The organism is Staphylococcus cohnii species complex 1663 (genome assembly GCF_041008415.1).
Classification (GTDB): domain Bacteria; phylum Bacillota; class Bacilli; order Staphylococcales; family Staphylococcaceae; genus Staphylococcus; species Staphylococcus ureilyticus.
The window spans coordinates 1-57,671 of record NZ_JBFDVL010000011.1; the positions used below are offsets into that span (position 1 = coordinate 1).

General features: G+C 31.0%; 55 protein-coding genes, 8 tRNA genes and 2 riboswitches (1 of these 65 running past the window's edge). Of the genes, 20 read left to right on the plus strand and 43 right to left on the minus strand.

Annotated features, from left to right (window positions below; genetic code table 11):
* Positions 1-109 precede the first annotated feature (109 nt).
* The 3 genes from AB1J10_RS11550 to AB1J10_RS11560 form a co-directional block, all read right to left on the minus strand.
* Positions 110-511 (minus strand): transcriptional regulator, SarA/Rot family, encoded by a 402-nt coding sequence (locus AB1J10_RS11550; RefSeq protein ID WP_046208335.1) that lies wholly within the window; start codon positions 509-511, stop codon positions 110-112.
* Between the two features lie 148 nt (positions 512-659).
* Positions 660-1,616, minus strand: coding sequence for an L-lactate dehydrogenase (locus AB1J10_RS11555; RefSeq protein ID WP_064208814.1), 957 nt, complete (start codon positions 1,614-1,616; stop codon positions 660-662).
* A gap of 291 nt (positions 1,617-1,907) precedes the next feature.
* Positions 1,908-2,732, minus strand: a complete 825-nt coding sequence (locus AB1J10_RS11560) for an alpha/beta fold hydrolase (protein WP_046208333.1) — start codon at positions 2,730-2,732, stop codon at positions 1,908-1,910.
* A 267-nt stretch (positions 2,733-2,999) separates the two neighbouring features.
* Between AB1J10_RS11560 and AB1J10_RS11565 the strand changes: the two genes are divergently transcribed.
* Positions 3,000-4,001 carry a proline dehydrogenase family protein gene (locus tag AB1J10_RS11565; RefSeq protein WP_107365729.1) on the plus strand — a complete coding sequence of 334 codons (1,002 nt, stop codon included), beginning with the start codon at positions 3,000-3,002 and terminating at the stop codon, positions 3,999-4,001.
* Between the two features lie 476 nt (positions 4,002-4,477).
* On the opposite strand, the gene ribH is transcribed toward AB1J10_RS11565, so the two are convergent.
* The 5 genes from ribH to AB1J10_RS11590 all read right to left on the minus strand — a co-directional run bounded on the left by ribH (position 4,478) and on the right by AB1J10_RS11590 (position 9,981).
* Positions 4,478-4,936: a 6,7-dimethyl-8-ribityllumazine synthase gene (gene ribH / locus AB1J10_RS11570; protein ID WP_107365731.1), complete on the minus strand. Its 459-nt coding sequence runs from the start codon at positions 4,934-4,936 to the stop codon at positions 4,478-4,480.
* A gap of 11 nt (positions 4,937-4,947) precedes the next feature.
* Positions 4,948-6,126: a bifunctional 3,4-dihydroxy-2-butanone-4-phosphate synthase/GTP cyclohydrolase II gene (locus tag AB1J10_RS11575; protein WP_070658737.1), complete on the minus strand. Its 1,179-nt coding sequence runs from the start codon at positions 6,124-6,126 to the stop codon at positions 4,948-4,950.
* A 10-nt stretch (positions 6,127-6,136) separates the two neighbouring features.
* Positions 6,137-6,769 carry a riboflavin synthase gene (ribE, locus tag AB1J10_RS11580; RefSeq protein WP_046208329.1) on the minus strand — a complete coding sequence of 211 codons (633 nt, stop codon included), beginning with the start codon at positions 6,767-6,769 and terminating at the stop codon, positions 6,137-6,139.
* Between the two features lie 6 nt (positions 6,770-6,775).
* Positions 6,776-7,819, minus strand: a complete 1,044-nt coding sequence (gene ribD / locus AB1J10_RS11585) for a bifunctional diaminohydroxyphosphoribosylaminopyrimidine deaminase/5-amino-6-(5-phosphoribosylamino)uracil reductase RibD (protein WP_107365733.1) — start codon at positions 7,817-7,819, stop codon at positions 6,776-6,778.
* A gap of 158 nt (positions 7,820-7,977) precedes the next feature.
* Positions 7,978-8,111: riboswitch (FMN riboswitch) on the minus strand.
* Positions 8,112-8,505: 394 nt separating this feature from the next.
* Complete coding sequence (locus AB1J10_RS11590) at positions 8,506-9,981, minus strand: FAD/NAD(P)-binding protein (RefSeq protein WP_107365735.1); 1,476 nt, start codon at positions 9,979-9,981, stop codon at positions 8,506-8,508.
* Positions 9,982-10,142: 161 nt separating this feature from the next.
* Between AB1J10_RS11590 and AB1J10_RS11595 the strand changes: the two genes are divergently transcribed.
* Complete coding sequence (locus AB1J10_RS11595; protein ID WP_046208326.1) at positions 10,143-11,072, plus strand: osmoprotectant ABC transporter substrate-binding protein; 930 nt, start codon at positions 10,143-10,145, stop codon at positions 11,070-11,072.
* Between the two features lie 395 nt (positions 11,073-11,467).
* On the opposite strand, the gene AB1J10_RS11600 is transcribed toward AB1J10_RS11595, so the two are convergent.
* Together AB1J10_RS11600 and AB1J10_RS11605 are read right to left on the minus strand one after the other, a co-directional pair.
* Positions 11,468-12,322, minus strand: coding sequence for an N-acetylglucosaminidase (locus tag AB1J10_RS11600; RefSeq protein WP_046207596.1), 855 nt, complete (start codon positions 12,320-12,322; stop codon positions 11,468-11,470).
* Between the two features lie 164 nt (positions 12,323-12,486).
* Positions 12,487-12,711, minus strand: a complete 225-nt coding sequence (locus tag AB1J10_RS11605) for a hypothetical protein (RefSeq protein WP_369003124.1) — start codon at positions 12,709-12,711, stop codon at positions 12,487-12,489.
* A 221-nt stretch (positions 12,712-12,932) separates the two neighbouring features.
* Between AB1J10_RS11605 and AB1J10_RS11610 the strand changes: the two genes are divergently transcribed.
* Positions 12,933-13,412, plus strand: coding sequence for a sigma-70 family RNA polymerase sigma factor (locus AB1J10_RS11610; protein ID WP_070039577.1), 480 nt, complete (start codon positions 12,933-12,935; stop codon positions 13,410-13,412).
* Between the two features lie 10 nt (positions 13,413-13,422).
* A complete protein-coding gene (locus tag AB1J10_RS11615; RefSeq protein ID WP_046207598.1) occupies positions 13,423-13,845 on the plus strand; it encodes a competence protein ComK in 423 nt (140 codons plus the stop codon).
* Positions 13,846-13,849: 4 nt separating this feature from the next.
* Here the strand turns inward: AB1J10_RS11615 and AB1J10_RS11620 are convergent, their stop codons facing one another.
* Both AB1J10_RS11620 and AB1J10_RS11625 read right to left on the minus strand, forming a co-directional pair.
* Complete coding sequence (locus AB1J10_RS11620) at positions 13,850-14,299, minus strand: hypothetical protein (RefSeq protein WP_369003125.1); 450 nt, start codon at positions 14,297-14,299, stop codon at positions 13,850-13,852.
* Positions 14,300-14,798: 499 nt separating this feature from the next.
* Complete coding sequence (locus AB1J10_RS11625) at positions 14,799-15,512, minus strand: transaldolase (protein ID WP_046207600.1); 714 nt, start codon at positions 15,510-15,512, stop codon at positions 14,799-14,801.
* A gap of 285 nt (positions 15,513-15,797) precedes the next feature.
* Between AB1J10_RS11625 and AB1J10_RS11630 the strand changes: the two genes are divergently transcribed.
* Genes AB1J10_RS11630 through AB1J10_RS11640 form a run of 3 tightly spaced genes read left to right on the plus strand, consistent with a single transcriptional unit; the run spans position 15,798 to position 16,882 of the window.
* Positions 15,798-16,103, plus strand: a complete 306-nt coding sequence (locus AB1J10_RS11630) for a hypothetical protein (protein ID WP_107520797.1) — start codon at positions 15,798-15,800, stop codon at positions 16,101-16,103.
* 60 nt (positions 16,104-16,163) lie between these two features.
* Positions 16,164-16,529: a fluoride efflux transporter CrcB gene (crcB, locus tag AB1J10_RS11635; RefSeq protein ID WP_046207602.1), complete on the plus strand. Its 366-nt coding sequence runs from the start codon at positions 16,164-16,166 to the stop codon at positions 16,527-16,529.
* The gene (locus tag AB1J10_RS11640) at positions 16,526-16,882 is read left to right on the plus strand and encodes a fluoride efflux transporter FluC (RefSeq protein ID WP_046207603.1); all 357 of its coding nucleotides are present in this window, start codon (positions 16,526-16,528) and stop codon (positions 16,880-16,882) included. The genes crcB and AB1J10_RS11640 overlap by 4 nt, the downstream gene beginning before the upstream one ends.
* A 78-nt stretch (positions 16,883-16,960) precedes the next feature.
* On the opposite strand, the gene AB1J10_RS11645 is transcribed toward AB1J10_RS11640, so the two are convergent.
* The 3 genes from AB1J10_RS11645 to metK form a co-directional block, all read right to left on the minus strand.
* Positions 16,961-17,797, minus strand: a complete 837-nt coding sequence (locus AB1J10_RS11645) for an aldo/keto reductase (protein WP_070658749.1) — start codon at positions 17,795-17,797, stop codon at positions 16,961-16,963.
* Between the two features lie 452 nt (positions 17,798-18,249).
* On the minus strand, positions 18,250-19,158 hold the full coding sequence (locus AB1J10_RS11650; protein WP_369003126.1) for a nuclease-related domain-containing protein: 909 nt from the start codon (positions 19,156-19,158) through the stop codon (positions 18,250-18,252).
* Between the two features lie 95 nt (positions 19,159-19,253).
* Positions 19,254-20,450 (minus strand): methionine adenosyltransferase, encoded by a 1,197-nt coding sequence (metK, locus tag AB1J10_RS11655; protein ID WP_064208803.1) that lies wholly within the window; start codon positions 20,448-20,450, stop codon positions 19,254-19,256.
* A gap of 111 nt (positions 20,451-20,561) precedes the next feature.
* Positions 20,562-20,674: riboswitch (SAM riboswitch) on the minus strand.
* Between the two features lie 156 nt (positions 20,675-20,830).
* On the opposite strand from metK, the gene pckA reads away from it, so the two are divergent.
* Positions 20,831-22,420, plus strand: a complete 1,590-nt coding sequence (gene pckA / locus AB1J10_RS11660; protein ID WP_070658751.1) for a phosphoenolpyruvate carboxykinase (ATP) — start codon at positions 20,831-20,833, stop codon at positions 22,418-22,420.
* A 26-nt stretch (positions 22,421-22,446) separates the two neighbouring features.
* Here pckA and AB1J10_RS11665 read toward each other — a convergent pair whose 3' ends face one another.
* Complete coding sequence (locus AB1J10_RS11665) at positions 22,447-23,250, minus strand: alpha/beta hydrolase family protein (RefSeq protein WP_182478100.1); 804 nt, start codon at positions 23,248-23,250, stop codon at positions 22,447-22,449.
* A complete protein-coding gene (ytkD, locus tag AB1J10_RS11670) occupies positions 23,207-23,716 on the minus strand; it encodes an RNA deprotection pyrophosphohydrolase (protein WP_107365779.1) in 510 nt (169 codons plus the stop codon). The genes AB1J10_RS11665 and ytkD overlap by 44 nt, the downstream gene beginning before the upstream one ends.
* Positions 23,717-23,777: 61 nt before the next feature.
* Between ytkD and yidD the strand changes: the two genes are divergently transcribed.
* Positions 23,778-24,014, plus strand: a complete 237-nt coding sequence (gene yidD, locus AB1J10_RS11675; protein WP_064208800.1) for a membrane protein insertion efficiency factor YidD — start codon at positions 23,778-23,780, stop codon at positions 24,012-24,014.
* Here yidD and menC read toward each other — a convergent pair.
* Both menC and menE read right to left on the minus strand, forming a co-directional pair.
* Entirely contained in the window at positions 24,011-25,015 is a 1,005-nt protein-coding gene (menC, locus tag AB1J10_RS11680) for an o-succinylbenzoate synthase (protein ID WP_107365781.1), read from the minus strand. The two genes, yidD and menC, sit on opposite strands and share 4 nt — an antisense overlap.
* Positions 25,016-25,027: 12 nt before the next feature.
* Complete coding sequence (gene menE, locus AB1J10_RS11685) at positions 25,028-26,416, minus strand: o-succinylbenzoate--CoA ligase (RefSeq protein ID WP_107365783.1); 1,389 nt, start codon at positions 26,414-26,416, stop codon at positions 25,028-25,030.
* A 370-nt stretch (positions 26,417-26,786) separates the two neighbouring features.
* Here menE and AB1J10_RS11690 point away from each other — a divergent pair, with 370 nt between their 5' ends.
* The gene (locus tag AB1J10_RS11690) at positions 26,787-26,957 is read left to right on the plus strand and encodes a hypothetical protein (protein WP_164987238.1); all 171 of its coding nucleotides are present in this window, start codon (positions 26,787-26,789) and stop codon (positions 26,955-26,957) included.
* A gap of 263 nt (positions 26,958-27,220) precedes the next feature.
* On the opposite strand, the gene AB1J10_RS11695 is transcribed toward AB1J10_RS11690, so the two are convergent.
* The 12 genes from AB1J10_RS11695 to hemE all read right to left on the minus strand — a co-directional run bounded on the left by AB1J10_RS11695 (position 27,221) and on the right by hemE (position 32,496).
* Positions 27,221-27,309, minus strand: a tRNA-Ser gene (locus AB1J10_RS11695).
* A gap of 46 nt (positions 27,310-27,355) precedes the next feature.
* Positions 27,356-27,427, minus strand: a tRNA-Glu gene (locus AB1J10_RS11700).
* Between the two features lies 1 nt (position 27,428).
* Positions 27,429-27,503: transfer RNA gene (locus AB1J10_RS11705), tRNA-Asn, on the minus strand.
* Positions 27,504-27,513: 10 nt separating this feature from the next.
* A tRNA-Gly gene (locus AB1J10_RS11710) sits at positions 27,514-27,587 on the minus strand.
* Between the two features lie 13 nt (positions 27,588-27,600).
* Positions 27,601-27,676: transfer RNA gene (locus tag AB1J10_RS11715), tRNA-His, on the minus strand.
* 11 nt (positions 27,677-27,687) lie between these two features.
* Positions 27,688-27,760: transfer RNA gene (locus AB1J10_RS11720), tRNA-Phe, on the minus strand.
* Positions 27,761-27,778: 18 nt separating this feature from the next.
* Positions 27,779-27,854, minus strand: a tRNA-Asp gene (locus tag AB1J10_RS11725).
* An 11-nt stretch (positions 27,855-27,865) separates the two neighbouring features.
* Positions 27,866-27,939: transfer RNA gene (locus AB1J10_RS11730), tRNA-Met, on the minus strand.
* Between the two features lie 403 nt (positions 27,940-28,342).
* The gene (locus AB1J10_RS11735) at positions 28,343-28,900 is read right to left on the minus strand and encodes an alpha/beta hydrolase (protein ID WP_107365852.1); all 558 of its coding nucleotides are present in this window, start codon (positions 28,898-28,900) and stop codon (positions 28,343-28,345) included.
* Between the two features lie 142 nt (positions 28,901-29,042).
* Positions 29,043-30,437: a protoporphyrinogen oxidase gene (gene hemY, locus AB1J10_RS11740; RefSeq protein WP_070039591.1), complete on the minus strand. Its 1,395-nt coding sequence runs from the start codon at positions 30,435-30,437 to the stop codon at positions 29,043-29,045.
* Positions 30,438-30,454: 17 nt separating this feature from the next.
* The gene (gene hemH, locus AB1J10_RS11745) at positions 30,455-31,378 is read right to left on the minus strand and encodes a ferrochelatase (RefSeq protein WP_046207614.1); all 924 of its coding nucleotides are present in this window, start codon (positions 31,376-31,378) and stop codon (positions 30,455-30,457) included.
* Between the two features lie 83 nt (positions 31,379-31,461).
* Complete coding sequence (hemE, locus tag AB1J10_RS11750; protein ID WP_046207615.1) at positions 31,462-32,496, minus strand: uroporphyrinogen decarboxylase; 1,035 nt, start codon at positions 32,494-32,496, stop codon at positions 31,462-31,464.
* 260 nt (positions 32,497-32,756) lie between these two features.
* On the opposite strand from hemE, the gene AB1J10_RS11755 reads away from it, so the two are divergent.
* Positions 32,757-33,260, plus strand: coding sequence for a hypothetical protein (locus AB1J10_RS11755; RefSeq protein ID WP_046207616.1), 504 nt, complete (start codon positions 32,757-32,759; stop codon positions 33,258-33,260).
* 53 nt (positions 33,261-33,313) lie between these two features.
* Here the strand turns inward: AB1J10_RS11755 and ecsB are convergent, their stop codons facing one another.
* Positions 33,314-34,537 carry an ABC transporter permease EcsB gene (gene ecsB, locus AB1J10_RS11760; RefSeq protein ID WP_107365709.1) on the minus strand — a complete coding sequence of 408 codons (1,224 nt, stop codon included), beginning with the start codon at positions 34,535-34,537 and terminating at the stop codon, positions 33,314-33,316.
* Complete coding sequence (gene ecsA / locus AB1J10_RS11765; protein ID WP_070039595.1) at positions 34,534-35,271, minus strand: ABC transporter ATP-binding protein EcsA; 738 nt, start codon at positions 35,269-35,271, stop codon at positions 34,534-34,536. Before ecsA ends, ecsB begins: the two co-directional genes overlap by 4 nt.
* 127 nt (positions 35,272-35,398) lie before the next feature.
* Here ecsA and AB1J10_RS11770 point away from each other — a divergent pair, with 127 nt between their 5' ends.
* The 4 genes from AB1J10_RS11770 to prsA all read left to right on the plus strand — a co-directional run bounded on the left by AB1J10_RS11770 (position 35,399) and on the right by prsA (position 38,263).
* On the plus strand, positions 35,399-35,824 hold the full coding sequence (locus tag AB1J10_RS11770; protein WP_046207619.1) for an HIT family protein: 426 nt from the start codon (positions 35,399-35,401) through the stop codon (positions 35,822-35,824).
* Positions 35,825-35,901: 77 nt separating this feature from the next.
* On the plus strand, positions 35,902-36,273 hold the full coding sequence (locus AB1J10_RS11775; RefSeq protein ID WP_046207620.1) for a YtxH domain-containing protein: 372 nt from the start codon (positions 35,902-35,904) through the stop codon (positions 36,271-36,273).
* Positions 36,274-36,556: 283 nt separating this feature from the next.
* On the plus strand, positions 36,557-37,123 hold the full coding sequence (locus tag AB1J10_RS11780) for a DUF3267 domain-containing protein (RefSeq protein WP_046207621.1): 567 nt from the start codon (positions 36,557-36,559) through the stop codon (positions 37,121-37,123).
* A gap of 147 nt (positions 37,124-37,270) precedes the next feature.
* Positions 37,271-38,263: a peptidylprolyl isomerase PrsA gene (gene prsA, locus AB1J10_RS11785; RefSeq protein ID WP_046207622.1), complete on the plus strand. Its 993-nt coding sequence runs from the start codon at positions 37,271-37,273 to the stop codon at positions 38,261-38,263.
* Between the two features lie 452 nt (positions 38,264-38,715).
* Here prsA and yhaM read toward each other — a convergent pair whose 3' ends face one another.
* The 6 genes from yhaM to xdrA form a co-directional block, all read right to left on the minus strand.
* Positions 38,716-39,657, minus strand: coding sequence for a 3'-5' exoribonuclease YhaM (yhaM, locus tag AB1J10_RS11790; RefSeq protein ID WP_046207623.1), 942 nt, complete (start codon positions 39,655-39,657; stop codon positions 38,716-38,718).
* A complete protein-coding gene (locus tag AB1J10_RS11795) occupies positions 39,657-42,590 on the minus strand; it encodes an ATP-binding protein (RefSeq protein ID WP_107365703.1) in 2,934 nt (977 codons plus the stop codon). Before AB1J10_RS11795 ends, yhaM begins: the two co-directional genes overlap by 1 nt.
* 1 nt (position 42,591) lies before the next feature.
* Entirely contained in the window at positions 42,592-43,776 is a 1,185-nt protein-coding gene (locus tag AB1J10_RS11800; protein WP_107365702.1) for a metallophosphoesterase family protein, read from the minus strand.
* A 462-nt stretch (positions 43,777-44,238) separates the two neighbouring features.
* Positions 44,239-44,583, minus strand: coding sequence for a YlbF/YmcA family competence regulator (locus AB1J10_RS11805; RefSeq protein WP_019468127.1), 345 nt, complete (start codon positions 44,581-44,583; stop codon positions 44,239-44,241).
* A gap of 69 nt (positions 44,584-44,652) precedes the next feature.
* Positions 44,653-45,783, minus strand: a complete 1,131-nt coding sequence (locus tag AB1J10_RS11810; RefSeq protein ID WP_107365969.1) for a DUF445 domain-containing protein — start codon at positions 45,781-45,783, stop codon at positions 44,653-44,655.
* Between the two features lie 412 nt (positions 45,784-46,195).
* Positions 46,196-46,660, minus strand: a complete 465-nt coding sequence (xdrA, locus tag AB1J10_RS11815) for an XRE family transcriptional regulator XdrA (RefSeq protein ID WP_019468125.1) — start codon at positions 46,658-46,660, stop codon at positions 46,196-46,198.
* A 414-nt stretch (positions 46,661-47,074) separates the two neighbouring features.
* Here xdrA and purU point away from each other — a divergent pair, with 414 nt between their 5' ends.
* The 4 genes from purU to AB1J10_RS11835 all read left to right on the plus strand — a co-directional run bounded on the left by purU (position 47,075) and on the right by AB1J10_RS11835 (position 51,944).
* Entirely contained in the window at positions 47,075-47,926 is an 852-nt protein-coding gene (purU, locus tag AB1J10_RS11820) for a formyltetrahydrofolate deformylase (RefSeq protein WP_064208790.1), read from the plus strand.
* A 498-nt stretch (positions 47,927-48,424) separates the two neighbouring features.
* Positions 48,425-50,674, plus strand: a complete 2,250-nt coding sequence (pflB, locus tag AB1J10_RS11825; RefSeq protein WP_107391389.1) for a formate C-acetyltransferase — start codon at positions 48,425-48,427, stop codon at positions 50,672-50,674.
* A 23-nt stretch (positions 50,675-50,697) separates the two neighbouring features.
* A complete protein-coding gene (gene pflA, locus AB1J10_RS11830) occupies positions 50,698-51,447 on the plus strand; it encodes a pyruvate formate-lyase-activating protein (protein ID WP_107365569.1) in 750 nt (249 codons plus the stop codon).
* A 185-nt stretch (positions 51,448-51,632) separates the two neighbouring features.
* Entirely contained in the window at positions 51,633-51,944 is a 312-nt protein-coding gene (locus AB1J10_RS11835) for a hypothetical protein (protein ID WP_226861012.1), read from the plus strand.
* A 191-nt stretch (positions 51,945-52,135) separates the two neighbouring features.
* On the opposite strand, the gene AB1J10_RS11840 is transcribed toward AB1J10_RS11835, so the two are convergent.
* The 3 genes from AB1J10_RS11840 to AB1J10_RS11850 all read right to left on the minus strand — a co-directional run bounded on the left by AB1J10_RS11840 (position 52,136) and on the right by AB1J10_RS11850 (position 55,296).
* On the minus strand, positions 52,136-53,419 hold the full coding sequence (locus AB1J10_RS11840; RefSeq protein ID WP_070039607.1) for a dicarboxylate/amino acid:cation symporter: 1,284 nt from the start codon (positions 53,417-53,419) through the stop codon (positions 52,136-52,138).
* Between the two features lie 122 nt (positions 53,420-53,541).
* Positions 53,542-54,165, minus strand: coding sequence for a response regulator (locus AB1J10_RS11845; RefSeq protein WP_046207631.1), 624 nt, complete (start codon positions 54,163-54,165; stop codon positions 53,542-53,544).
* A gap of 21 nt (positions 54,166-54,186) precedes the next feature.
* Positions 54,187-55,296: a GAF domain-containing sensor histidine kinase gene (locus tag AB1J10_RS11850; protein ID WP_046207632.1), complete on the minus strand. Its 1,110-nt coding sequence runs from the start codon at positions 55,294-55,296 to the stop codon at positions 54,187-54,189.
* A gap of 191 nt (positions 55,297-55,487) precedes the next feature.
* On the opposite strand from AB1J10_RS11850, the gene AB1J10_RS11855 reads away from it, so the two are divergent.
* Complete coding sequence (locus AB1J10_RS11855; RefSeq protein ID WP_107365570.1) at positions 55,488-56,315, plus strand: RluA family pseudouridine synthase; 828 nt, start codon at positions 55,488-55,490, stop codon at positions 56,313-56,315.
* A gap of 387 nt (positions 56,316-56,702) precedes the next feature.
* Here AB1J10_RS11855 and fumC read toward each other — a convergent pair whose 3' ends face one another.
* Positions 56,703-57,671, minus strand: the 3' portion of a protein-coding gene (gene fumC, locus AB1J10_RS11860) for a class II fumarate hydratase (protein WP_107365571.1). The gene runs 417 nt beyond the window's last position; only the last 969 of its 1,386 coding nucleotides appear in the window; the start codon falls outside the window, past its right edge — the gene reads right to left on this strand; the stop codon is at positions 56,703-56,705.

Consider the following 57,671-nt stretch of genomic DNA (forward strand, 5'->3'; position numbering starts at 1 on the left):
TAAAAATGCATCTCCATTTATATGGAGATGCATTTTTACTTTAGTATAGATATTGATTACCTAATACTATATTGGGTCTAACTTCTCATTTTGTAACTATAATTATTCCCTATAATTTTAAGATAGATTTAAGACTAGATTGTATAGTAGATGATTTTTCACTTATTTCTGCTTTAAAACAATTTAAAAGTTCTTCCCTTTGATCTTTTAAATCCTCATTGAAATGTATAATTACCGTACGTTCATCGTTCACAGGTCTTTCTTTAATAATCCACGCTTTCTCAACTAAATCATTATACGTTCTTGTACGTTTATAAGATTTTATTTTAACATAATTATCCATTTCTTTAAGCGTCATTGATCCTTCTTCCCAAAGTGTTAAAAGAATTAAAATTTCTTCTTTTGACATTTTATATTGTTTCTGTACTTTTTCAAAGATTTCTTCAATATCTTTAAGTACATATTCCAATCTAAGGACACTATCTACCATATCAGCAATTGTCTTCCCCATAGAAATATCCCCCAATCATAATATAAAGTTAAACATGTAAAATTAATTTACCAAAAATTCATTCAATGCAAAATTTATTCATATCGGAATAAATTTTGATATTTTCAATAAAATTAATCTTATATACAGTTTAAAATTAAATTATGAATTATGCAATTAGTTGTTTGATTTTATTTTGCATATCTTTCAAAATTATGGCAGAATTTTCAAACTTTTCACTTTCTTCACTATTTAATTGCGTCTCATATACTTTAACTGCACCATTTCTATTAATTAATGTAGGCACTCCAATATAAACATCATCTTGTTTATATTCACCTTCTAAATAACTAGAAACTGGCAAGACTACATTTTGATTTTTTAAAATTGCTTGTGTAATACGTACCAATCCCATTGCTATGCCATAATAAGTTGCCCCTTTTGATTGGATAATCTCATAAGCAGCATCTCTTGTGTTGGTAAATATTTCATCTATTCTATGTTGTTTATCAGGGTTATCATTTAATAAATTGTATAATGGTTGACCAGCAATATTAGCTTGTGACCATATCGCTAATTCAGAATCACCATGTTCACCAATAATTTGTGCATCCACACTCCAAGGGGACACACCAAATTCTTGTGCTAGTTCAAATTTAAATCGTGCGGTATCTAGTATTGTACCTGATCCAATCACTTGAGCTTTCGGTAATCCTGAAACTTTTTGTGTTACATAGGATAATACATCCACTGGATTTGTTGCTATAAGGAAAATGCCATTAAAGCCTGTGCTCATAATTTTAGTGACAATATCTTTAAATATTTTTGTATTTTTTTCTACTAAATCTAATCTCGTTTCGCCTGGCTTTTGTGCAGCTCCTGCAGTAATGACAATTAAGTCAGCATTACTACAATCTTCATAACTACCAGCTTTTACTTTTACTGGTGAATCACCGTATGGAGCACTATGATTTAAATCTGCAACATCGCCTTTAACTTTTGCTTCATCTAAATCAATTATTACTAATTCATCAGCTAAACCTTGTGCAACTACTGCAAAAGCATAACTTGATCCAACTGCTCCATCACCTATTAAAACCACTTTATTCCCTTTTTCAATTTTCATGCTAAGTCGCTCCTTTTAATTCAAAGTAAATATTACTAAAGATTAATGTGATTTTTTTCACATTATAAATATAACAATTATTATTTTAAAAATCAATGTTTATTGTGATTTTTTTCACATTATTTTTTATAAATAAAAGAGTGTCAATAAAATCAACGACAGATTAAATTTATTCACTCTTTTTATCAATGATTGTTAAGTCATAATTGTATCAATTAGATGGTTGTTTAGACTTATTAAGCATTTTATAAAATGATACTCAAGATCCGATTCCATCATTTATTATATAAATTATGAAAGTTCATTTTCATCATGTACAATAAAACCAATATTACTAGCGCTATTATTAAGAAATGCTAGAACATAGCGCATTACGTCATCTCTTTCAGGTTCATTATGTATTTCATGATTCAACCCAGGCCAAGCTTTAAAATATAACTCTTCTGTAGTAATTTTTTCTTTAATTAAACTCATAGTAGAAATATCAGACACTTTATCTTCTAGTCCATACATTAATAATAAAGGAAGTGGTTTAATATCTTTTAAATGTGTAACAGTTTCTTTCATGATTTCAATGATTTGTTTATACCAATGATACGTAACTTTCTGAAGCATGAGTTGGTCCGCTTTTGCCTCTTCAATAACCTCCTCATTACGTGTTAAATCTTCAATTGTAATACCTATTTTAAATCTTGTATCTTTAGTTAATTTTCCTACATTCGACACAATTTTATCTTTTCTAGTTTTTTTATTTTTCTTGAATTCTAATAATGGAGAAATCAACATTAGCCCCTCAATAGGCACTTCCACTTTTTCAAGTAAATTTAAAATGATAAGCCCACCAAGGCCTACACCTAAAAAATAAGTCGGAAGTTTATACTCATTAGCTATTCTAATCCATTCAAGCACATGTTCATGGTATACTTCGAAGTTTGCTATTTGTCCTTTATTAGCACGTGTAGTTTGACCTTGTCCAGGCAAATCACCCATGATTACATGGTAGCCATTTCTACGAAGCATTGTTATAACATATGCATATCTACCTGTATGTTCGAGCATGTTATGGGCGATTACAATGACACCCTTTGCCTCGTTTTCTGTTTCCCATTTCCACATATTCCATACTTCCCCTTCTACAATAATTTCAATAACTACATTGTATCAAAATATGATGTACTTTTTCCATTTTTAACGCATAAATCATACTGTTATGTGTGCCTATAACTTTATGATTATAACTCATAGCTAAAGCGTGAGACAATGTTATCGTGTAGTATATAATATTTAGTGTAATAAATTTTATTGTAAACGATTTCATTACTATTAGATTCATGCTACACTATTATTGAAAGAACAGCCATAAGCAGAATGGGAGGAATTAATATGCCAATTGTGAAAAATTTTTTTATAGGATTATCTAACAATCCATTTTTAAATAAAGCAGCTAAGGAAATTGGTCCTATGTTCGGTGCCAAGAAAGTAGTTGCAGGGAACACTATTCCAGAATTAGTGGACACAATTGAACGTTTAAATAACAAAGGGATTACTGTCACAGTAGATTGTCTTGGTGAATTTGTTTTAAATGAAGGTGAGGCAATACAAGCAAAAGACCAAATATTAGAAGTGATGTATGCTATCAACAATCATAATTTAGATGGTCATATGTCTATCAAAATCAGCCAATTAGGTTCTGAGTTTGACATTGATCTTGCTTATCGTAATTTACGTGAAATATTACTTAAAGCTAACGATTTTGGTAATATGCATATTAATATAGACACTGAAAAATATGATAGCTTATTTGATATTACACAAGTTTTAGACCGATTAAAAGGCGAATTTAAAAATGTAGGAACTGTTATACAAGGATATTTATATAAAGCAAATGCACTCGTCGATAAATACCCAGAATTACGATTACGTATGGTCAAAGGTGCATATAAAGAAAATGAAAACATCGCCTATCAAACTAAAGAAGAAATTGACGATAATTACATACGCTTAATTAAAAAGCGACTTTTAAATGCGAAAAATGTCACTTCTATTGCTACACATGATGATGCTATCATCACACATATTAAACAGTTTATTAAAGACAATAATATTGAAAAAGATAACTATGAATTTCAGATGTTGTATGGTTTCCGCTCAGAATTGGCAGAATCACTAGCGCGCGAAGGCAATCATTTCTGTATCTATGTTCCATACGGTGATGATTGGTTTAGTTACTTTATGAGAAGATTAGCAGAACGACCTCAAAATTTAAATCTAATGTTTTTAGAAATTATGAAACCCGAAGTGTTGAAAAAAATGGGAGTAGTCGTTGGAGCTCTGTCAACTATTGGAGCATTAAGTGCATGGCTATACAAAAAATTAAAAAAATAAAAATTTTATGGTTAAAATGTATGTAATTTAAACCTTTTAAAAATGTTGTTAAAATAATCAAATGTAATATCATATTTATGAATAAGTGAATGATTACGGATTATGCAAACGATATTTATAGTCCAAGTATGACGAGCAAAAACAAAAATTTAAAACAAAAGAGGCTGGGACATAAATCCCCTTTCTCAAAATTATTTTGTTTGAATCATATAGTTCTTTGACAAATATGACGTATTTTAGCAAGTCTCTCGAAGTATAGGACAAGCTGCTACAGGCTAAAGCTGTCCCCAAAGAAAGCGAGCCAACAATATGAAGTATTGAATAAAAAGACGCACTCAGATGAATTGAATTAAATCATCTGAGTGCTATTTTTTGGATTTATATGCCTGACTCTTATTTTGAGCAGAGGAAATGATATCTAGAGTTCTGACCTAATTTTTATTTTTAAATGACATTACTAATTATTACTTGAATCATTAAATTTTTTTCAATAAATTTGCCATTTCTATAGCACTTACTGCCGCTTCAGACCCTTTGTTTCCTGCTTTTGTACCTGCACGTTCTACAGCTTGTTCAATATTTTCAGTTGTTAAAATTCCAAAGATAACTGTTGTATCTGAAATATCATTCGCTTTTGAAACACCTTTCGCTACTTCATTACATACATAATCATAATGTGACGTTGAACCTCTAATCACACAACCTAAAGTAATTACTGCATCGTAATCACTTTTTTGAGCTAATTTTTTAGCTACTAATGGGATTTCAAAAGCCCCAGGCACATATGCAACATCAATATTTTCTGCAGGCACTTCGTGTCTAACTAAAGTGTCTTTAGCACCATCTAGCAAACGATTCGTAATGAAATCGTTGAATCTACTTACGACAATCGCTACCTTTAAATCTGATCCTATTAAATTACCTTCAAAATTCATGTTTATTCCTCCTATATTAAATGACCCATTTTCTCTTTTTTTGTTTTCATATAAGCTTGGTTATATTGGTTCGATGGTATTACCAATTCAATTCTTTTGGCAATATCAATGCCGTAATTCTCCAAACTTCCAAATTTTTTAGGATTATTACTTAATAAATTCACACGTTTGATACCTAGATATTTTAAAATTTCAGCAGCATATTGGTATTCTCTTAAATCTTCATCAAAACCGAGTGCAATATTTGCTGTAACCGTATCATATCCTTGTTCTATCAATTCATATGCTCTTAATTTATTAATTAAACCGATTCCTCTACCTTCTTGAGGTAAATAAAGGATAACGCCTCCATTTTTATCAATGTATTTCATAGATGCAGCAAGCTGTTCACCACAATCACATCTTTGACTATGAAAAATATCTCCAGTCAAACAAGCAGAATGTATACGTACATTCTCTGTTTCGTTAATATTACCACTTGTGATTGCTACAATTTCTTCACCATCATTTGTTGTAAAACCATACATATCGAAATTACCATATTCAGTAGGCAACTTTATTTTAGCTTTTGCTGCAACAGACGAAACAGATTGCTTTCTATATTTTTCCAAATCTTCGATAGATATCATTACCAAATTGTGCTTATTTTTAAATGCTTCTAAATCATCACCTTTTGCCATTGAACCATCGTCATTCATAATTTCACAAATCAGCGCTGCCGGTTTTGCGCCAGTTAATTTAGCTAAATCTACAGAGGCTTCAGTATGACCACGTCTAGCCAATACACCATTCTCTTGAGCAACTAATGGAAATAAATGGCCTGGTTTATTAAAATCTTCTGCTGTTGTACTATTATCGATTAATGCTTTTGCAGTGAGCATTCTTTCATCAGCACTGATACCAGTTGTAGTGTTAATATGATCAATACTAACTGTAAATTGAGTGCCATATACATCTGAATTATGATTGACCATTGAATGAAGTTCTAAATCTTCAGCTATTTTTTTACTAATCGGTGCACAAATTAATCCTCTTCCATATTTAGCCATAAAATTAACAGTATTATCATACATCCATTCAGTAACCGCTACTAAATCTCCTTCATTTTCTCTATTTTCATCGTCTACTACAATGATACTTTTACCTTTTTTTAGTGATTCAAGTGCTAAATCTATACTGTCCAATTGCATTTTACCCCTCCTAGAATCCAAAAGCGCTTAGTTTTTCTAAACTTAAACCTTTTTCACTTTTACCAACTATTTTTTCTACATATTTAAACAACATGTCTGTTTCAATATGTACTAGGTCACCAACACGTTTTTGATTTAAGATAGTTGATCTTCTTGTTTCTGGTATAAGATGAATATCAAATTCTGTATCTCGTAATTGAAATACTGTCAAACTAACGCCATCTACGGTGATTGAACCTTGTTGTACCATTTGATCGATCACAGAAGTAGATGGTTTAATAGTTACAATTTTAGAATTATCTGAGTTTTGTATTCTAGTAATTCTAGCTACTTCATCAGTGTGGCCAAGTACAAAATGACCTCCAAATCTTCCTGAACCGCTCATTGCTCGCTCTAAATTCACCTCAGCGGATTGATTTAATTGATTCAAATAGGTTTTATTCTCAGTACCTTTGATTACTTGGACTGAAAATGACCGTTCATCAAATTGTATAACAGTTAAACATACACCGTTTACACTAATAGAATCACCAATATGCATGTCAGATAAAATTGTTCTACAATCAATTGTTAAATTAACAACCGCTTGTTGTGTTGTAACTTTTTTTATAGTTCCTATTTCTTCGACAATACCAGTAAACATAATTATTCACTTCTTTCGCAATTCTAATTTAATATTTTGCTCAAGCATTTTGGAATTTACAATTTCAAATTGAGGAACGTCTGATAAATTAAAGACATTTTTTGTTTTGAAAAATTGATTGTCACCAGAACCACCTATTATTTTCGGGGCGTAATATAAGATGAGTTCATTTGTAAAGTTAGATTGGAGAAATTCTGAAGTAATCGTGGGACCTGCTTCAACCAAAACACGTCCAATCCCGTTTTGATATAACTGCTTTAAAATATTTTCAATCGTACAATTTGAACAATATATTATTTCTATATTTTTATTTTGATTTTTTAAATTTTTATTTTCTGTGAAAATCCATATTGGCGTCGTCGGTTGTTGAAAAATGTCTAAAGTAAAATCGACTTCTCCAGATTTTGAAAGTATCACACGTATAGGTTGTTTACCTTGTTCAATCCTAGTAGTATATTGTGGATTATCTGCGTTTAACGTACCAGTCCCGGTGATTACTGCATCATGTTTATGTCTGAGCATAAATACATCTTGTTTAACAGTTTTGTTGGTAATCCATTTACTTTCACCACTATCAGTAGCTTGTTTACCATCTAAACTGCAAGATACTTTTACAGTAACTTCAGGAACGCCTTGTCGCTTAGTAATAAAAAAGTCTTTGTATAATGCTTCAGCATCTGGCTTATGATGAAACTCGACTTTCACTCCAGCATTTTGTAAAATTTCATCACCTTTAGACGATAAGGTTGTGTCCTTAACAGCATAAACAACTTTTGAAATACCAAATTCAATAATTTTGTTTACGCATGGTGGCGTTGAACCATAATGTGAACAAGGTTCTAAAGATATATAAATTGTCGCTCCATTTGCTGCTGCTTTTGCCATATCTAAAGCTTGTACTTCGGCATGTTTGTCACCTTTTCGTAAATGTGCACCAATACCGACGATTCTACCTTGATTTACCACAACTGCACCCACAGGAGGATTCACACCAGTTTGGCCATCTACCATCTGCGCCAATTGAATTGCATAATTTAAATATTGACTCATATAATCACCTCTTAGTAATAAAAAAACACCTGAAACTCATTTCAGGTGTGGGATGTATTTAGATATAACATAATTTACTTAAATTTGGATACACTTCTCCAATTTTTAGAAAAATGTACGTTAAATAAACACTTGTATAAGTGCCTTTTTGTTATACTTCATTCTTTCTCCCATCCAGACTTTACTGTCGGCTCTAGAATTTCACTAGATCAGCCACATTTGCCAAAACAAATGCAGGTCGCAGGCTTAATTTACTGCCGGTTGGGAATTTCACCCTGCCCCGAAAGAATATTTATGAAATTGTAATTGATGATTGAGTCAAAGTAACTTTTGAAAGCTACAACGTTATCGTACTATATATTTCAACAAAAAACAATTCATATTATCTAAGTCGGCTTTATATCTGTAACAACTTGCTTATATTCTTAACTTCACAATGCTTATAAGTTGGTTTACAAATCCATTCATCAAAAATTTACATCTTAAAATATTTTCATAAATGATTAAATGCTATACTTATTTAATATTTTTATAATTCAAACCAAAAACGAACGAACATCTTGCAAAAATTACTCTTTTACTTTCCTCAAAATGAAACCGGATTTAAATTCATTCAGAAACATAATTCATATTTTACTGATTCATCTAAATTAGATAAACATTCGTTTGTATACTACACTACATAATCAATCATGCTTAGCATTCAACAAATTCTCTACCACACTTACAGCTTGTTTTACTATCATCATAACGCCGTTACGTGATTGATTAATTCCATTTGTAACTTGACCTAAAGCAAACATGTTTTTTAAGGTACCATAACGTGGACTTATAATTTGATTTGTTTCTGGAATGATTTGAATACCACCTAGTGGGTGTGCTTGGACTACTTGCCTATTTTCCAGATTGAGAATCAGTTGATCATCTTGGTCTAATTCTGATAAATGTGATTTTGAACCAGTAGCATTAATGACAATATCAAATTTATCAATTGCTTTAAAATCATCCTCATATTTAAAACAAAATTGATGCCCGTCATATTTAACGTCTTCCAACCCTTTTTTGATTTCAATTTGCCCTTTTTCGATATGATCGATAATTAATTTCGCGGTACGTGGAGGCATTGGATTCGAATTTTCTTTTAATATAGATTGGTATTTTTCTAAGAATATCTTCTGATCCTCTCTACTGAAACTGTTCCAAATCCAATTTAAATTTTCTTTTGTTAATTCTAACATACTTTGAAATTTCCCTAGCACTTCGGCATGCTGTAAATCATAGGTTAAATCCAAAATCGGGTCGCCTTGCCTTCTGTGTACTAATGCTTCTATTGGAATATCATAATATTCACAGTCCTTTTTAAATAATGCCAATGCCTCGTCCAAAGGTACGTTTCCAAAATATTCTTTTTTGATTTCATTAAATTTTTCTGGAGTAAGATATTTAAATTGAATTTCTGGCATATTTCCCCTAACACTGGGTAAATGACCTTTACGACTCGTCACTGTAATAGGTAAATTAGGATGATGTGCCGTTACAAATCGAATGACATCTAAACTTGCTAAGCCAGTACCAATAATGGCAATTCTATCAGTACTATCAACTTCATTTAATGTGTCATAAGTTGGATAAGGTGTTTTTATGTAACCTGGCGTTCCTTTTAATTGATATGGGTCATGATAGGACATCGTACCGATTGTTAAAAATACAATATCATAACGTCGGCGTTTCTCTAAATTTTCAGATGTGCAGACAACATATTCAACCTGCGTATCACCAATATTAGATTCTATATACACTTCTAATACTGCTTCTTTAATCATATGAATATTACTATATTGATTATGATAAGTTTCCAAATAATCTTTCATATAGTGTCCAAAAATAAATCTGGGTAGATACTCTGGATTAGAAAATTTAAATATAGATTGATGTTGATACCATTCGTAAAATTCTCGCTCATTATTCAAATTTAAAGACATTTGTTTTGCAGGTAAATTGATTAATAATTGGTCGCTGTCATTTTGAAAAGGCACACCTTGCCCCATGTTTTTAGGGTTATCATAAACGTCTACTTCCATTTGTTCGAATTCATTATATTTAACTAATTCTTTTAACAAACTAACACCTGCGGTACCCATACCAATGATAGCTATACGCATTTCACTCATCCTTACTTTAATTAATTTATACTTAGTATATCAAGTATTTAATTGATATTACATATTAATGGACTATGCCACCATTATACAAAATTAATATATATGTTAATATAAAAATGTTGTATCAAAAAAGATTTCTAAAACATATAAGGAGTTAAAACATGAAATTTTTTAAAAGAATAATTTATTTATTGATTGTTAGTTCAATTTTATTAGCAAGTTGTGACTTACCTGGTTTAGGCGGCGGTCAATCTAAAAACTCAGTTAAAATTTCTGCTTTAGCTACGAGTGAATCTCAAATCATGGCTTATATGCTTAAAGATTTAATAGAACATGATACAAAAGGAAAGATTACTGGATCGATTATTAACAACTTAGGTTCAGCTACAATACAGCATAATGCATTACTTCGCGGAGATGCCGACATATCAAGTACACGCTACACTGGTACTGATTTGGTTGGGGCTTTAGAACAACAACCTATTACAAATACTCAAAAAGCAATGTCAGTAACTCAAAAATTATTCAATCAAAAATTTGATCAAACGTTTTTCGACTCTTATGGATTTGAAAATACTTTTGCTTTTATGGTTACTAAAGAAACCGCAAAAAAATATGATTTACATACCGTTTCAGATTTAAAAAAAGTAAAAGATAAAGTAAGAGTTGGTACAGATACGACATGGATCAAGAGAGGTGGCGATGGTTATGCACCATTCCGTGCACATTATGGTTTTGGTTTCAATGATTTAAAACCTATGCAAATTGGACTAGTTTACGACGCGTTAAAAAATAATAAACTCGATGTTGCACTTGGTTATACAACAGATGGAAGAATTGCAGCGTATGATTTAGTTGTACTTAAGGATGATAAAAATTTTTTCCCGCCATATGATGCTAGCGCGGTCGCTCCAAATGAATTATTACAAAAGCATCCACAAATTAAAAAATCTATTAATAAATTAGATGATAAAATTAGTACTGAACAAATGCAAAAGTTAAACTATGAAGCAGATGGTGAAGGTAAAGAACCAGCAATTGTAGCCAAAAGATTTTTAGAAAAACACAATTATTTCGAAGATGAAAATTAAATTTCAAGTGTAATTCTATATTTAATGTTATGTGATATTAATCGATTAGTGTTACTATAGCTACATAGTAAGGAAGTGATTTAATGAAATTCATTATAAAAGTGATAATATCAACGATTATGCTTTTTATATTATTTGGACAGAAAAATAAAGCTAAATAATATTTACTACTTTAAGATCTCTCGTTCATCTTGATAATTAATTCACAGTTTACGGAATTCGATTACCTATGTCTATAAAATATAAATTACTAACTAATGTAAATATCAAAAATCAATCATTTATGTATTCAAAAAGGACTAATCCATTTTTCCTACGGATTAGTCCTTCTTTAGTTCGTATAACAAACTCAATCATTTTCATTTGTTATAATTAATTATATTTAAAATCATAGATCATTCTTTTTTATGTTTATTATCATCTTTATATACAAAATATTTATAATATTTGCCTTCTGTTTTCATATCTTTATAAAAATTTGACATTAGGCTTGCGTTACTTTCAGCCCATTTAATATCTGTAGCATATTGATGTTCACCAGGGTTTTTAGGATTCCAGCGCATGCTATACAATGTGTTTTGATCTTTATTTGATAAAAAGTGTTCATGTATAAAATTAGCACCACCAGTAATTGCTTTTTCTGGTGTATCCCAACCGTGTTTTTTAGCATATTCAGCACCAGTTTTCACTGGATCTTCATCAAGTGCACCGACCCCAAAAAAGTTATAATATTTCTTGCCATCAATTTCAACACCACTCGATAATTCACTTTTAGCTGATCCTGTTTCAAGCAATGCATGTGATATTAAGTATACTTCATTTACATGTTTTTCTTTTGCTGCTTTTATGAAATCGTCTGAATGTTCTAATAGTACTGGATTATCGATTAACATTCTTTTTATTCTATTTTCATCAATTCCTTGATATTTATCTAATTCTAAAAATTGATATTTTTGAGTTTCACTTTCAATAAATTTATTACTATCCATTGCTGCTTTAATCTCAGTTGAAGACGCATCTCTCCATGAATCATTATTTTTATTTGAAATTTGTTGGCTAGTATAATTATCGATTTGTTTTTTTGATGCTTTATCTAAAGTAATATTGAGCTGTTCTACTTTTTCTTGTTGGTTAACCTTTTTAAAAAAGATTTGATCTGAAATCATTGAAAATACAACGACAACAGCTATCACTAACACTACCAATAAGCCAATAATTGATAGTATTGAGCCTTTCTTATGCTTCGTCATGTCCACACCTCATAGGTAATAATAAGAATATTAAGTCCTCTCTTTATTAAAATATACTTTAAGAGACTATCTAAATTTAAATTCTAACACTAAATAGTTGAACGTACAATTTAATATGTTTGTTGTTACATATTCATAAAAAAAGTAATGAAATTTTAATTTCATTACTCTTGACTTTTATTATATTCCATCATAACAAAGCTTACTGCTTGGGATCTGTTTTTATAATAATAACGATTTAAATCAATTGTTCCTTCAATTTCACCATCGCGGTACATCATTTCTTTTGTTAGATTATTTATCATAACAAAGTCTGATTTATCTTTAATCATATCTAAATCATCATGTCTCGCAAAAAAATATTCTAAATTTAAATGTGCGTAATCCATATAAACCTCCTGATTTGTTGTCCGAAGATAATACTAAAACTCTAAAGTGTTATATCTTTAAGTTGAATACGCGTTGATGTTATAAAACTTAAATTTTATCTATCTTATTAACTCTATTTAACACCTATTATCATTATTTAGCAAATGAAAATTACTAAATTTTAAAATAAAATGATTGCATCCGGAAATAAAAGTTATATATATAACAATGGAGTTACAGCATGTCCTTCGAACAAACATATTTTCAATTCAAATTTATTATTTTTGTGTTATTAAAAAAATACCATATTAAGTATAATCGAGAAGAATATACTCAATTACTCACTATCAAAATGTGGGAACTAACACAGAAGTATTCTCCCCATCATTCTGTCTCATTACAACAATTTTTATATTTTCGTTTGAATTGCTATTTGATTGATTTGTTTCGCAGTCAGAAACAATTAGAAATTACAATAAATTCTCCAGATTTAAAAGAACGAGAAAATATCCTGTTTGATCAAATGAATCATCAAATTATATACCAACAGTTTTTGCAACTATTAACTACTAATGAAAAAAATTGGCTTAACTTAAAATTGCTAGGCTATAAACAATTTGAGATTGCATCAATATTGAACTGCTCTGTTTCTACAATAAAAAATTATCGGAAAAAGGTGCAAATAAAATACATTAAATATTACGGAATAAATCAAAAATAGGAGTTGGCAAATGACAAAGTTTACAAAATTATTATACCTCAAATCCGTTGTTGGAAATGAAATCATAACAGTCGGGCAATATACCACGCATCAATTTCACTATCCTACTTCAATCATGCCTACACTTACTTACCTTCTAGAAACCTATGGTTTATCACTATCTTATCAAACAAAACAAGCTAAACAAGTTTTAAAAATCAGAAAAATGGTCCCTATATTTATTAATCCAGATATTACTTTATTTCCGCTTAAAGCGAGACGCGCACCCTTGCAATATTATATCAATGCAAATGCGATTGTTGGGATTAAATCAAATAATGAACAAACAACAATTTATTTTGAAAATGCTACATTCATCATTGTAGATGCACCCTACACTTTTGTATATAAAAAATGGCAAGAAAGCATCACACTTTCTCACCTTTTAATTTAACGCATCATAGCGCTCTATTATGCTTATATTCTAATAGCTTCTTCGTAAAATAACCTGTTGCGACCTTAATTAAGTATAGACTAATCACCAATAATAGTAGCGCACCTATGAGTGTCAATACAACGATAATACTAGATAAATCAACTTCTGGTTTAATAAAAAATTGGACTGACGACAAACTTGTCAATAAAGCAAATAAGAATAATCCTAATAAAATAATATATGTAATTAAAATACCAATTAATAACATGAAGAAATAAGCTGATGAAACTACCTTTTCTTCAAAGATATAATTTTTCAAAAATTGGTTGGAAAACGCAATCGGTCGATTGAGTTCTTCCTCATGGTTTTTATCCAAGACTTTCGATAACACTTGATCTAGTTGTTGTTTTTCTTTTTTATTTAAAAACCATAAATGCTTTTTAACTTTCTGTTTAAAAATATTTACTTTCATTAAAGTTTCTCCTTAAAAGTATCACACTTATACTATCAATATACAGGATAAGTTATTTATCTTATGGTTTCAATAATATTATAAAAAATTTTGCAATCAAATTATATTTCCTTTGCTTATCCATACTATTCTATAGTTTTTTATTTCAATCAAGTAACCACATAAATTCAATTTATTCAATCCTACTTTAATCAACGCCAACAATGAATTGAAATACAACTTTCCATCGCTTACCCAATAGTAAATGATTTCGCTTCTATAATCGCTCATTATTTACTCGTTTCATTCATTATTAATTCATAATATTATAACTTTAGTTAATTGCTTAATAATAAAATAACTTTTACTTCAGTAACTATACTTTAACTTTGAGTGTGTATAAGCAAGGTAGATGATAATAAAAACACTTTCATAAGAATTCATTTTATGATGAATTCAATGAAAGTGTTTTTTCCATCATTTGGGAGTAGCTACAGAAATGAACTAACTGCGTTTACGACTATAAAATAGACAGACCAGAACTTTGGATATCTTTTGCAAAGCCTTTAACTGTATCAACAGATAATTCGTTTATATCGCGTCCTAAATTATTATTCACTTTTTTAACTACATCTGCCGGACATGTAATAATATCCGCGCCAACTTCATCAGCTTGGATGACATTGATGACTTCGCGACAGCTTGCCCATAATAATTTCACACCTTTTTTACTGTGTGTAACGTCAGCTGCTTCTTTCATCAATGGAATTGGATCTACTCCTGTATCTGCAATGCGTCCAGCAAATACAGACACATATGTTGGAACACCTTCTGTTACAGCATTAGTAATTTCTTTAACTTGATCTAAAGTATAAACAGCAGTAATGTTTAAACGAACATTGTTTGCTGATAATTTTTTAATTAGAGAAATAGTTGATTCACCTTTTGTGTTTACAATTGGAATCTTAACAAAAACATTATCGCCATATTGTTTTAAAATTTCCGCTTCTTTTTCCATAGTTTCTAAATCATCTGCAAATACTTCAAATGAAATAGAAGCGTCAGGAATTTCGCGCACAGCTTCTTCGGCAAATGCTTTATAATCTGTTACACCTGCTTTTGCCATTAAACTTGGGTTTGTGGTAAAACCATCTACTTGTTTATTTTTATAAGCTGCTTTCATTTCTTCAATATCTGCACCATCTGCAAACACTTCAACATTTAAATTTGCCATTACTAATTCCTCCTGACTAAAATAAATAATTCTATAAAGAATTATTTTTATAACGGTTTAAACCATACACTTTATTTATACCACCTTTATTTCATAAATTCTATTTTTCTGCTTATAAATGATTAATTTCTGAAAATAATAGTATCAGTAACAGATCTAATATCACTAAAAACAAGCTTTATAATCTATATTGTTATTAACTAAAAACTTTTCTTATTGTAAATTTAGTTAACTTTAAGTTAATTTATGGTATTATAACTTAATAAATTGCATTAGGAGGTTATTATGGCACGTTCAAAACTTTATTTTTATTTATCATGCATTTTAATTATAATTAGCTTTTATTTTAATACTAGAAACCCTCTATTAAATATGCACTTTAATTCAATGATTAAACTCATTTTTGTTTGTAGTATTATCAATGCTATTATTTTAATACTTGCTATTATCTTTTCTGATAAATCTATTAAAAATTTACATGAAAATTCAGACTGGATTCGTCCAGTTAGCAAAATCTTACCTTATATAATATTAATTGTGATAGCAATTCATATTATTGCTTCTCTCTCAACATTTGGTATTATTTTCTAAATCCTACTACAAAAGTTATACTACTTTTGTAGTTTATTTTTTTGAAAGGAAGATATCATAGTGCAATATTTATATATTTTTGTTGGCGGTGCCATTGGCGCATTCATTCGCTATTTATTATCTGTTTTTAATAGTACTGAAGGATTTCCAACTGGCACATTTTTTGCGAATATCATAGGTGCATTTTTAATGGGCTTATTAGGGTCTTTAGCGATACAGTATTTTAGAAACAATCCACTACTCAAAAAAGGTATAACTACTGGATTACTTGGTGCACTGACTACTTTTTCAACGTTTCAATTCGAACTTGTTGGATTATTACAACAACAAGCATATGTAATGTTAGTAACCTATGCTTTACTCAGCTATATCATAGGTATATTGGTTTGTTATATTGGAGTTAGAATGGGGGCGCGTTTATCATGACTCAGTTTTTTTTAGTTATGTTAGGTGGCGGAATAGGCGCAGTTATTCGTGCATTTGTTACTAATTTCTTTAACAATAGAATTAATAGTACTTACCCGATTGCAACACTTGTCGTAAATATTTTAGGTAGTTTTTTGATTGGTCTATGCATGGGACTGACTTTAAACGTTACTTGGATTAACACATTTTTAATTGTTGGAATTCTTGGTGGACTAACTACTTTTTCAACTTTATCATCTGAATTAGTTCAAATGTTAACACCAAACAAACAGATATTTCATTTTATTATTTATTCAATTTTACAATATGTAGTAGCGTTCATTTCATGTTTATTAGGATATTTTATGATTTAACTTACATAAAAAGAAAAGACCGTAAATATAGTTATAATCTACTATATTTACAGTCTTATTCAAAATATAATTACTCTATTAGTGTCCACTATACTCTGATGGATTAGGACCAATTCTTTTATCTTCGTTTAAACTGTCTAACCGTTCAATGTGTTCTTTAGTTAATTCAAAATCAAATACATTAAAATTTTCTTCAATTCTAGATGGTGTGACAGATTTAGGTATCACTACAACTCCATGTTCAATATTCCATCTGATTATAACTTGTGCTGGTGTTTTATTTATTTCTGATGCTACTGACTTAACTGTAGCATCTTCCAAAATTTGTGCATTCATTAATGGTGACCAGGATTCTACGTGTATATTTTGAACTTCAAGATATCTTCTCAATTCTGACTGTGTGAGATAAGGATGAAATTCAACTTGGTTAATTACAGGTTTAATTGAAACTTGAGCAAGTAATGCTTCTAAATGTTCTGCATTAAAGTTACTAACCCCAATATTCTTAACTTTATCATTTTTATACAAATCTTCCATACCTTGCCAAGTATCTATCATCAATGCTTCATCTAAGCCTGGCCAATGCATTAAATATAAATCTAAATAGTCTAATCCTAGCTTACTTAAACTAGTCTCATAAGCTTCCGCTACATTGCTGCGACCATAATCATCAAGCCATAATTTGGATGTAACAAAAAGATCACTTCTATCTAATCCTGTGGATGATAATCCTTCTGCAATGCCTTGTCCAACCATTTCCTCATTATCATATATCATTGCAGTATCAATATGTCTATACCCATTTTCAATTGCATGTTTTACTGCATCCTTACATTGATCGTTATTTTCAACTCGGAAAGTACCTAAGCCTATGATTGGCATTTCATTACCATTATAAAATGTTACAAATTCCAAATTTAAACTCCCCTTTACTATTAAACTATCTATAATAATAATCAAATTTATCAAACAATTAAATTAAAATGCCTAAATTTTAAATAATTTGTCTAAATAAATTACTTATATACTTAGATATAGACTTTTAACAAATAGCTATAGTCATAACCTTCTAAAAAAAATTCGATTCTTTTCCTAAACCAAAAACACATTTGTTAAGTTATTTTAATCCTATTGTTTAATGACCTATACATATATTGGTATTATATAGAATTAGAATAACATTAATAAATAGCAATTTAGATACATATATTTTGATAGGCAAATCAAACCAGATAATTTATATTAAAGTTTGCTCGTAGAAAAGTAAGTTCACACTTATAAAATACAAGTAAAAAAGCCCATAAATAAATTTTCGAAAAAATTCATTTATGAGCTATTATAACAAGATTTATATTCTTGATACTTAATTAGTTAAATGTTTCAATTTCATCCATCACACGTTGTAAATCTTCAACATTGTACTGGATACGACCATGAAAAACAAACTTATTAAAGTATTCATCAAGTTGTTCTGGTCCAACTAGCACTTTAGAATTAGTACTTTGTGCATAATTTGAAATTGTCACAGCACCTTCATCTTTAGGATTAAAATAAAGAATTGATGTCGGTGTGAATTTCAAGTTTAATTCTGTTTGTAATTCACCAGCTAGTTTTTCAATTTCATTTAAATAATTCGTATAATTTACAAATGATAAAGAATCTTTGTCATCATTTTGGTCCATAACTAAGGTTTGTGCCGTTTGTTTGTCAAGATTTAACGTTTCAAACACTTGCTCCATCATCGGTTGTTCTTTGAATTGGTTAGCATTAATGCCATTAAATACATGACCTTTTAACAACTGTGAATCTATGAGATAGAGTCCAGTACGTGTGAGTACTAAATGACTTATACGTCGTATATCACTAAAGTTATTTTTCGGCAAGAAAATATTTGCCATGATATGCATATCTTCTGGACGAATACGTTTTTCATTAACTAAGCGTTCACGAATACCAATTAATCTCATATCCGTTACATACTCACTTTTATTTTTAGAGAAAAGTTTTAATGCATCTATTTCTTGCTCTTTAGCATTTACTGTAGCTTCATAGTCCTCTTTTTGTTTAGTAACTTGCTTTTTATTTTCAATTCTTTCTTTTTCTAACTCTTCATCATGTTCATCGTTAAGTTTTTGTTCTCTTGTTTTGTATTGCTCCTCAATGGTCTGCTGTGCTTTTTTCTTACTTTTCAAAGCAACTAAAAATAAGATCAAACAAATAACTGCTACGACAATTGCCACGATTAGTCCAATTTCCATCGAGCCAAATGAATTCATAACAACAACGCTCCTTTATGTGTTCAGTAACTTAATTATAATAGATATGAGTTCATCATTCGATAGTAAAGTTTAAAAAATTAATTACGTCACGCTTATATTTCTACGCTATCTTTTAATAAATTTACTTTATCTAATTTTTCCCAAGGTAACAGTATATCTGTTCTTCCAAAGTGACCATACGCTGCCGTTTGTTTATATATTGGATGTTTTAAATCTAACATTTTAATAATGCCTGCTGGTCTTAAATCAAAGTGAGTTCTAACTGCTTCTACTAGTTCTGTTTCACTTACTTTTCCTGTTCCAAAAGTATCTATTGCAATCGATACTGGTTCAGCCACTCCAATGGCATATGCGAGTTGAACTTCACATTTATCCGCTAAATCAGCTGCTACAATATTTTTGGCTACATAACGCGCAGCATAAGTAGCTGAACGATCTACTTTTGTAGGATCTTTACCGCTAAAGCAACCTCCTCCATGACGTGCATAACCACCGTATGTATCTACGATAATTTTACGACCAGTTAAACCAACATCACCCTGAGGCCCGCCAATTACAAATCGTCCAGTTGGATTAATATAAAATCTTGTATTATCGTCAATTAATCCTTCCGGTACTGTTGGGTATATGACATGTTCTTTGATGTCAGCTTGAATTTGTTCTAAAGTAATGTCTTCCGCATGTTGAGCTGAAACGACAATTGTATCTATACGATGTGGTTTATCTTGTTCATCATATTCCACCGTTACTTGAACTTTTCCATCTGGGCGCAAGTATTTTAAAATACTATCTTTTCGCACATCTGATAATCGTTTAGCTAATTGATGAGATAAAAATATTGGTAACGGCATATAAGTATCCGTTTCGTTTGTCGCATAACCAAACATCAAACCTTGGTCACCTGCACCAGTTGCTTCAATTTCTTCTTCTGATAAATTATCACGATATTCTAATGCATTATCGACGCCTTGTGCAATATCAGGCGATTGCTCGTCAATAGCGGTTAATATTGCCATCGTTTGACTATCGTAACCATATTTAGCACGTGTATACCCGATGTTTTTAATTGTTTCTCTTACAACTTTAGGGATATCTACATATGTAGCTGTAGAAATTTCTCCTGAAATTAATGCCATACCCGTAGTCACGGTAGTTTCACAAGCAACCCGCGCATGAGGATCATCTTTCAATATTTCGTCTAAAATTGCATCAGACACTTGGTCAGCGATTTTATCTGGGTGACCTTCTGTAACCGATTCTGAAGTAAATAATCTTCTATTATAAGTCATAAATTAACTTGCTCCTTTGTCTTTGATTACGAAAATTCTCTTTTATTGAGCTCATTAAAAAAAGCCTTCTTCACTATATGAATAGAGAGAAGGCCCTTATACGTCCATTCGCTCTTATCGTTCAGACGCTATTTGTCCGCAAACGGTTTGGCACCTTTCTTCGTTGTAAGAAGAGGTTGCTGGGCTTCATTGGGTCCATGTCCCTCCGCCACTCAGGATAAGAGAATCCGTTAATCACTATAGTACCGAAACTAAGTACTAATGTCAATTTGATATTTATTTAAATTCCTTTAAAAATGGTGTGGACTAATCAATCATATGTGTTATACTCTGTAATTGTAAAGGCTTACATTAATTTAATAGCGTTGGAGGGATATAGTATGGCGGTAGATACATACACTTACACAAAAAAAGTTCAAAACATTTTGGACAAGAAGTCTTCATTATTTCAACAATCTACAACACAGTTGTATAAGAAAATTCTTAATAATAATGAAGGAGAACTAACCGAACTAGGTGCAATTAACGCTAAAACGGGTAAATATACTGGTCGTTCACCGAAAGATAAGTTTATTGTTAATGAACCATCATACAGAGATGATATTGATTGGGGAAATATCAATCAACCTATTGAAGAAGACACATTTTTAAAATTATATGATAAAGTATTAAATTATTTAAATGAAAAAGATGAATTATATGTATTTAAAGGCTATGCAGGTAGCGATAAAGATTCACAACTCAAACTAACGGTTGTCAACGAATTGGCTTGGCATAATCTCTTCGCACAAAATATGTTTATTCGTCCTGAAACAAAAGAAGAAGCAGAAGAAATCAAATCTGACTTTACGATTGTATCAGCACCCTATTTTAAAGCTGATCCAAATATAGATGGCACAAATTCAGAAACATTTATTATTACTTCATTTAAACATAAGGTCATTTTAATCGGCGGTACTGAATACGCTGGTGAGATGAAAAAAGGTATTTTCTCCGTAATGAACTACTTACTGCCTAAAGATAATATAATGAGTATGCACTGCTCCGCAAACGTTGGTGAAAAAGGTGATGTAGCTCTATTCTTTGGACTTTCTGGTACAGGAAAAACAACACTTTCAGCAGATTCAACTCGAAAATTAATCGGTGATGATGAACACGGTTGGAATGAAAATGGTATCTTTAATATCGAAGGTGGATGTTACGCAAAAGCAATCAACCTTTCTTACAAAAAGGAACCTCAAATATATGAAGCAATTAAATACGGTACAATTTTAGAAAATGTTGTTGTAGATGAAGAAGGCGATGTCGACTTTGATGACAACTATTACACTGAAAATACAAGAGCCGCTTATCCAATCAACCATATAGAAAATATCGTTACACCTTCCAAAGCAGCACATCCAAATACGATTATTTTCCTTACTGCTGATGCTTTTGGCGTTTTACCTCCTATCTCAAAACTTAGCAAAGATCAAGCGATGTATCACTTTTTAAGTGGATTCACAGCTAAACTTGCAGGAACAGAAAGAGGTATCACTGAACCAGAACCATCTTTCTCAACATGTTTCGGCTCACCTTTCTTACCTTTACATGCTAAAGTTTATGCAGATTTACTAGGCGACTTAATTGATAAACATGATGTGGATGTTTATTTAGTGAATACCGGTTGGACTGGTGGTAAATATGGTACAGGACGCCGTATTAGTTTAAGTTATACGAGACAAATGGTTAATCAAGCAATCACTGGACAACTAAGAGATACAGAATATATTCAAGATGATATGTTTGGATTAAATATACCAGTGGAAGTTGAAGACGTACCTCAAACACTACTAAATCCAATAAATGCTTGGAGTAAGCCAGAGGCATATAGAGAACAAGCTCAAGATTTAATCGACAGATTTAAACATAATTTCGAAAAATTTGGTGATGAAGTTTCAGATTTAGCACAAAATGGTGGCTTTAAATAAATACTTAATAAAGCACATGGACTACATTATAATTGTGGCCCATGTGCTTTATTAGTAATTTTTTTATTTTTTTCTACTTTATCCATCCATTGTTTAACTGTATATAACGCTGTTTTCATTGCAAATGGCCTTGGTACATGATCTTCATCCATTTGATAAAATGTTTGATAAGTCGAGCCAATATGTTTCAATTGTGTTTCCAAATAATAGGCTTGGTGAATCCCAACTTGTTTATCTTTACCACCATGTACAATAAGTATAGGTGGACTGTCGGCGTGTATATTAGCAATCGCATCCCTTTGCTTATATGCTGTTGCTTGTTTCTTTGGATGTCCGATCATCCTTCTCAACATACCTCTTAAATCTATTCTTTCTTCATACATGAGGTGAATATCAGACACACCACCCCAAATAATAAAACTTGTAACTGGTAAATCTTGAAATGTAAGCAGACCTTGTAATCCACCTCTGGAAAATCCTATCATATGAATATATGCATCAGGGTACATTGCATTTAATATTCGAACAGCCACGGTTACATCATTTAAATCCCTACCATAAAATTCATCTTTACCTTCACTACCATTGTTACCTCTATAATAAGGTCCAAATACAAGTGTTTGAGCATCTGAAAATTGCATTAAACGTCCTGCTCTTACTTTACCAACTTGTCCTTTACCACCTCTCAAATATATAACTATTCTTTTTACACTTTTATGTGGTTGCATTAATAAACCTCTAACATTAATCTCATCCACTTCATAAGTGACTTCATCAAAAATATGGTCAGGTACTTCTATCGGCATTCTTTTTCTGTGAATAAAATCCAAGCTCGATCACTCTCTCTAAACATTTTAAAATTGCAGCATCTTTCAATAAATAACTTTTATATGCTTCTGAAATATCTGAGATACTATTGAAAATTAATGGCCCATCAGTTTCTAAATAATCATTTTTCGTTTGTAATCGATCTACTTTAACCATGAAAACATCTTTTGTAAAAGGTGTGCCATTTTGACGATTAACACAATATTGAGCAATATAATGTCTATCTTTAAAATTAATAAGCGCTCCTGTTTCTTCAAACAATTCCCTATCACACGCTTGTACACTTGATTCCCCTGCTTCTCTTTTGCCACCAGGAAATTCTATACCTCTTATTTTATGTTTGGTAAAAAGCAATTGTCCTTGATATATTGGAATAACTAAGACATGGTCTGCATCTGGTATATCATCTTCATCTTTAAACGATAAAAAAACATCATCATTTTCTTTATCTTTAAACTTCACAAACATCAATCTCCCTTTATATATGTTAAACTATCAATGCGATGTAAATTGTTGGAGGCAAAATTTTATGAAAAAAATCTTTCTAGGACTTATCTATATATATCAACATTTCATTTCTCCTATGACACCAGCTACATGTCGCTTTTACCCAACTTGTTCTGAATATACTAGAGAAGCAATAGAAGTTTTTGGCCCCTTTAAAGGTACTTGGTTAGGTGTTAAACGTATTTCAAAATGTCATCCACTCCACAAAGGTGGATTTGATCCAGTACCTTTAAAAAAAGATAAAAAGCATAAACATTAATCAATCTGCATTAAATTATCTTTGTTTACTAAAGGAGGTTCAAAATAAATTGAACCTCTTTTTAATATGCCTGAATGTGCTACAATATCATTTTCAAAATAATAACCTTGTGGTGTAATATCACTTGGATAAGTTGTATATCTTGCTAATAAAGCAGTAAAATAACGACTTAAACCATATTCATACATACCGCCAATGACAAATTTCACATCTTTTTGTTCTAATATTTCAATGATTTCCATGACTTTATCAATACCACCGAGTCTAAATGGTTTTAATATGACAACATCGATTTTATAATTTTCAATATAATATAAAATTGTTTTCAAAGATACTGCTTTCTCATCAATAGCTATAGGTGGTAATTCCGTATCTTTAAATTGATTTACTTTTTCTATATCTTTAAAAGGCTCTTCTAAATAAAGAATTTCACTGCTTGAAAGTAACATGATTTTCTCAACTTCGTTATCTCTAACAGATTCATTGGCATCAATGACAATTTGAGGTTTAAATAGCAATCTCTGCAATCGCTTAACATCTTCTAAAATCGTTTCCGACCATTTTATTTTTATGCGTTGTGGTTGTGTGACTTTTAAGTCCTTAATTTGTTTATCCGTTAGGCCGCTAACCGTGGCACCATAAGACACATTAAACGTCTCTAATTGGAAAAAAATTTGATAACAGGCCATCACAATCATACTTCGTGTAGCTGGATATTTTTCCAAACATTGAAGCGCGTTTTGAACTTCCGAAAAGCATTCAAACTCAATATTTTTAAAAGATTCAAACCACTTTATTGTTTGGTCATAAACTACTTCTATCGTTTCATCATCATACCAGTCTGTTTCAAAAGCGTTACACTCTCCAAAATAATGTTTCTGCTTATCCGTAATAAATTCAATAATAAGTGCTTTACGCTTGTCCAATTTTACCTTAGGAGTAATAATTGAATGTTTAAAATCATTATTACAAATATAAAGTTTCATTTCGCTCAATTTCATAAATTTTCACGCCTAATTTTTTAAATGTTTTCGTTGTAGTTTACCAGTTGATGTATAAGGTAATTCTGTTACTTGTTTAAAATATTTTGGGATTTTATATTTCGCTATATGTGATTTAAAATGTTCGATTAATGTTTCATTGGATAATTTTGTTTTTGAAACATAATATAAATAAGGTACTTCCCCCCACGTGCTGTCATGCTCTCCGATACACATTGCATCAGTAATTGATTCGTGTAGTTTTGCTACAGATTCTAATTGATATGGATATATATTTTCGCCACCGCTAATGATCAAATCTTTACGTCTGTCATAAATCATTACATATCCATCGTCATCTATTTCAGCAATATCTCCCGTTTTAAAATAACCATTTTCAAACGTATCTATTAAATCTTCAGGATATAGGTATCCATTCATAACATTGTCACCTTTGATAAGTAGTTCTCCATGTCCTAGGTTATTCGGTTCTTTTATTTTCACAAAAACATTTTCACTTGGTTTTCCGACGGTATCATAGCGCTCAGCTAACATACTTGGCGATGCTGTTAAAAATTGGGAACATGTTTCAGTCATTCCGAATGAATTGTAAATCGGCAATCCTAATTTCAAAGCTTTTTCAATCAATGTACTAGAAAGCTTAGCCCCGCCTAATAATATCTTTTGAATATTATACGGTTGAGTCAACCCTTCATCCATTAACCATTTTAAAGTTTGAGGAACCAATGATACATGCGTTGGTAATTCTTTTTCTATTATTTCAAGCATCCTATGTGAATTAAACTTCGCTGCAATTCGTACTGTAAAACCTTGAATCAGCGCTCTTATTATGACACTTAATCCAGAAATATGATAAATAGGCAATACAGATAACCATTTTGTGTCTTGATTAAACCCTAGACTTTGTTTACAACCCAGTGCACTTGCATAATGGTTGCCAAATGTTTGAGGAACAGCTTTTTGTGGTCCTGTTGTTCCAGAAGTAAACATAATAGAAGCAATTTGATCCATATTGAATATAGCTTCATAAGTGTTATTAGAAACTTCACGTTTCAATACATCAAAATCAATTATGATTATATCTTGTAACGTTAAATTGGTAGTAGTAATTACTGTATCAGTTTCAATAGAATGCAACTGGTTTTGTATTTCTTCTTTGGTTAAACGCGTGTTTAACATCACGATTTCAACACCTGCTAGCCACAACGCATTAATCAAAGTAATAGATTCAATATGATTTTCTATATATATTCCTATACGCTTTTTCTTCAACTGTTTTATTTGATAAGCTAAACGACTTGCTTCGTAATACATTGAAGCAAACGTGATTTTATTAAGACCATCATCAATAAATACTTTATTTCCATTTTGTTTTGCTTGCGTTTTCAACCAAAATTCCAATCTGTCATTCCTCCATCTCAAAGACTATTATAACGTTTTTACTTTGATTTAACAGTGTTGGTGCATTTTATTAGTTTCTATTACCGTAAATACATATTTATACTATTTGTTTACATTTCTTTTGTAAAATAGTCAAAATTTAAGTTGTATGCGATGAATTTTGGTGATATGATAATAAAAATGACTTCGTTTCAACTAATTATAAACACATAAACAAAACATGATCTGTAAAAGGACTCTTCATTATCATAATAGATTATTAAGGCATCAGAGGTTCGAATCCCTCACTCTTCGTTTACTTACACCATATTAGATAAGAAGAAAGATAAACGTTTTTATTTATATATATGATGAAGGAGATCACAATAAAATGAAATTTATTAAATACGAAATTGAGCAAGGCTTGTACTACGACCTCATAACGATATATGCAAAAACTAACAAAAATACACCGTTCCATTTCACTTTTTCAGAAAGCCATACTCTAAAAGAAATAAGAGATAAATTAGAAGATATTGCAATTAAAATTGACAAACAATAATATTTGTTTAACGCAATCATCAAATAACGAAAAATCGTTACACTTATAATAAATAGAACGATGTCCTAAGATGGCTCATAATCCCTTAATCACAAAATCAAATATTAGAAATTAAGACGCAGTTTGCTCCCTAAGTTATTGTATAACAATAACTTAGAAAACATCAAAATTCATCTATAGTATCCACCAAAGTTATCGATAAATATAAAACCCGTTATACCAACGTTTTAAATAACGATGTATAACGGGTTTTATAGAATTAACGGAGAGTGAGGGATTCGAACCCTCGAGACGCTTGTGGCGCCTACACACTTTCCAGGCGTGCTCCTTCGGCCAACTCGGACAACTCTCCAATATAGAATTAAAAAAACAGAAGCGATATTTCACTTCTGTTTGTATGACCCCGACGGGACTCGAACCCGTGTTACCGCCGTGAAAGGGCGGTGTCTTAACCGCTTGACCACGGGGCCATGGCTCCACAGGTAGGACTCGAACCTACGACCGATCGGTTAACAGCCGATAGCTCTACCACTGAGCTACTGTGGATTAATTTGAATGGAGCGGGTGATGGGAATCGAACCCACAACATCAGCTTGGAAGGCTGAGGTTTTGCCATTAAACTACACCCGCTTGATAACGATTATGGGGCGGTTGATGGGAATCGAACCCACGAATGTCGGAACCACAATCCGATGCGTTAACCACTTCGCCACAACCGCCAAAAATAAAATGGTTCAGGACAGAGTCGAACTGCCGACACATGGAGCTTCAATCCATTGCTCTACCAACTGAGCTACTGAACCTTAATGGTAAATCAATAATGGCGGTCTCGACGGGAATCGAACCCGCGATCTCCTGCGTGACAGGCAGGCGTGTTAACCGCTACACTACGAGACCAAACTATGTAATTGCGGGAGGCGGATTCGAACCACCGACCTTCGGGTTATGAGCCCGACGAGCTACCGAACTGCTCCATCCCGCGTTAATATTATTAATGACGCCTACCTATTAAATATACCATAATGTCATTACAAAATCAACATTATTTTAAAATTAATTTACAAATAATTAATTTATAATTAAAAATTAAATGTCATAATGAGTAGTTAAGCTCCCCTCATTTCTGAATACTTATTTAGTATATTAACTTTTGTAGCTTTCGTCAATGCTTTCATTAAAGTATTTTGTGTAAAAAAGGAATATAACTATAATATTATAATTTTAGTTAAGAAATGACACATATTTGTTTATTTTTATAGCTTGCTTATATTTATTTACTTAAAATATAAGCAAGCTATAAAGACTGTTCATTTTATAATTGAAATATAAAACTTATTTCCCCGTATTGTGCTGTATAATTATAGACCGTCGTAGGTTTATTCAATCTATTTACTCATGATACCCATCATTTTACTTTGTAAATTTGTAAATGTCGTGAAACCATCATCTTCCATGAAGTGTCCTCCAAAATCAGTAATTTTACATTTGCCATTCAATTCATCCATTAAACGCTTTGTTTCTTTGTAAGAAACATGTTTATCGTCTTTTGCACACAAACCATAAAATTTATTCACTTTTTCTTTAACTTTATCATAGTTAATGATTTTATCATCTAATTTCAACGACTCATCAATCTCTTGTGCATCCTCTTTGAAACCTGAGATACTGAATAAACCTTCAATATTGTTTATGTTTTTATTTTGAATAAATTCAAGTGAAGCAATTGTACCAAAACCATGAGTTACAAAATAGGTATCCTGTTTACGTATATGGATCTGTTCATTCATAACATTGAGCCATTTACGTATATCACTATTTTGTTCTTTCGGAATGTTAAAAAGTGTAACTACGTAACCTTCTAATGTAAGATTATTTGCTAACCATTCATACCAATGATTCGTTGAATCACCTAATTTTGAATGTACTATTACTATATCTGTCATAAATCAATCCCCCATTTACAAATATTACTTTTAAAGTATCTCATATATTTCACCAGTATTGTAAGTTTCAACTTAGTAAAAAAAGCCAATTCTACAATAATTAAAAATTAACAAAGTAGAAAATGACTTTTTTATTATTTATTTAGATTTCATCTAAAATCTCTTCAACCGCTTCTTTTCCTTGCTTTATGCAATCAGGTAACCCAACAGCCTCAAATGACGCACCAGTAATACGTAGTCTAGGATAATTATGTCTTATATGCGATTGTATCAATTTAATTTGTTCAATATGTCCTACTTGATATTGAGGCATACTTTTAGGTAAACGATTTACAATACTAAAATCAGGCGAACCTTTAAAGGTCATCATTTTACTCAAATCATTTTTCACGATTTTCACGAGTTCTTCATCTGTATGATCGTCAACTACCGTATCACCTGGTTTACCAACATAAGCTCTAATTAACACTTTACCTTTAGGTGTTGTAAATGGCCATTTCTTACTTGTCCAAGTACAAGCCGTGATATTCGTATCGCTTGTACGAGCAATAACGAATCCTGTGCCATCATAATTGTTGATGATATTTGCTTCGTCAAATGCAAGTACGACTGTTGCTACTGTTGTAGAATCCATGTTTTTAAAATAATCAAAAGCAGGATCATTACCAAACCATTGTAAGAAATTTTGATGTGGCGTTGTAACTAAGACACTATCATAGATGCGCTTCTCATTGACTGTTTTAATTTCATATTTTTTCTGTGACGCTGTAATATCTTTAACAGCCGTTTGATATTTAATATTAACACCTTTTGCTACCAAATCGTCTCTTAAACATTCTATAAACGAACTCAATCCATGTCTAAACTGTTTAAATTGTCCCTTAGGTGCACCTGGATAAAGTTCACGTTGTTTTATTCTTTGCGCCTTCTCATATCGCATTCCTTTAATAAGGCTACCAAATTGTTCTTCTCTTTCTTTAAACTCAGGGAAAGTACTCATTAAACTAAGCTCGTCAATATTTGTGCCATAAATACCACCCATTAATGGTTCTATTAGATTTTCTAGCACTTCGTCACCTAACCGCGTTCTAAAAAATTCACCAACCGACATATCGTTATCCATATCTATAGTTTTTTTAAACAAATCCATTCCAGCTCTTAACTTACCCAATGGAGAAATTAATTTTGTTTTGAGAAATGGTTTGATGTCGGTCGGTATTCCTAAAATAGAACCGCCTGGAATCGGATAGAGTTTATTTTTAGCATATATATACGATTGCCCAGTTTTATTAGTAATGAGTTGATCTTCAAGCCCTATATCTTTGGCTATATCTGTCATAATTTGTTTTCGTCCTAAATAAGATTCTGGACCTAATTCAATGGTATAGCCCTCATTACGATATGTTTGTATTTTCCCGCCTACTCTATTAGAAGATTCATAAATTGTGACATCGATGTCAGGTCTTTTTGATTTGATAAAATATGCACTGGATAAGCCTGTGATGCCTGCCCCAATAATTGCGATACTCTTAGTCAATGTGATTCACGCTTCCTTTAATAAACATTTTTAATTTCATCTACGATTGCACCAATAAATAGTGAATCTGTATTAGGCATTGCTGGACGGAAGTAATTAACGCCTAACTCATCACAAATTATTTTGCATTCATAATCATTATCATATAATACTTCCAAATGTTCACATACAAAGCCTACAGGCGTATAAATAAAGTTTTTATAATTATATTTTTCGAATAAGTTTCTAGTTAAATCTTGAACGTCAGGGCCTAACCAAGGTGTCCCAGTATTACCTTCTGATTGCCACCCTTCAGCAACGTGAGTAATGTTTGATTTAGCTTTTAATAATTCAGCAGTATCATGCAATTCATTCGGATATGGGTCATTATTTTTTTCTATAAGTCCTTTAGGTAAACTGTGTGCTGATACTACTAAGACTGTTTCATCATGTTCTTCTTTTGGTATTTGCTCTAAAGTTTCATTTACCTTTTCAGTCCAGTATTGGATGAATTTTGGTTGTTGGTAATAATGTTCAACATGGTTTAACGTAATACCATATTTATCCGCTTCTTCTTGTGCACGCTTATTATAGGAACCCACTGAAAAACTTGAATAATGTGGTGCTAGTACCACAGTAACAGCTTCATCTATGCCTTCTTTATTCATTGCCTTTACAGCATCTTCAATAAACGGATGGATGTGCTTCAAACCAATGTACAACTTGAACTCAACATCAGTATATTGATTATTCAACTCTGAACATAATGCCTCAGCTTGTCGATTCGTAGTTCCCGCAAGTGGTGATAAACCGCCAATAAATTTATATCTATCTTTTAAGTCTTGCAATTCTGCTTCTGTAGGTTTTTTCCCATGTCTAATATCTGTGTAATAAGCTTCTATGTCACTTTCTTTATAAGGTGTACCATAAGCCATTACTAGTAAGCCTACTGTTTTTGCCATTTTAAAATCATCCTTTTATTTAAATTTTTAAGATGTAGATGACATAATTAAATGTAAATCTTGTTCACCTTTTGTATGTCTAACTATCTTTGAGTATATTCGTGAACAAACGTAGTAATTCTTTTTAAAGTTTCGGGTTTAACTTGTGGAAAAACACCATGTCCTAAATTAAATATATGTTTACCATGTGCTAAGCCCTCATCTAAAATAGGTTTTAATCGCGCTTCTATAACTTCCCAAGGTGCTAATAGTAAAGATGGATCTAAATTCCCTTGTAATGTTTTAGTAATATTTAAATCATTAGCTTCTTTAATAGACAGTCTCCAATCTAGACCTAATACATCTATTGGTAAATCATTCCATTCATGTACTAAATGACTTGCACCCACACCAAATAAAATCACGGGTACATCGTATTTCGCCTTAATTCCATTAATTAACTTTTTCATTGCTGGTTTTATATAATATCTGTAATCTTGAACGTTTAATGCACCAACCCAAGAATCAAATACTTGTATGATTTCTGCACCAGCTTCTATTTGAGCTGTCGTATAAGTAATAGACATATCGACTAAATGATCCATAAGCGCAAACCAAGTTGCTTCGTCACTATACATCATTGCCTTTGTAAAATTATAATTCTTAGAAGGCCCACCTTCAATCATATAGCTTGCTAAGGTAAAAGGAGCGCCAGTAAAACCAATCAATGGCACCTTCAATTTTTCTTCAGTTAATAATTTAATCGTGTCTAATACATATGGAACATCTCGTTTCGGATCAATATTCCCTAATTTTTCAACATCTTGTATATTTTTAATCGTATTATGAATTACTGGTCCTATCCCGGACTTAATTTCTACGTCCACCCCTATCGGTTGCAATGGGGTCATGATATCTTTATATAAAACCGCAGCGTCCGTATTATAATTATCTACTGGTAAATGTGTTACGTATGCACATAATTCTGGCTGGTGTGTTATTTCAAATAAAGAGTATTGCTCTTTCAATTTTCTATATTCAGGCTGTGATCTACCAGCTTGACGCATAAACCACACAGGTGTGTGTTTAACTTCTTTGCCCTTAATCATATCTAGGATTGTATTATTTTTATTATGCACCTTGTAATCCTCCTACATTATAATCATTCTTATTAATATTACCATATCCACTAATTTCCCGTATTCAATCAATAGAAATGTCATAAAAAAGACAAAGTGTGTCACTTTGTTATTCTTAATTATTTGACTATTGTTTTCTAACAGAAATCAATTATAATACTGTTAAAGTCTATTTTACATTTATTTGAAATATTAGAAGTATGTATAGTAAATTATAATAGTTATGCAATGTTTCTTAAACAATTCAAGGGGGAAAACTTATGAAAATTTACGCATCTTACGGTACATTTGGTTATTTAAATCAAATTAGACTGAATAATCCGACACATCATCTACTACAATTTTCAGCTTCCGATTCTTCAGTTATTATAGAAGAAACAGAAGGTGAAACGGTTTTAAAACACCCGCTGGCTTATGACATCATTAAGTCTGAAGGGAATTTAGATGAAAATTACTTCTATTCTGTTATTTTTATACCAACATCAGAGGATCATGCATATCAATTAGAAAAGAAATTAGAAAATGTCACAACTGATTTCAAACAATTTGCAGGTTATAGAAGTTATCGCTTTTTAAAACCAAATCAAGGGTTAACATATAAAATTTATTTTGGCTTTAATAGTCGTACAGATTACGAAGATTTCAAAGCGTCTGCCGTTTTCCAAGAAAACTTTGATAAACTAGCACTAAGTCAATTCTTTGGTTCTAGTGGTCAACATTCAAGTTACTTCGAAAGATATTTATTCCCAATTGACGATTACTAATTAAAAATCGCTACTCAAATTTAGCTCTAAGCTAAAACCTGAGTAGCGATTTTTTAATCTGTTAGCAAACTTTCTTGATATTTCAATTTTTTAGTTATATTTCTAATCGTCAACCATCCTACAAGAAAGTAAATGAGACCAAACAAACTATATTGTGGAAAAACAATAGCAAAAGTAACGATAAAAATCACGCCTATAATACACATTAATCTATTTAAAAATTGTTCATATCCTTTAATGACCTTACTATCAGATACAGGCCAAACTTGAGGCCATAGACCATATGCTTGTTGTGTATAAAATTGAGCCATTTGTAACAATATAATATACATAAATAGACTACCAATTAATAAAACTACGATGACTTGATGTAACCATATCATCATAACTAAAGCTATAATAATCAAGCGTAATATAATATTAAATGCGTCTTTACCTCTAGCAAAACTTCTAATAAATAAATAAAGATACATATAGTTTTCATTAAATTTTTTAGGTTTCGGTTTCCACAATAACGGATCTAAATAACTTCTCCTTACTGCTTTCTCTTCTAATTGTTTTACATCCGTAAACATATTTACAAATTTATAATAATTCATATGATGTTGTTGTTCTGTATTAATCATATGCTCCCATGGGAACAAATAGTCTTTGTTTAAATATCTTATTAACAGAGTCAGAGCAACAAGTATAATAACTGAAAAAATACTTGAGATATTTTTAGGATCTAAGGCTACATAATAACCAGATGTAAATATCACAAACAAAATGCTAAATAAAGACCAACGTTCAAGACGAAATTTATACCACTGCCATTTTAATAATAAACCTAAGAGCGGAAATATAATTGCTAGTCCAGCAAAGATAATATAAAATCCAAACGTTTTGTTATTAAGCACATAAAATAATGGAAATAATATAATAATTAATAATATTTGTATAGGTAATCTAGTAACATAACTATACATCAAACTTTTTTTCATATATTCAAACATATGTTTTTCAAATGGCAAGAGAAATAATTTATCTGCATCTTTCAATAAAGTCCTAATTGGGAACATGGAAGTAATGGCTGTGATTATACTAACAATTAACGAATAATTAATATGTTTAGGCATTGATTTCAACCAATCTCCATAACCTAAAATAAATGCACCTAATAAAATCACAAGAAATACAGAAAAATGACCATTAAATATAAACTTATTATAATAACTTTTCTCTTTTGTGATTTGTTGTTTCCTTAAATCAAATAATTGTTTAGCTTGCTGTCTCATGAGTTCTGGCCACCTTGAGTAACATGTATATAGATTTCATCTAAAGTTTTACCACTTAGCCCTGTTTGTTCTCTTAATTCATCTATATTACCGAATGCTACGATTTGACCTTTGTCCATTATTAAAAATCTGTCACAGTATTTTTCGGCCGTTGCCAAAATATGTGTACTCATCAATACAGTTCTGTTCTCTTCTTTTTTCTCGACCATTAAATCAAGCATAGATTGTATACCTAAAGGATCTAATCCTAAAAATGGCTCGTCAATGATATATAATTCTGGATCTACAATGAATGCACAAATAATCATCACTTTTTGTTTCATACCTTTAGAAAAATGACTCGGAAATATATCTAATTCATTTTCTAACCTAAATGTTTTTAATAATGGATTTGCCCTTTTCATCGCTTCCATTTTATCTATATTATACGCCATTGCTGTCATATTAATATGTTCTTGCAACGTTAATTCATCATATATGACTGGTGCTTCCGGAATATATGACAACTTACGTCTATAAGCTTCTACATCTTGTTTGATATCAATATCTGAAATTGTTAACTGCCCTTCCATCGGCGTTAATAAGCCTAACATATGTTTAATAGTGGTACTCTTCCCAGCACCATTCAAACCTATCAGTCCAACAATTTCTCCTTTTTTTAATTCAAAATTTATATCTTTTATCACAGGTCTTTTGCCATAACCGCCTGTTAAATGCTCTACTTTTACTGTCATAAGGCACCTCCACAAATAGTATTGTATCAAAAATCAAACATTGTTCATAAAGTTACTTCAAAAAATGACGGAATTTAATCAGTAATGCTATAATAGTTACTAAACATCTGACAAGGAGTGAAAATTTATGTCTGAAACAATCTTTAGTAAAATAATTAATGGTGAAATTCCTAGTTATAAGGTATATGAAGATGAATATGTTTATGCATTTTTAGACATCTCTCAAGTGACCAAAGGTCATACTTTATTAGTTCCTAAAAAAGTTTCTGCAAATATCTTTGAAACGGATAGTGAAACAATGAAACATATAGGCGTTGCTTTACCTAAAGTAGCAAACGCAATCAAAAAAGCATTTAACCCTGATGGTCTAAATATTATACAAAATAATGGTGAATTTGCCGATCAATCTGTCTTCCATTTACATTTTCATCTGTTACCAAGATATGAAAATGAAGTAGATGGTTTTGGTTATAAATGGGAAACACATGAAGAAAGCATAGGCGATGAACAAAAGAAAAAAATTGCACAAGAAATTGCAGCACAATTTAATTAATTATGCTTACCTGATATGATATAGGGTATATTAAAAATATTAATGACTCAGAAATTTTAGAAATGAGGAGAATTTTTATGAAAACAGCTCAATTATTACTAGGTCTTGGTGCTGGTGTTGCAACTGGAATTGGTGTTGCATTAATGAATCGTGATAAGAAAAATTCAAACCAATTTGAGACAGAAGCGCGCAGACCTACGGGTGCTGAATCTGAATTTGATAAAGAAATCAACACTATAAAGCAAAACGTCAATGATATTGTAAATTACATTTCACAAATCAAATCAGAAAGTACTGAAATTGGCAGTACTATTGGTGATGAAGTGAAAACGATGATTGGTGATTTTAAATCTGATATCGATCCTAATATTGAAAATTTGCAATCCCATATTGAAAATTTACAAAATCGTGGCGAAGAAATTTCAAAAGCATTTGAAAAAGACAAATAATTAACTCAATTAACTAAGAGTTATAACTCACTTGAAAACCTGAGTTATAACTCTTTTCTTTATTACAATAAAAACATCTATGTCTTTAAAATGATGCTGAATTAAAAAATATATAGTACACTCATCTTTCTTTGATTAAAAACTATAATATCCTTACATTATAGTGTTTTGAGAACTTTTCAAACTCTAAAATTAACTTAAAGTTAAACTTGACGACTGTAAGAATACGTTAGATAATACGAAAGTATATTCAATAAATTTTAAAAAGGAGTATGATTGCGTAATGTATTTATGTACACGTCAAATAGATATTAACGCTCGTTTTGGCATACCTAGAATTGCTTTCCTTAGTTTTGTTACTACAATTATCACATTTTTAATTGCATACGAACTTTTATACTTCTTTTCAAATACCAAATTAACAGACGACCACTTTTTAATATTTTTAATTTTAGTAGTGCTTTTGTACCCTTTACATAAATTAATCCACTTATTGTTTTTCTATCCCTATCGTAAGTCATTTAAAAAATATAAATTAGTAAAACATAAGTCTGTGCCTTTTTATAATGTGTATGTAAATACACCTGTTAATAAATATTATTTTTGTTTTGATTTAATCACACCAGCTTTATTTATAACGATTGTTTGCACATTTATAAGTACTATCATCCCTCAATATGGTCATTATTTAATGTTTTTAATTGCTTTGAATTTAGGTTATTCGGTTATGGATTTTCTTTATTTAAAGATCATATTATTTTCAAATGAAGGTACTTATGTTGAAGAACATCAAACTGGTATTAATATTTTAAACAAAGTATCACCTTATACGAATCATGAACTTGATTAAGCAAACAGCAATGTTTGCTTTTTTTTATTCGCTCTTTTTTATATAAAATGGTTACAACTATAGTCGTATATATTAGGTTTCTAATTGGTGAAAACGACTTTATATGTTATATTTACGTTGTTATTCTTACAAAAGGAGTTCCCAATCATGAAAACATTTAAAAAAGTTATAATTCCTGTTACTGCTAGTGCATTATTATTAGGTGCTTGTGGTAATAGCGCTACAGATTCTAAAGAAGATACAATTATTTCATCAAAAGCTGGCGATGTTAAAGTTGAAGATGTAATGGATAAAATGGGTGATGAGCAAGTTGCAAACACATCTTTTTCTATATTATTAAATAAATTGTTAGCAGATAAGTATAAAGATAAAATAGACACGAAAGATATTGATAAAGAAGTTGAAAAAGAACAAAAACAATACGGTGGCAAAGATCAATTTGAAAGTATGTTAAAACAACAAAAAATGTCACTTAGTGACTATAAAGAGCAAAAAAAATTACAATCATATCAAAAGGCACTACTGAACGATAAAGTGAATATTTCTGATAAAGAAATTAAAGAATCTACTAAAAAAGGTTCGCATATTTTAATTAAAGTTAAAGAGAATAAAGATGACAAAGAAGGTTTATCAGATAAAGATGCAAAAGCAAAAGCAGAAAAAATCCAAAAACAAGTATCAGAAAATCCTGACAAATTTGGAGAAATTGCCAAAAAAGAATCAATGGATAAATCTTCGGCTAAAAAAGATGGTAGCTTAGGATATGTTATCAAAGGACAAATGGAAAAAGATTTTGAAAAGGCGCTCTTCAAACTTAAAGAAGGCGACGTTTCAAAAGTAGTTAAAACAGATTATGGTTACCATATTATTAAAGCAGATAAAGAAAATGACTTTGATAAAGAAAAAGGTAAGCTAAAATCGCAATTAATCCAACAAAAAGTACAAAAAAGTCCTAAATTACTAACAGACGCTTATAAAGAACTGTTAGATGAATACAAAGTAGATTATAAAGATAGAGATATTAAAAAAGCTATTGAAGATTCTATTCTAGACCCAGATAAAATTAAACAGCAACAACAACAACAGCAACAACAGCAAGCGATGCAACAAGGTGGAGCTGGTATGACCTCTGGACAATAGATTCATAATTCATAAATAAACAAGGCAAATGCTACATTCTAGGGCATTTGCCTTGTTTTTTTATTAATGAAACTAACTTATATTTACTTATTAATTATGCTTGTACACATATTTTTCGAGACGATTGTATTTTATCTCTTGCGCTGATATATAACACAGGATAAACACATATTCAATCTACTTATATCAAATCATACGATGCTCATGAATAAAAAACGATTATCTCATCCCTACTTCTTACCTTCTAATACGACATATTAATTGTAAATAATCACGGTCAGAAACGAATGATTTTACATATAAAAAAGACTAATCCACGCTAATGAACTGCTCCCTTCAAAGTAGACACTTAAAAATGTAAACTTTGAAGGGAGCATATCAAAATTTGGATTAGTCCTTTACTTTCAAAATGTTTCAATTTTATTTTTTTAAGCGTATATTTTCCGTATCGCTTAATCTAAAGATGTTGGATTGTAAAATTGTCTACCCTCAAGCCCAAAAATACGTTCAGTAAATTGACCTTTTGGCGTTTTCTTATATGCTTTTTCAAACATATTCATTTTTGCATCAATGTTATCGATGAAAAACAAAATTTCTGCCTCTTTCATATGTGGTAGTTTCGGAGAGCCAAATTCCATTTTTCCATGATGTGCTAAAATCATGTGACGCAGTAATAATACCTCTTCACCTTCTATATTTAATTCTCGTGCAGCATCTGCTACTTCATCACTGGCAATAGAGATGTGGCCCAGCAAATTACCTTCAACCGTATATGTTGTTGCAACAGGACCACTTAATTCTTTAACTTTACCTAGGTCATGTAAAATAATAGAACTATATAATAAACTGCGGTTTAAAAGTGGATATATATCACAAATAGATTTTGCGACCCGTAACATTGTTAATACATGATAACTTAACCCACTTGAAAAATTATGATGATGTGTACTTGCTGCAGGAAATGTAAAAAATTCTGTTTGATATTTACGTAATAAATGTCTTGTAATGCGTTGTAAATTTGCATTTTCAATCTCTAACATATAATGAGAGACTTCTTCTTTGATTTCTTCTGGTGTGAGTGGCGCGCCGTCTACGAAATCATGTATGTTTAAATCTGCTTCATCTGAAGCTAATTTAATTTTATTAATTTTCATCTGTTTACGACCACGATAATTAATAACATCACCAATAACGTGTACGATTTTTTCTGGTTCTAAAACACGCATATCTTCCTTAGTAGCAGTCCATAATTTAGCTTCGATGTCCCCACTTTTATCTTGAAGATATATCGTCATATAGTCTTTTCCTTGAGCAGTTACGCCTTGTGTCGCTTTATGAATCAAGAAATAGTGATCAACTGAATCTCCAGGATTTAATTTTTCTACATTTCTCATTATTTACCGCCTTCCTCAGGTTTATTCAAAGTAATAATTTGTTTTGAAGGCACACTTGTATCTTTGACACATGTAAAGTATAAAATTTGATAATCATTGGGCATTTGTCTTAGATAATTCATCATCGTATCTTTTCTATGTTTATCAAAATGTACAAATGCATCATCAATAATTACAGGGAATGGATAGTAAGGTTTTAATGTTTTAATTAAACTTAAACGCAATGCGATATATAGTATTTCTTTAGTAGACTGGCTTAATTCAATTGGTTCGTACATTTGACCATTAACTTGTTTTACCATTAAATCTTCATTCGCATAAGTTACTTGTACATAATTTCCATTTGTTAAATGTGCAAAGATTTCTGTTGCTTCATTTATCACTTGTGGTAAACGCTTATCTTTAATTTGTTTAATATGTCCTTCCACTAAAGATTGTAAGTAACTAAGACTTGCCCAATCTTTTGCTTCATCATTCACTCTATTTTTCAAAATATGGAACTTATGACGTAAATCCGCTAACGTTTTGTCTGTTTCCATATCCGTGATTTTAGCTTTTAAATCACTGACTTCTGACTGCATTTCTAAATATTGATCATTATAATGATCAACTTGTCTTTCTAACACTTCATCTTCTTCAGATAGTTGAGCATATGTTTTTTGACTCAGCATAGAACTAGCTTCGTAATTATAATTTTGGTTTTCTAGATATTTCGTTAAATCATTAAAGCGGTTTAATTGTTGATGATAAGCCTGATATTGAGCATGCTGATGATAATACGATTCTTCATCATTTGCACTTACAAAGTTAAATAACTGTGATATCACATTATTATTCTCATGTAAGCGATGTTTAAGCTGTGATAATTCACTTTCTATTAATGTGATTTGTTCTTGATTCCTATTCCATTTATCTAAATTAGTTGTTTCTTCTTTTAACCATTGATTTACGTCATGAAATAAAGATAATGTGTTGAAAGAAGTAAATTGATTTTGGGTTACTGCTTTTGCATGTTCATAAAATGTATCTAATGCCTGTTGTAACTCAATTTTTTGCTCGTTCAATTCAACAGTATGATTGTCATAATCCTTAATTTTATTCATCGTCGCAATACTATCAATAATGAGTTCGTCTGAAATTTTATCAGATAAATGTAATTCATCTTTAATTTGGTTGATCTCATTCTCTGATTTTGAGTATTGTTGTTGTGCAGATTCTAAATTGGAAGATAAATAATTTGCTTTTTTATCTAATGCCTCTTTCGTTTTAATAGCATTATGGAATTGCTCGCGAATTCTATTTTGATCATCTAAATCAAAGTCCAAATTATAATTGGCTTCTAAATCATTAATTTGGTGTTGCAAATCTTCAATTTCATTAGAAAATGTTTCACTATGTCCTATCTCTTTCGATTTAACTAAGAAGATACCCACGATAAATACAAGAGATAGTAATGCAAATACAATACCGAAGACCAAATTAGCTGAAATAAATGAAAAGATAGTTAATCCAACACCAACAACTGCTAATATAACGAATGCAAATCGAAAAATATTTTGTTTACGTTCATTTTCTTGTTGTTCTTTATCAAAAGCTTCTTTCATTTTTTGATATAAATTATTTTTCTCTTGTAGTTCGAATACACGATTGTTATATTGTTTTTTCTTTTCATAGTTTTCATCAGACACAATATCTTTTTCTAATGCATCCATCTCAGTTTGATTTGTTTCTTTATCAATTTTATTTTCTTCAATATTGCGTTCTAATTGTTGAATAAAAGCAGTCTGTTCTTGCTTATTTTTAATTTGATCGCTTACATGACTCTTCATTGCCTCTGAACTGTCGACTTCATGGTATACATCTTGCCATCCGATATTAGACTTCAAGCCTGATTTTTCACGTTCTTTATCTTGAATTTCTTTTTTAACTGATTTTAATTCGTATTCTTTTTGTTTAATTTCATTTTCTTGTTGTTGTATATGGTTAAAAGCATCAATATCAGATTGCTTAGGTACATTGATTTTTTCATTTTCACTTTTTAAATGCGTTAATCGTTCTTCTCTTAAGCCAATATCTCTTTTTAAATTTTGTGTTTGAATTTTTGCAGATTCATAGCGATCGATGCCTTGTTCAGGAAATGTGACAGGTTCTATATTTAATTGGGTTTCCAATGTTTTCCATTCTTGTGTTTGCTCATGTAAAGCTAATTCCTTTTGTTTACGATCATGCATTTTAGACAATTGGTTTAAATTCTGTTTCAAATTTTCTAAGCGTCGATCTGCTTTATCTTTATCGTCTACTAAACGTTTGTAAGATGACAATTTTTCTTCTTCTTCTCGAATTTGTCGCTCTAATGACTTCAACTCTTCAAGCTGTTGGTTAATAATTGGATTTCTGCCATTTTTCTTATATAGCGCTTCTTTTTTATCATTCAAAATCTCACGCATGCTAGTAAATTCTGTTGATCCTAATGCACCAGCCTGGAGTAAATAGTTTTGTAATTGTTTTTCATCCATATTTTTATGAATATTTTGTAGGCCTAAGACATCAAATGAAAATATACCTTGATATGTACGTTTTGAGATAAAATTAAGTTCTTTCTTTAACCAGCTTTCATCTTTAATGGCACCATTCGGTAGATAAACTTTAACGTCTCCAGTTGCTGCACCTTTGATACGTTCAATTTCTATCAAAGAACCATCATCTTGAATCAATGTAAGTTTTCCACCGTATTGATTGCCTAAACGTGGCTCTAGTCGTGGTTCATTTTCTTTCTTAGTTGGAAACCCAAAAAGAATGGAATGTATAAATGCCTGTATCGTAGACTTACCTGACTCATTTTCCCCATAAATTTCTGTAAAATTTTCATCAAACTGAATGGATCTTTGAATGAATCTACCATAACCATATATATCTAATGATTTAATCTTCATTTTACTCCCCCCTCATATCTGACTTTAATAATAATTCAGCGCGTTTAATTAATTCTCGACGATCAAAATCATCATAATTTTCTAGGTATTTGGAAGCTTTTGGATTAAGATATAAATCATTCATAGCTAACTCATAAACTGAATTATCTTCTATCAAATCTGCTGAAAATTCTTTGACAAGGGTCGTTTTTTCATCATCTTTATTCTTTATATTCAGATCTTCTATAAACACAAAATTATGCTCATTTTCTTCATATTCACTAATCATTTCATGCACTTGCATTAAATCTTGATCAGAAATAATTTCATCTGAATTGACATTTACTACTAATTGATAAATTGCTTTACCTTCAGCTCTAACTTGTGATTTAAAATCTTGTATTGCGTCAAACAAACCTTGTTTTGAAGTCATGTTTGTATCTATTTCAGCCTTTTCAAAACGAATAAACTGTGTTGGCACAAATTTAGCATTTAGATGTAAATCATCGCCCTCTATTAATAGGCAACCTTTTTCTCCAGTTTCTTTGAAATGACGACCTTGAATATTACCTGGATAATGAATTTGAGGCATATCGCTTAGTTGTTGTCGCTCGTGTATATGACCAAGTGCCCAATAATGATAAAGTTTATTGTTTAAATCTTCTAATCTAAATTCAGTATATCGGTCTTTTGTGTTCGTTTTGCTATATGTACCATGCAAAATACCTATGTGAATACCTTTTTGACCTTGACTTGACGGATAGGCATCAAGTTTATTTTCATAGCTCGCTTCATTTTGATAACTGAAACCATGTAAATATATTTCTTCACCGTTTTTAGTAATTGTTTGATATGTTTCTACATTTTCAGAAAAAACCGAAACATTTTCTGGCCACTCAGTTCCTATAGATGAAGATAATGGATCATGATTACCATGACAAAGATAAACAAATATTTGTTCTTTTGCCAGTCTTTCAAATTGCTCTTTTAAGAACACTTCAGCACGGAGGGTTCTGTTATGACTATCAAATAAATCCCCTGCTATAATCATAAAATCTACTTCTTCATTTAACGCTAAATCCACGATTTTTTTGAAACTTTCATATGCGCTTTTTTGCATATCTTCAAATATCGATTGACTTAAGTAGCTTCTAGACTTAAATGGACTGTCTAAATGTAAATCTGCACAATGAATAAATTTAACCATATATTTATAGTTCTCCTTTATTTAAAGGTTTTTTAAAAAGCATGAAAAACAGGCATTGATATTGAGACTTAAAAAATGGACTAACACCTATGTACACGCTAATACCTCGTATCTCTTTATTTTACCACACCGACTATTGTGCAGTCGATAAAACAAAAAAGCTGAAACATAAATAAATGTCTCAGCTTTAAATTCAATATTAACCATGATTCATTGAATAAAACATGAACGATTATCCAGCAATTAAAGAATTCATTTATTGGCATCAATTCTTTTGTATTTCATTTCTCAATATATTGAGTTTATCATACTTATGCTTGAATAAAAGTACATATATTCCTTCAAACTATGGTTGTTGCCATATATTAATTTTGAAAATCATTATATGGCAACACATTAAATATTTTTAAATTTTTATAAGAACTTTAGATTACTTTTAAAATAATCATTCTGATTAATTAATTAGTCAGCATAAATTTCATCTAAAGGTTTAACAATGATTTGATTAATTTCTTGGAATACTTGGCTCATGTTTTGCTCAGCAGCCATTAATTCTGAAATGTTAGAATCATTTTCGATTTTTTGTGCTTGTTCTTGAGCTTTTTGTAATTCCTCTTCACCAATTTCTTCACCTTGCATTTGTTTTTGTTGGAAGTTTAATTGTGTTTCGCGGAATTCATCAAAAAGTGCTTTTGATTCATCATTTTCTTTTACTTTAGCATAAGCTTTTTGTATTGCTTGATATTCATCACTTTCTCTTAAAGCTTGTTCTAATTGATTTGCATGATCGTATAAATTTACTGCCACTGTGCTTCACTCCTTTATTTGTATATGTGTTATAACCACATCGATATTACAATAACATAATTTAATATGTTATACAAAAATTGCAATTATGCCTTGTAATAAACCTATGATGCCACCTAATAGAAAGCCTAAAAGCATAATTAATTTCAACTCTTTATTTGCGATATCTATGATTAAACGTTCAATATATGCTAAATCAAATGAATTTATTTGTTCTTCAACCATTTGTCTTAGGTTAACTTTTTTCATGATTGGAGAAATATGCTTAGATCCTTTATCAATAATTAATTCCGTAAGTTGTTTTGAAATTTTTGTTTCTAAGAATGTTATAAATTCTGGCATTAATTCTTTCAATGGTCGATTCGATATACTATCTATGTTTGCATAGTTTATTAGTAAATCGGTAACCGTTACCTTAAGCGAGTCGAATTGATCTTCATTGATGACATCTACTAACGCTTTTGATTTAAATGTAGCGTATTCATTTTCAATAATCTGTTTTGCAATTGCTTTAGCTTTGGGGTGATTTGTTAATCTAATCAATTCATGTTGTATTCGATCTGCAATACTTTCTCTTGTCATAAACATCTGTAGTAAACCTACGATTTTACCTTTCTCATTAAAGAAAGTATCTAACATAGATGCTATATCAGCAGCACCTTTTTCCGATTTAAGATAAACACGTGCGCGTTCAAATAATAACTCAGGCACCCCATCTACCTTTGAATCAATATTTTCTTCAATATCTGAAGGAATCAGTTGATTTATAGGGGTTTCTTTATGTTCAGCATAATATTGTTCTAATTTATTATTGATAACTGAATACATTTTATCATTAGTAAACTGTACAACATCAACATCGAAATTTTTCGTCAACGATTTAATTGTCGTATGATCTGCTTTTAATTTTTGGATCTGTTTTAAGATTAGTGATTCGATTGCTTCTCTTGATTTAGGTGCATTTAATTTTGACTTAATTAACGTTTCAGTTAATAAGTGTTCTTCAATAACTTGTCCAATTTTATCTGCAATTTCTGTTCTTCTTTTTGGTATTAACCCGGGTGTAAAAGGAATTCGTCTATTAAAAATATAATAAGTTTTAAACGGATGAAATAACATTCTTACAGCAATTACATTTGTGACGCCACCTATTATTGCTCCAATAATCATCATCGCTATAATTATTAAAAAAGCGTGCATAGTTAATTCTCCTTCAAATAAAATTTGTTATAAACTGAAGGTACAATCATATCAGTCATTTTTACATTGTATAACATATAACATAAAAATGTGCATACTATTTGTTATTTTTCAAAATAAAATTGCTGGTAGCAATCATTATGAGTACATTCAATTTGTATTAGTAAAAGTACAGAATTAAAAAAAGAGCGATTTAGAAATCAATCAACATTTGATTTCCCGTGTTCGCTCTTAAAATGATGTATTCTTTTTATCATGGGTCAAAAACTATATCAACTTACTTATTAAGTTCAGTTCATTAGTTCATGACCGATTTCAATTAACTATAGTGACTAAACCATTCAATATATACGCCATAACTTTTTTAGTTAATGTTATAAATAATGATTCTTCTATCACACAGTACATTTATTTATACGTGCATTAATTCTTCTTTAGAAACTCTACCAAAATATGTTTCAGCTTCTCTTAATTTAGAAGTACCAAAAATAGGTTGTGTTTCCTGATTTAGTACACGGTAGATATCACTTACTTTGTTGCTTTGTAAAATATAGCCGTTACGCGTATCAACTGTGTTCCAATATATATCACTTGTTGTAGAATGATTTGGATACGCACAATGGTTACGTGAAATTGTTTGTACCATTTCTAATGGGTCGCATCCGAAAGTACTATTTAGAACATCAGAATCTCTAAATAATGCACAAATTGACACACATGTTGTCCAGTTTGGCAATACTCTCTCTTTTTCAATTTGTACTAGTGTCTTTTTTGAAAGACCAATTGTTTGTGCCATCGTATCTTGCGTATACCCCGCTTCGATGCGCACCATTTTAAATTTTGTTTGAATTAAATCTGTAAAACTCTGTCTATCCATTACTTTAATCTACCTTTCATAAAAGAATATTTTATCCGGACACAAGAAATTGCAATAATACACGTTTCTTGAAACACAAATTACATCTTAATACAATTTGCGATAAAATAAAAGAGCGAAATGATATTTTCGTTGTTTTTTGTTATTTGCGAAATTATCTAAATAATCAATCTTATATCTTATAATTAACTTAAACATTTTTAGTACTTTTATTGTAAGCGTATAACAAGTATGAAATGTGATTATATTTTTCACTTATTACTCTTTTGATATAAAAACACCATTTATTATTATATCTTAAATTTTACTTTTTGGCATACCATTTGCCTTAAATAATAGAAATTAATCATTTATTTACATTTTTCAGAATTTTCATTATAATCAGGGTTACTTTAATAATTGAGGTGTAAAAAAATGACAGAGAAATATATATTACTTGCAACTTGTACAGATAAAGTCGGTATTACTTCATTAATTACTAAAAAAATCGCTCAATATCAATCTAATATTCTTCACTTAGACCATTTTACAGAATATGACCATTCATCAAATGATACAGGTCAATTATATTTACGATTGGAATTTGAAAATGTGCCTTCATTGAAAGAGGATTTGGAAGCGACGTTACAAACACATCAAATAGATTTTAAATTATTTGACGATCAGCAACATACAAAATTAGCACTTTTTGTTTCCAAGGAAGACCATGCTTTCAATGAAATTTTATTACGTGTTAATAGAAATGAATTGCCTGCTGAAATTGTGTGTATCGTTAGCAATCACGAAAACAATAGACAATTCGCAGAAACGCTTCATATCCCTTTTTATTACATACCGAGCAACGAAGATAAAGCGATTGTGGAAAGAAAAATACTAGATGTTTGTTCTGAGCATCAAGTTGAACTCATTGTTTTAGCAAAATACATGCAAATACTATCCGACCATTTTGTCAGTCACTATCCAAACCAAATCATCAATATTCATCACTCATTCCTACCATCATTTATAGGTGCTAACCCTTATAAACAAGCATGGGAACGCGGTGTCAAATTGGTCGGAGCAACAAGTCATTATGTTACTTCTGATTTAGATGAGGGCCCTATCATAGATCAAGACGTTATAAGAATTAATCATCGGTACAATGTACAAGATTTACGTAAAATTGGTCGGCATGTTGAATCAAGTGTGTTAGCTCAAGCTGTCGAATATCATGTGCTCCATAAGGTAATTGTCACTGCGAGTAGTAAGACTATTGTTTTTAATTAAAAACTTTAAAAGACCTGAGACCGATATCTGCCTCAGGTCTTTTTATTCGAAGTGTAACGCAATCTCAACAACTTAAAAAAGAAACTTTGATATTTTTAAGCATCTTACTTACTTTCTTTAATTTTAACTTTTACAATATCCCTTCTTAAAAAATTAATAGTATATCAACGCGTCTTCGTTAAGTTGTGCTATTAAATAATTATAATTCCTCAACCTATCAACACTACTTAACTTTAATTTATGGTTGTTTTCACTTTTTATTAAACACTTTTGCCAATCTACTTTATATATTGTTTTGTATATGACATATCATTATATACACATTAAAAACTGTTCTATAACAGAACTACAATTGATATTAAGTGTATTACTTTTTAATACAGATTCCAAAAGCTTTCACATTTTAGATTAAAATTATTCAAAAACTTTGTGATTTTTTTAACAAAACAAATGATATAATTATTGTGAAAAAAATAACATACTTTTGGAGGTAATGATATGTTAAAAGAAAATAATATGCAATCCACAGCATGGAATGATTTTAAAAAAGGTCGCTGGCAACATCATGTAGATGTAAGAGAATTTATTCAACTCAATTACACATTGTACGAAGGTGATGATCAATTTTTAGCAAGTCCTACAGAGGCAACAACTCAGCTTTGGGATCAAGTCATGCAATTGTCTAAAGAAGAACGTGATCGAGGTGGAATGTGGGACATGGACACAAAAGTTCCTTCTACCATTACTTCACACGAGGCAGGTTATCTAAATAAAGAATTAGAAAGCATTGTTGGGGTCCAAACCGATAAACCATTCAAACGTTCGATGCAACCTTTTGGTGGTATTCGCATGGCCAAAGCAGCTTGTGAAGCGTATGGTTATGAGTTAAATAGTGAAACTGAAAAAATATTTACTGACTATCGTAAAACGCATAACCAAGGTGTATTCGATGCATACTCTAAAGAGATGTTAAATTGCAGAAAGGCTGGGATCATTACTGGACTTCCAGATGCGTACGGTCGTGGACGTATTATTGGAGATTACCGCAGAGTCGCTTTATATGGTGTAGACTTCCTAATGCAGAAAAAAATGGAAGATTTCAACAATATGTCTAAAGAAATGTCAGAAGATGTCATCCGATTACGCGAAGAATTGTCTGAACAATACCGAGCATTAAATGAATTAAAAACATTAGGTAATATTTATGGATTTGATTTAAGTCGCCCAGCTTATAACTTTAAAGAAGCAGTACAATGGTTGTACTTAGCATATTTAGCCGCAATTAAAGAACAAAACGGTGCAGCTATGAGCTTAGGTCGTACTTCAACATTTTTAGATATCTATGCTGAAAGAGATTTAAACAATGGATTGATTACAGAACGTGAAGTACAAGAAATCATTGACCATTTTATTATGAAATTACGTATCGTTAAATTTGCTCGAACACCTGATTATAACGAATTATTTTCTGGTGACCCTACTTGGGTAACAGAATCAATTGGAGGTGTAGGTATTGATGGACGTGCATTGGTAACTAAAAACTCTTTCCGTTTCTTACATTCACTAGATAATTTAGGTCCAGCACCTGAACCAAACCTCACAGTATTATGGTCAGTTCGCCTACCTGACAATTTTAAAACATATTGTGCAAAAATGAGTATAAAAACAAGCGCAATTCAATATGAAAATGATGACTTAATGAGAGAATCTTATGGTGATGATTATGGTATTGCATGCTGTGTATCTGCTATGACGATTGGAAAACAAATGCAATTTTTTGGTGCTCGTGCTAATTTAGCAAAAACTTTATTATATGCGATTAATGGTGGCATAGATGAAAAATCAGGTCAACAAGTCGGACCATCATATGAAAGTATAAAATCAGAAGTACTCAACTTCGATGAGGTATTTGAAAAATTTGATAAAATGATGGATTGGTTAGCTGGAGTATATATTAATTCACTTAATGTCATCCATTATATGCATGATAAATATAGTTATGAACGTATTGAGATGGCACTGCATGATACAAATATCATTAGAACAATGGCTACAGGTATAGCTGGCCTTTCTGTTGCTGCAGATTCATTATCTGCAATCAAATATGCAAAAGTAAAACCTATTCGTGATGAAAATGGCGTTGTAACAGATTTTGAAATCGAAGGTGATTTCCCAAAATATGGTAATAATGACGCACGTGTTGATGATTTAGCAATCGACCTTGTAGAGCGCTTTATGACAAAATTACGTAGTCATAAAACTTATCGTAATTCAGAACATACAATGAGTGTGTTAACGATAACATCAAATGTAGTATATGGTAAAAAGACAGGAAATACACCAGATGGACGTAAAGCCGGAGAACCCTTTGCACCAGGTGCAAACCCAATGCATGGACGCGACCAAAAAGGTGCACTTTCATCATTAAGTACAGTTGCAAAAATACCTTATGATTGTTGTAAAGACGGCATATCCAATACATTTAGTATCGTTCCAAAATCACTAGGTAAGGAAAGTAATGATCAATGTAAAAATCTCACAAGTATGTTGGATGGCTATGCTATGCAACACGGACACCACTTAAACATTAATGTGTTTAATAGGGAAACGTTACTAGATGCAATGGAACATCCTGAAGCATATCCACAATTAACGATTCGCGTATCTGGTTATGCGGTTAACTTTATTAAATTAACACGCGAACAACAATTAGATGTTATTTCACGTACTTTCCATGAAAAAATGTAATTTGAATTTAAGGTGGCCTCTATATGCTAAAAGGACATTTGCATTCTGTTGAAAGTTTGGGTACCGTTGATGGTCCAGGACTACGATATATATTATTTACTCAAGGGTGTTTATTAAGATGTTTATACTGTCATAATCCCGATACTTGGAAAATAAATGATTATACACGCGCAGTCACAGTTGAGGAAATGGTAAATGAAATAACTCCTTTCAAACCATATTTCGATGCATCAGGTGGGGGCGTGACAGTTAGTGGCGGTGAACCATTATTACAAATCAAATTTTTAACCGCCTTATTTCAATCATTAAAAGCACATGATATTCACACCTGCATTGACACTTCAGCTGGTACAGCGAAAAATACACATACTTTTGAAAAACAATTAGATGCTTTGCTAAAGTTTACAGACTTAATATTATTAGATATTAAACATATTGATAATGCTAAACATAAGGAATTAACTGGCCAACCTAATACACATATATTAAACTTTGCTAAAACACTTTCTCTTAAAAATCAACCCGTTTGGATAAGACATGTACTAGTGCCAGGTCTCACAGATGATAAAAAAGATTTGATAAGGTTAGGCGAATTTATAAATTCACTCGACAACGTTGAGTACTTTGAAATACTGCCATATCACCAATTAGGTGTGCATAAATGGCAATCACTAGGTTTAACTTATGCTTTAGATCAAATAACAGCACCTACCGAGGCTGAAGTAAAACAGGCTTATCAATATGTAAATTTTAAAGGTTACACCCCTATTTAACTTTATTACGACACGTTAAAATAATCGCGCTTATTAAAATGTAGTTCATCAAATAAGTAGTGAATTGATATCTGTTGAAATATAGATATCATTCACTACTTTTCTTTTTTGTTAATGAACACGAATTTGAATAACACTATGCAAAATGATATATTAACTAAAACAAATTTTAAGGGGATGTTTCTTTGAATAATCATTCTTCAACAGAACTAATTTCTATCAGTGCTTCTATGAAATTTATTAATGCGCAAATGATTCCAGGCATATTGACGTTATATAATGATAAAATTACGTTTAAAGCAAAAGGAATAATTGAAAATCATGAAATCAAAAGTTTATTCCCTTTTAATGAACTTCAAAGTGTTAAATTTGGTCTATCTTTAACTCCTTTTAGAATAACGATTATGGAGTCTGATGGAGAGCCTTGGCTATTTGATCAGGTTCCTAGAAAAGATGGTAAAAAATTTGTAGAATTGTACAATGTACTTCATTCTTAATAAGTCATCTATCAGGTTAATCTAATACTAAACTATCATAGTGATGGTTTATTTTTTAAGAAAAAAATTTTTATAAATCAACAACTCATTTGCAACACTTCTCACGTATCACAAAAAAGAGTGGCCAGCATATTTCAATGTTAGGGCCACTCTCAAATTTTAAATATCTTTAATTTATATCTCTTATTTAATTAACTTTCATTTTTAGCAGCTAATTTTTTATCTTCAGCTTTTGAAATGATTAGTGCACATGCAGCATCACCTGTAATATTGACAGATGTTCTCGTCATATCCAACAATCTATCAATACCTAAGATAATACCAATTGCTGCTGGATTCAATCCAACGGCATTTAAAACCATCGCTAACATTATCAGTCCAACCCCAGGGACACCTGCAGTACCAATGGATGCTACTACAGCGATGACTACAACAGTTATAATTTGCATAAATGAAAGCTCTACCCCAGATATTTGTGCAATAAATATCGTTGCAACACCTTGCATGATTGCCGTACCATCCATGTTGATTGTAGCGCCAAGAGGTTGTACAAAAGATGCTACTTCTGGTCTAACACCCATATTCTTAGTACATTTAAGCGACACTGGTAAAGTGGCTGTAGAACTCGAAGCACTGAAACCAAGTGTAATTGCCGGAAGAAAATCTTTAAAGAATTTCAGTGGACTTGATTTAGCTATAAACTTCACTGCTGAACCATATATAACAAAGAAATGGATAAATAGCGCAAGCAACACTATAAAGAAATACATACCAAGTTGTTGGATAGCTCCAAACCCTGCTCCTGTAAACGCATGTGCAACAAGACCAAAAGTACCAATAGGTGCAAACACGCTCATGATCATCGTTACAATATACATTAAAACTTCATTGGTTTGCTCAAATAACCGGTATACCCCTTCAGCCTTCGAACCAACCATAATCAAACCTATCCCAATGAAAATAGCAAATGTAATAATTTGCAACATATTTTCTTCACTCATAGCTTGTAACGGGTTTTTAGGAAATAGATTAATCAATGTTTGATCAAATGATTGATTGGCTGCAGAACTTTGTGAATTATCCTCTTTATCTAATGTTTTTTGATAACTTGATACATCCTCACTTTTTAATAAATCTGATTTCCCCTCACCCGGCTGTAAAACTAAAGCTAAAGTAATCCCAATTATAATTGCTATTGCAGTAGTAGTTAAAAAGAAACTAATCGTTTTTAACCCAATACCACCTAATAATTTAGGATCACCTACCCCTACTACACCTAATACAATTGAAACAAACACAACAGGCACTACTAACATGAAAATTAAATTCAGAAAAATTTGCCCAATCACGTTAAAGACATATTTATCAACGTTGATCACAAAACTTGATTGAGCAAACATGTTAAATATAGACCCTATTGCTATACCGAGTATTAACGCTATAACAATTTTCAATGAAAGATTTTTAGTCTTCATAACAACATCCCCCTTTATGTTTATTAGCTACATTATATAGTAATATTATACATTTTGAAACAAAAGTATATACACGACAAAAAAATGCTATGTAAAATAATATTTACATAACATCTAATAATTTATATAAGATTATTCTGCATAGCATAAATCGCCGCTTGTGTGCGATCAGATACTTGCAATTTAGCGAATATGTGACTGACATGGGTTTTAACAGTTTTTTCTGAGACAAATAAAGTTTCCGCAATTTCTTTATTTGTTTTACCCTTTGCCATTTCTGTCAAGACTTCAGATTCACGTTTAGATAGTTTATTTGTATAGTGCGGTTTACTACTTACTGACTCCATAACGCTTTGAGCTTGTGGATGGATAACTTTTTCACCTGACAACACGTTTTTAATTGTTTTAATCAACTTCTCAGGTTCAACATCTTTCATTTCATAACCATCGGCGCCTTTATCAATTGCCGAAATCACATGTTCATCGTCTACATAACTGGTTAGCACTAATATTTTAACTTCTGGATATTTTTGCTTCATAATTTCAGTGATTTCTATTCCATTCATATTGGGCATCACTAAATCTAATAATACGATATCAGGTAATTCATGCGCTTCTAAATATTTTAAAAATGATTTGCCATCTGAAAAACCTTTAACAACCTCTATATCATCAACTGTTGATAATAGAAATTCTAAACCTTGCCTAACGATATGGTGATCATCTACCAAAATGATTTGATTCATCTTGACCTTCCTTTCGACACTTTATAACGGTATTGAGATATGAATTTTTGTACCTTTGTTTGGTTCACCTTCAATTGTCAAATTACCACTTATCTGTTTAGTCCGTTGTTTCATATTATTTAAACCATGTGAGTGATAAAGGTTTGATTTATGTTTATCAAAACCTTTTCCAAAATCAGCAATCGTAACCAATAAATAATTATCATCTTGAACTAAATCTAATCGAACTTGAGTGGTTTCACTATGCTTTTTTGTGTTATTCATCGCTTCTTGAACAATTCTATAAACATTTTCCTCGATTTGACTTGGTAGTTTAATCAAACCATCTACTTTAACGACTAACTCTAACTGTAGTAACTTACTATACTGTTTTAACGCATTAACCAATCCTTGCTCTAATCCAACGGGTTTTAATTGCCATATCAAAGCTCTCATTTCATTAACTGCTTGTTGACTCGTATCTTCAATCACTTGAAACGCTTTACGAGAAACATTTTCTTGTGTCATCCCTAATGCTGCATGTGCTGTCAACTTAACAGAAAAAAGCATTTGGTTTACAGAATCATGTAAATCTCTTGCTAATCTATTGCGTTCACTAATACGCGCAGCTTCTTTTTCTTGATCTGTTAACAAAATCCTTTTAATCGCTGATCCAATTTGTAATGCAACAGATTCTAACAACTCTAAGTTTTCTGCGCTATATCTCCTCGTATAAGGCGTTGCAACATTGAGTAATCCAAATTGCTCTTCACCAGATCTTAATGGAACTGTAGCATGGTGTGTAATACCATCAGTTTCTTCATGATAAGCTCGATTCGCTAAATTAATTCTCGAACAATTTATAATATTTGAAGCCTTCGTTAATTTCTTATTTTGATATGCTTGAACACACCAACACGTTCCTTTTCGCATATACTGACAATGGTTATTTTCCAATGCGCCTGGCAAACCATTATATGATACGAGTTCATGCTGCCCCACATCATCAATGAAAAAAATCCATCCCGTTGTAAATTCACTTCCATCAATTAATGATTTCAATGCGCCTTGTAGCATACTATATGTTTCTGTTTCTTCATTTAAAAATTCAGCAATTTCTTTTAATAATGCTAATCTAGTCGGTTTTTCCATTTAACCAGTCCATTCTTTAACAACACTATTTACATACATTATACAAGTTTGTTAAGCATTTAAAAATAGATAAATAATTACTTTTTAATTGGACTTAAATAATATGAAAAATTATTAAATCAATCGCAAGGTCTAATATTTTTAACAGCGTGTTTATGGTATGATAATAATTGGTCAAAGAGGAGGATATTATGAAATTTCAAATCCCAGAAAATTATAATGCGTTAACACTAAGAGAAATTTTCCAGCAATTACAATTGCCAAAAAAAGATTTACACAATTTAAATATGTCAAAAGAGATTAAAGTCAATGATAAAAATGCAAAACTTACGTCACAAGTTTATGCCGGCGACCATGTTTATATTCCAACACCAGATGAAAAGAGTAATTATTTACCAAGCTATCGATTTGCACAAATTTATTATGAAGACAATGATCTAGCCATCGTTATGAAGCCTAAAGGGGTTAAAACGCACCCCAATGATTTAAAAGAAAGTAATACATTAATGAATCATGTGATATATACCATTAAAAGCGATTATGTAGAACCAATACATCGCTTGGATCAAGAGACAGTTGGTCTTTTAATAGTTGCCAAAAATCCTTTAATGAAAAAAATCCTCGACCGTATGTTAGAGGAAAATAAAATTGATCGTATCTATAAGGCAAACGTACATAGCTTATTACCAATAAAACCACAAACCATTGATGCACCTATAGGTGAAGATAAATTTCACTCGAATAAGCGCCGAGTGTCTACTACAGGTCAATCTGCCATTACACATATTTTAACTTCTCGCATGGTTAAAGAAAATGTATGTGAAGTCGATTTAAAATTAGATACGGGTAGAACACACCAAATACGTGTACATTTAGCAGAAATTGGACATCCAGTTATCGGTGACCCATTATATGGTGATTCGACGTTAAGACAACTTCAATTAAATAGTTACAAAATAGAATTTATTCATCCTTTAACACAAGAAAAAATTTCAGTTAGTTTAGATGATGAAATCTAAATATGTAAAGTTACATTTCTAATTCTTTTTATAGATTTTATCGTACACACACCATTGTTGTTAATAAGAGTCATAATAAATGTAGACACTTACGCATTCATTCAATAAGAAGACCGATATCATATTAGCTGAAGACTTAAACAGAATTGGTAAACTTTAAACTATAAATCATTTTTTGATTATATTTAGGAAATGATAACTTAAACCCTAATATTATTATCTCTAACCTAGAAGTAAACAAAAAATGTAATTCTATAATGGTGCTAATAAATATAAAAAATAGTTTAGCGTAATTGAAAACTTTTATAAATGAAGAAACGTCAATTTCAATAGAAATTGACGTTTCTTCGTTAATCAAAGATATTGATATTCCTTTATTTTTTAAAATTACTTAGGTTCAACCATATCTTCAGGTTTAATCCACTCATTAAACTGTTCCTCAGTTAAATATCCAGATTGAACAGCCGACTCTTTTAATGTTAAACCTTCACGGTGGGCTTTTTTAGCTATGCTAGCAGCTTTTTCATAACCAATATGAGGATTTAAAGCTGTTACTAACATTAGTGATTGATTTAAATAATTATCAATGTTTTCTTCAATTGGTTCTATGCCTACTGCACAATTATCATTAAATGTTTGCATGCCATCTGCTAATAAGTATATAGACTGCAATGTATTATGCAAAATAACAGGTTTATAGACATTTAATTCAAAATTCCCTTGTGAACTACCTATGCCAACCACTGTGTCATTTCCCATAACTTGAACTGCAACCATCGTCAACATTTCACATTGTGTTGGGTTGACTTTACCAGGCATGATAGATGAACCAGGTTCGTTTTCTGGTATAGAAATTTCAGCAAGTCCAGCACGTGGTCCAGACGCTAACCATCTCACATCATTTGCAATTTTCATTAAGTCAGTAGCTAATGCTTTGAGTGAACCATGTAATTGAACGACTTCATCATGTGCAGTTAATGCGTGAAATTTATTTTCAGATGATACAAATGGATACCCTGTATTTTTTGAAATAAATTCAGCAACTTTATCACCAAATTCTGGGTGCGCATTGATACCGGTACCTACTGCAGTACCACCGATTGCTAAATTTAAAATATGGGCTTTTGATTCACTAAGTAATGTTTCACATTTATCTAACATATAACGCCATCCACTTATTTCTTGGCCTAAACGAATAGGTGTAGCATCCTGTAAATGAGTACGCCCTATTTTAATAATTTCATTAAACTTTTCTTCTTTTTCTTTAAAAGTATCACGTAATGATTTTAATGCCGGTTCAAGTTTTACCTCAATTTCATTATATAGTGCAACATGCATCGCAGTTGGGAAAGTATC

Excerpts from the sequence above, each read along its gene's own strand:
- AB1J10_RS11550 (WP_046208335.1), bottom strand. The coding sequence starts at position 511 with ATGGGGAAGACAATTGCTGATATGGTAGATAGTGTCCTTAGATTGGAA.
- AB1J10_RS11555 (WP_064208814.1), bottom strand. The coding sequence starts at position 1,616 with ATGAAAATTGAAAAAGGGAATAAAGTGGTTTTAATAGGTGATGGAGCA.
- AB1J10_RS11560 (WP_046208333.1), bottom strand. The coding sequence starts at position 2,732 with ATGTGGAAATGGGAAACAGAAAACGAGGCAAAGGGTGTCATTGTAATC.
- AB1J10_RS11565 (WP_107365729.1), top strand. The coding sequence starts at position 3,000 with ATGCCAATTGTGAAAAATTTTTTTATAGGATTATCTAACAATCCATTT.
- ribH (WP_107365731.1), bottom strand. The coding sequence starts at position 4,936 with ATGAATTTTGAAGGTAATTTAATAGGATCAGATTTAAAGGTAGCGATT.
- AB1J10_RS11575 (WP_070658737.1), bottom strand. The coding sequence starts at position 6,126 with ATGCAATTGGACAGTATAGATTTAGCACTTGAATCACTAAAAAAAGGT.
- ribE (WP_046208329.1), bottom strand. The coding sequence starts at position 6,769 with ATGTTTACTGGTATTGTCGAAGAAATAGGAACTATAAAAAAAGTTACA.
- ribD (WP_107365733.1), bottom strand. The coding sequence starts at position 7,819 with ATGAGTCAATATTTAAATTATGCAATTCAATTGGCGCAGATGGTAGAT.
- AB1J10_RS11590 (WP_107365735.1), bottom strand. The coding sequence starts at position 9,981 with ATGCGTATAGCTATCATTGGTATGGGTACCGCAGGTGTTAGTTTGTTA.
- AB1J10_RS11595 (WP_046208326.1), top strand. The coding sequence starts at position 10,143 with ATGAAATTTTTTAAAAGAATAATTTATTTATTGATTGTTAGTTCAATT.
- AB1J10_RS11600 (WP_046207596.1), bottom strand. The coding sequence starts at position 12,322 with ATGACGAAGCATAAGAAAGGCTCAATACTATCAATTATTGGCTTATTG.
- AB1J10_RS11605 (WP_369003124.1), bottom strand. The coding sequence starts at position 12,711 with ATGGATTACGCACATTTAAATTTAGAATATTTTTTTGCGAGACATGAT.
- AB1J10_RS11610 (WP_070039577.1), top strand. The coding sequence starts at position 12,933 with ATGTCCTTCGAACAAACATATTTTCAATTCAAATTTATTATTTTTGTG.
- AB1J10_RS11615 (WP_046207598.1), top strand. The coding sequence starts at position 13,423 with ATGACAAAGTTTACAAAATTATTATACCTCAAATCCGTTGTTGGAAAT.
- AB1J10_RS11620 (WP_369003125.1), bottom strand. The coding sequence starts at position 14,299 with ATGAAAGTAAATATTTTTAAACAGAAAGTTAAAAAGCATTTATGGTTT.
- AB1J10_RS11625 (WP_046207600.1), bottom strand. The coding sequence starts at position 15,512 with ATGGCAAATTTAAATGTTGAAGTGTTTGCAGATGGTGCAGATATTGAA.
- AB1J10_RS11630 (WP_107520797.1), top strand. The coding sequence starts at position 15,798 with ATGGCACGTTCAAAACTTTATTTTTATTTATCATGCATTTTAATTATA.
- AB1J10_RS11640 (WP_046207603.1), top strand. The coding sequence starts at position 16,526 with ATGACTCAGTTTTTTTTAGTTATGTTAGGTGGCGGAATAGGCGCAGTT.
- AB1J10_RS11650 (WP_369003126.1), bottom strand. The coding sequence starts at position 19,158 with ATGAATTCATTTGGCTCGATGGAAATTGGACTAATCGTGGCAATTGTC.
- metK (WP_064208803.1), bottom strand. The coding sequence starts at position 20,450 with ATGACTTATAATAGAAGATTATTTACTTCAGAATCGGTTACAGAAGGT.
- pckA (WP_070658751.1), top strand. The coding sequence starts at position 20,831 with ATGGCGGTAGATACATACACTTACACAAAAAAAGTTCAAAACATTTTG.
- ytkD (WP_107365779.1), bottom strand. The coding sequence starts at position 23,716 with ATGTTTGTGAAGTTTAAAGATAAAGAAAATGATGATGTTTTTTTATCG.
- yidD (WP_064208800.1), top strand. The coding sequence starts at position 23,778 with ATGAAAAAAATCTTTCTAGGACTTATCTATATATATCAACATTTCATT.
- menC (WP_107365781.1), bottom strand. The coding sequence starts at position 25,015 with ATGAAATTGAGCGAAATGAAACTTTATATTTGTAATAATGATTTTAAA.
- AB1J10_RS11690 (WP_164987238.1), top strand. The coding sequence starts at position 26,787 with ATGAAATTTATTAAATACGAAATTGAGCAAGGCTTGTACTACGACCTC.
- AB1J10_RS11735 (WP_107365852.1), bottom strand. The coding sequence starts at position 28,900 with ATGACAGATATAGTAATAGTACATTCAAAATTAGGTGATTCAACGAAT.
- hemH (WP_046207614.1), bottom strand. The coding sequence starts at position 31,378 with ATGGCAAAAACAGTAGGCTTACTAGTAATGGCTTATGGTACACCTTAT.
- AB1J10_RS11755 (WP_046207616.1), top strand. The coding sequence starts at position 32,757 with ATGAAAATTTACGCATCTTACGGTACATTTGGTTATTTAAATCAAATT.
- ecsB (WP_107365709.1), bottom strand. The coding sequence starts at position 34,537 with ATGAGACAGCAAGCTAAACAATTATTTGATTTAAGGAAACAACAAATC.
- ecsA (WP_070039595.1), bottom strand. The coding sequence starts at position 35,271 with ATGACAGTAAAAGTAGAGCATTTAACAGGCGGTTATGGCAAAAGACCT.
- AB1J10_RS11770 (WP_046207619.1), top strand. The coding sequence starts at position 35,399 with ATGTCTGAAACAATCTTTAGTAAAATAATTAATGGTGAAATTCCTAGT.
- AB1J10_RS11775 (WP_046207620.1), top strand. The coding sequence starts at position 35,902 with ATGAAAACAGCTCAATTATTACTAGGTCTTGGTGCTGGTGTTGCAACT.
- AB1J10_RS11780 (WP_046207621.1), top strand. The coding sequence starts at position 36,557 with ATGTATTTATGTACACGTCAAATAGATATTAACGCTCGTTTTGGCATA.
- prsA (WP_046207622.1), top strand. The coding sequence starts at position 37,271 with ATGAAAACATTTAAAAAAGTTATAATTCCTGTTACTGCTAGTGCATTA.
- yhaM (WP_046207623.1), bottom strand. The coding sequence starts at position 39,657 with ATGAGAAATGTAGAAAAATTAAATCCTGGAGATTCAGTTGATCACTAT.
- AB1J10_RS11795 (WP_107365703.1), bottom strand. The coding sequence starts at position 42,590 with ATGAAGATTAAATCATTAGATATATATGGTTATGGTAGATTCATTCAA.
- AB1J10_RS11800 (WP_107365702.1), bottom strand. The coding sequence starts at position 43,776 with ATGGTTAAATTTATTCATTGTGCAGATTTACATTTAGACAGTCCATTT.
- AB1J10_RS11810 (WP_107365969.1), bottom strand. The coding sequence starts at position 45,783 with ATGCACGCTTTTTTAATAATTATAGCGATGATGATTATTGGAGCAATA.
- xdrA (WP_019468125.1), bottom strand. The coding sequence starts at position 46,660 with ATGGATAGACAGAGTTTTACAGATTTAATTCAAACAAAATTTAAAATG.
- purU (WP_064208790.1), top strand. The coding sequence starts at position 47,075 with ATGACAGAGAAATATATATTACTTGCAACTTGTACAGATAAAGTCGGT.
- pflB (WP_107391389.1), top strand. The coding sequence starts at position 48,425 with ATGTTAAAAGAAAATAATATGCAATCCACAGCATGGAATGATTTTAAA.
- pflA (WP_107365569.1), top strand. The coding sequence starts at position 50,698 with ATGCTAAAAGGACATTTGCATTCTGTTGAAAGTTTGGGTACCGTTGAT.
- AB1J10_RS11840 (WP_070039607.1), bottom strand. The coding sequence starts at position 53,419 with ATGAAGACTAAAAATCTTTCATTGAAAATTGTTATAGCGTTAATACTC.
- AB1J10_RS11845 (WP_046207631.1), bottom strand. The coding sequence starts at position 54,165 with ATGAATCAAATCATTTTGGTAGATGATCACCATATCGTTAGGCAAGGT.
- AB1J10_RS11850 (WP_046207632.1), bottom strand. The coding sequence starts at position 55,296 with ATGGAAAAACCGACTAGATTAGCATTATTAAAAGAAATTGCTGAATTT.
- AB1J10_RS11855 (WP_107365570.1), top strand. The coding sequence starts at position 55,488 with ATGAAATTTCAAATCCCAGAAAATTATAATGCGTTAACACTAAGAGAA.